43 protein-coding genes and 1 tRNA gene (2 of these 44 running past the window's edge) are annotated in these 57,671 nt (G+C 73.3%); 30 read left to right on the forward strand and 14 right to left on the reverse strand.

What is annotated here, in order from left to right; all coding sequences use genetic code 11:
- On the reverse strand, positions 1-518 hold the 5' end (the start) of the coding sequence (locus tag DT076_RS09150) for an Nramp family divalent metal transporter (RefSeq protein WP_114126378.1). The gene continues 949 nt to the left of window position 1, outside the view; the window shows 518 of its 1,467 coding nt (coding positions 1-518); it begins with the start codon at positions 516-518; its stop codon lies off the left edge, out of view.
- A gap of 30 nt (positions 519-548) precedes the next feature.
- On the opposite strand from DT076_RS09150, the gene DT076_RS09155 reads away from it, so the two are divergent.
- The 13 genes from DT076_RS09155 to DT076_RS09210 all read left to right on the forward strand — a co-directional run bounded on the left by DT076_RS09155 (position 549) and on the right by DT076_RS09210 (position 13,394).
- Positions 549-1,376 carry a DUF4129 domain-containing protein gene (locus DT076_RS09155; RefSeq protein ID WP_147264111.1) on the forward strand — a complete coding sequence of 276 codons (828 nt, stop codon included), beginning with the start codon at positions 549-551 and terminating at the stop codon, positions 1,374-1,376.
- Positions 1,373-1,858, forward strand: a complete 486-nt coding sequence (locus DT076_RS09160) for a hypothetical protein (protein WP_114126380.1) — start codon at positions 1,373-1,375, stop codon at positions 1,856-1,858. Before DT076_RS09155 ends, DT076_RS09160 begins: the two co-directional genes overlap by 4 nt.
- Positions 1,855-2,850, forward strand: coding sequence for an AAA family ATPase (locus DT076_RS09165; RefSeq protein WP_233493822.1), 996 nt, complete (start codon positions 1,855-1,857; stop codon positions 2,848-2,850). The genes DT076_RS09160 and DT076_RS09165 overlap by 4 nt, the downstream gene beginning before the upstream one ends.
- Positions 2,851-2,852: 2 nt before the next feature.
- Positions 2,853-4,169 carry a DUF58 domain-containing protein gene (locus tag DT076_RS09170; protein WP_114126381.1) on the forward strand — a complete coding sequence of 439 codons (1,317 nt, stop codon included), beginning with the start codon at positions 2,853-2,855 and terminating at the stop codon, positions 4,167-4,169.
- Entirely contained in the window at positions 4,169-4,732 is a 564-nt protein-coding gene (locus DT076_RS09175) for a hypothetical protein (protein ID WP_114126382.1), read from the forward strand. Before DT076_RS09170 ends, DT076_RS09175 begins: the two co-directional genes overlap by 1 nt.
- Positions 4,733-5,007: 275 nt before the next feature.
- Positions 5,008-5,397, forward strand: a complete 390-nt coding sequence (locus DT076_RS09180; protein ID WP_114126383.1) for a DUF4118 domain-containing protein — start codon at positions 5,008-5,010, stop codon at positions 5,395-5,397.
- 204 nt (positions 5,398-5,601) lie between these two features.
- Positions 5,602-5,748, forward strand: coding sequence for a hypothetical protein (locus DT076_RS19370; protein ID WP_158548094.1), 147 nt, complete (start codon positions 5,602-5,604; stop codon positions 5,746-5,748).
- Positions 5,745-5,834, forward strand: a complete 90-nt coding sequence (gene kdpF, locus DT076_RS19375; RefSeq protein WP_158548095.1) for a K(+)-transporting ATPase subunit F — start codon at positions 5,745-5,747, stop codon at positions 5,832-5,834. Before DT076_RS19370 ends, kdpF begins: the two co-directional genes overlap by 4 nt.
- Complete coding sequence (gene kdpA, locus DT076_RS09190) at positions 5,834-7,501, forward strand: potassium-transporting ATPase subunit KdpA (RefSeq protein ID WP_114126385.1); 1,668 nt, start codon at positions 5,834-5,836, stop codon at positions 7,499-7,501. Before kdpF ends, kdpA begins: the two co-directional genes overlap by 1 nt.
- Complete coding sequence (gene kdpB / locus DT076_RS09195) at positions 7,498-9,612, forward strand: potassium-transporting ATPase subunit KdpB (RefSeq protein ID WP_114126386.1); 2,115 nt, start codon at positions 7,498-7,500, stop codon at positions 9,610-9,612. Before kdpA ends, kdpB begins: the two co-directional genes overlap by 4 nt.
- Positions 9,609-10,205 (forward strand): potassium-transporting ATPase subunit KdpC, encoded by a 597-nt coding sequence (kdpC, locus tag DT076_RS09200; RefSeq protein ID WP_114126387.1) that lies wholly within the window; start codon positions 9,609-9,611, stop codon positions 10,203-10,205. Before kdpB ends, kdpC begins: the two co-directional genes overlap by 4 nt.
- Positions 10,206-10,212: 7 nt before the next feature.
- Positions 10,213-12,723 (forward strand): sensor histidine kinase, encoded by a 2,511-nt coding sequence (locus DT076_RS09205; protein ID WP_114126388.1) that lies wholly within the window; start codon positions 10,213-10,215, stop codon positions 12,721-12,723.
- Positions 12,720-13,394 (forward strand): response regulator, encoded by a 675-nt coding sequence (locus tag DT076_RS09210; RefSeq protein WP_114126389.1) that lies wholly within the window; start codon positions 12,720-12,722, stop codon positions 13,392-13,394. The genes DT076_RS09205 and DT076_RS09210 overlap by 4 nt, the downstream gene beginning before the upstream one ends.
- 115 nt (positions 13,395-13,509) lie before the next feature.
- Here DT076_RS09210 and DT076_RS09215 read toward each other — a convergent pair whose 3' ends face one another.
- Positions 13,510-13,719: a hypothetical protein gene (locus DT076_RS09215; protein WP_114126390.1), complete on the reverse strand. Its 210-nt coding sequence runs from the start codon at positions 13,717-13,719 to the stop codon at positions 13,510-13,512.
- A gap of 82 nt (positions 13,720-13,801) precedes the next feature.
- On the opposite strand from DT076_RS09215, the gene DT076_RS09220 reads away from it, so the two are divergent.
- On the forward strand, positions 13,802-14,716 hold the full coding sequence (locus DT076_RS09220; RefSeq protein ID WP_114126391.1) for a LysR family transcriptional regulator: 915 nt from the start codon (positions 13,802-13,804) through the stop codon (positions 14,714-14,716).
- Between the two features lie 16 nt (positions 14,717-14,732).
- Here the strand turns inward: DT076_RS09220 and DT076_RS09225 are convergent, their stop codons facing one another.
- Positions 14,733-15,626, reverse strand: a complete 894-nt coding sequence (locus DT076_RS09225; RefSeq protein ID WP_114126392.1) for a glycosyltransferase — start codon at positions 15,624-15,626, stop codon at positions 14,733-14,735.
- Positions 15,627-15,789: 163 nt separating this feature from the next.
- Between DT076_RS09225 and DT076_RS09230 the strand changes: the two genes are divergently transcribed.
- The 3 genes from DT076_RS09230 to DT076_RS09240 all read left to right on the forward strand — a co-directional run bounded on the left by DT076_RS09230 (position 15,790) and on the right by DT076_RS09240 (position 25,247).
- Positions 15,790-17,049: an MFS transporter gene (locus DT076_RS09230; protein ID WP_114126393.1), complete on the forward strand. Its 1,260-nt coding sequence runs from the start codon at positions 15,790-15,792 to the stop codon at positions 17,047-17,049.
- Between the two features lie 42 nt (positions 17,050-17,091).
- On the forward strand, positions 17,092-18,801 hold the full coding sequence (locus DT076_RS09235; RefSeq protein WP_114126394.1) for a dihydroxy-acid dehydratase: 1,710 nt from the start codon (positions 17,092-17,094) through the stop codon (positions 18,799-18,801).
- 461 nt (positions 18,802-19,262) lie between these two features.
- Complete coding sequence (locus DT076_RS09240) at positions 19,263-25,247, forward strand: DUF7927 domain-containing protein (protein ID WP_158548096.1); 5,985 nt, start codon at positions 19,263-19,265, stop codon at positions 25,245-25,247.
- A gap of 135 nt (positions 25,248-25,382) precedes the next feature.
- Here the strand turns inward: DT076_RS09240 and DT076_RS09245 are convergent, their stop codons facing one another.
- Complete coding sequence (locus tag DT076_RS09245) at positions 25,383-26,132, reverse strand: SDR family NAD(P)-dependent oxidoreductase (protein WP_114126396.1); 750 nt, start codon at positions 26,130-26,132, stop codon at positions 25,383-25,385.
- Between the two features lie 82 nt (positions 26,133-26,214).
- On the opposite strand from DT076_RS09245, the gene DT076_RS09250 reads away from it, so the two are divergent.
- Positions 26,215-26,823, forward strand: coding sequence for a TetR/AcrR family transcriptional regulator (locus DT076_RS09250; protein ID WP_114126397.1), 609 nt, complete (start codon positions 26,215-26,217; stop codon positions 26,821-26,823).
- 8 nt (positions 26,824-26,831) lie between these two features.
- Here DT076_RS09250 and DT076_RS09255 read toward each other — a convergent pair whose 3' ends face one another.
- From DT076_RS09255 to DT076_RS20255, 3 genes are all read right to left on the reverse strand, one after another.
- Positions 26,832-27,128: a Dabb family protein gene (locus DT076_RS09255; RefSeq protein WP_114126398.1), complete on the reverse strand. Its 297-nt coding sequence runs from the start codon at positions 27,126-27,128 to the stop codon at positions 26,832-26,834.
- 28 nt (positions 27,129-27,156) lie between these two features.
- The gene (locus DT076_RS09260) at positions 27,157-29,061 is read right to left on the reverse strand and encodes a glycogen debranching N-terminal domain-containing protein (protein ID WP_114126399.1); all 1,905 of its coding nucleotides are present in this window, start codon (positions 29,059-29,061) and stop codon (positions 27,157-27,159) included.
- A 210-nt stretch (positions 29,062-29,271) separates the two neighbouring features.
- On the reverse strand, positions 29,272-37,290 hold the full coding sequence (locus DT076_RS20255; protein ID WP_147264112.1) for a CshA/CshB family fibrillar adhesin-related protein: 8,019 nt from the start codon (positions 37,288-37,290) through the stop codon (positions 29,272-29,274).
- Positions 37,291-37,656: 366 nt separating this feature from the next.
- On the opposite strand from DT076_RS20255, the gene DT076_RS09270 reads away from it, so the two are divergent.
- Complete coding sequence (locus DT076_RS09270; RefSeq protein ID WP_114126401.1) at positions 37,657-38,667, forward strand: aldo/keto reductase family protein; 1,011 nt, start codon at positions 37,657-37,659, stop codon at positions 38,665-38,667.
- A gap of 264 nt (positions 38,668-38,931) precedes the next feature.
- Here the strand turns inward: DT076_RS09270 and DT076_RS09275 are convergent, their stop codons facing one another.
- Positions 38,932-39,390, reverse strand: coding sequence for a MarR family winged helix-turn-helix transcriptional regulator (locus tag DT076_RS09275; RefSeq protein WP_114126402.1), 459 nt, complete (start codon positions 39,388-39,390; stop codon positions 38,932-38,934).
- A 144-nt stretch (positions 39,391-39,534) separates the two neighbouring features.
- On the opposite strand from DT076_RS09275, the gene DT076_RS09280 reads away from it, so the two are divergent.
- The 4 genes from DT076_RS09280 to DT076_RS09295 all read left to right on the forward strand — a co-directional run bounded on the left by DT076_RS09280 (position 39,535) and on the right by DT076_RS09295 (position 43,582).
- Positions 39,535-40,938 carry an MFS transporter gene (locus DT076_RS09280; RefSeq protein WP_114126403.1) on the forward strand — a complete coding sequence of 468 codons (1,404 nt, stop codon included), beginning with the start codon at positions 39,535-39,537 and terminating at the stop codon, positions 40,936-40,938.
- Entirely contained in the window at positions 40,935-41,633 is a 699-nt protein-coding gene (locus DT076_RS09285; protein WP_114126404.1) for a nitroreductase family protein, read from the forward strand. Before DT076_RS09280 ends, DT076_RS09285 begins: the two co-directional genes overlap by 4 nt.
- Positions 41,634-41,797: 164 nt before the next feature.
- On the forward strand, positions 41,798-42,946 hold the full coding sequence (locus DT076_RS09290; RefSeq protein WP_114126405.1) for a zinc-dependent alcohol dehydrogenase: 1,149 nt from the start codon (positions 41,798-41,800) through the stop codon (positions 42,944-42,946).
- Between the two features lie 36 nt (positions 42,947-42,982).
- The gene (locus DT076_RS09295) at positions 42,983-43,582 is read left to right on the forward strand and encodes a hypothetical protein (RefSeq protein ID WP_114126406.1); all 600 of its coding nucleotides are present in this window, start codon (positions 42,983-42,985) and stop codon (positions 43,580-43,582) included.
- 288 nt (positions 43,583-43,870) lie between these two features.
- Here DT076_RS09295 and DT076_RS09300 read toward each other — a convergent pair.
- A tRNA-Lys gene (locus DT076_RS09300) sits at positions 43,871-43,943 on the reverse strand.
- A 202-nt stretch (positions 43,944-44,145) separates the two neighbouring features.
- On the opposite strand from DT076_RS09300, the gene DT076_RS09305 reads away from it, so the two are divergent.
- Complete coding sequence (locus DT076_RS09305) at positions 44,146-44,472, forward strand: L-rhamnose mutarotase (RefSeq protein WP_114126407.1); 327 nt, start codon at positions 44,146-44,148, stop codon at positions 44,470-44,472.
- A 142-nt stretch (positions 44,473-44,614) separates the two neighbouring features.
- Positions 44,615-45,532 (forward strand): helix-turn-helix domain-containing protein, encoded by a 918-nt coding sequence (locus DT076_RS09310; protein ID WP_114126408.1) that lies wholly within the window; start codon positions 44,615-44,617, stop codon positions 45,530-45,532.
- On the opposite strand, the gene DT076_RS19380 is transcribed toward DT076_RS09310, so the two are convergent.
- Positions 45,526-46,707, reverse strand: a complete 1,182-nt coding sequence (locus DT076_RS19380) for a cutinase family protein (protein ID WP_158548097.1) — start codon at positions 46,705-46,707, stop codon at positions 45,526-45,528. The two genes, DT076_RS09310 and DT076_RS19380, sit on opposite strands and share 7 nt — an antisense overlap.
- A gap of 108 nt (positions 46,708-46,815) precedes the next feature.
- Between DT076_RS19380 and DT076_RS19385 the strand changes: the two genes are divergently transcribed.
- Positions 46,816-47,523, forward strand: a complete 708-nt coding sequence (locus DT076_RS19385) for an NfeD family protein (RefSeq protein ID WP_158548098.1) — start codon at positions 46,816-46,818, stop codon at positions 47,521-47,523.
- 242 nt (positions 47,524-47,765) lie between these two features.
- Positions 47,766-49,304: a flotillin family protein gene (locus tag DT076_RS09320; protein ID WP_199539084.1), complete on the forward strand. Its 1,539-nt coding sequence runs from the start codon at positions 47,766-47,768 to the stop codon at positions 49,302-49,304.
- A 72-nt stretch (positions 49,305-49,376) separates the two neighbouring features.
- Here the strand turns inward: DT076_RS09320 and DT076_RS09325 are convergent, their stop codons facing one another.
- Complete coding sequence (locus DT076_RS09325) at positions 49,377-50,243, reverse strand: helix-turn-helix transcriptional regulator (protein WP_114126410.1); 867 nt, start codon at positions 50,241-50,243, stop codon at positions 49,377-49,379.
- Positions 50,244-50,415: 172 nt separating this feature from the next.
- Between DT076_RS09325 and DT076_RS09330 the strand changes: the two genes are divergently transcribed.
- Positions 50,416-51,282 (forward strand): SDR family NAD(P)-dependent oxidoreductase, encoded by an 867-nt coding sequence (locus tag DT076_RS09330; protein ID WP_114126411.1) that lies wholly within the window; start codon positions 50,416-50,418, stop codon positions 51,280-51,282.
- 26 nt (positions 51,283-51,308) lie between these two features.
- Here DT076_RS09330 and DT076_RS09335 read toward each other — a convergent pair whose 3' ends face one another.
- From DT076_RS09335 to DT076_RS09345, 3 genes are all read right to left on the reverse strand, one after another.
- Positions 51,309-52,871 carry an apiosidase-like domain-containing protein gene (locus DT076_RS09335; RefSeq protein WP_114126412.1) on the reverse strand — a complete coding sequence of 521 codons (1,563 nt, stop codon included), beginning with the start codon at positions 52,869-52,871 and terminating at the stop codon, positions 51,309-51,311.
- Positions 52,872-52,899: 28 nt separating this feature from the next.
- The gene (locus DT076_RS09340) at positions 52,900-53,823 is read right to left on the reverse strand and encodes a sugar-binding transcriptional regulator (protein WP_199539085.1); all 924 of its coding nucleotides are present in this window, start codon (positions 53,821-53,823) and stop codon (positions 52,900-52,902) included.
- Between the two features lie 112 nt (positions 53,824-53,935).
- Positions 53,936-55,366 (reverse strand): FGGY family carbohydrate kinase, encoded by a 1,431-nt coding sequence (locus DT076_RS09345; protein ID WP_233493865.1) that lies wholly within the window; start codon positions 55,364-55,366, stop codon positions 53,936-53,938.
- A 115-nt stretch (positions 55,367-55,481) separates the two neighbouring features.
- Between DT076_RS09345 and DT076_RS09350 the strand changes: the two genes are divergently transcribed.
- A complete protein-coding gene (locus DT076_RS09350) occupies positions 55,482-56,399 on the forward strand; it encodes a nucleoside hydrolase (RefSeq protein ID WP_114126415.1) in 918 nt (305 codons plus the stop codon).
- 56 nt (positions 56,400-56,455) lie between these two features.
- A protein-coding gene (locus DT076_RS09355; protein ID WP_114126416.1) for an ABC transporter substrate-binding protein crosses the window boundary here: on the forward strand, positions 56,456-57,671 show its 5' portion. It continues 80 nt past the right edge of the window; the window shows 1,216 of its 1,296 coding nt (coding positions 1-1,216); its start codon is at positions 56,456-56,458; the stop codon falls past the right edge of the window.

The raw sequence follows: 57,671 nt of genomic DNA on the forward strand, positions 1-57,671 counted from the left end.
GCCACGTAGACCACCGGCGCCAGGGTGAGGATGAGCCCGATCGCCACCAGCAGACCGATCGCGATGAAGCGGGCCTCGCCGCCGGTCATGAAGGAGATGATCGTCGCACTGCTGGTCGCCCACCCCGGCCAGAGGTTGGCGAAGTAGGTGAGGATCGCGAAGAACAGACCCCAGTGCTTCCAGTACCGGCTGAACCCGGTGAGCGCGGTCTCGGCGGTGGCGAGGGTGTAGCGCTCGACCTCCAGGTTGATGAAGAACTGGGTGAGCAGCCCGACGACCGCCGCCCAGACGAAGACCAGCCCGACCTGGGAGGCGATGTAGGGGTAGATGATGAACTCACCCGAGGACAGACCGACCCCGGCGGCGATGATGCCCGGCCCGATCAGCTTGCGGTAGCGCGACGGTGGTTCCGGCAGCACCTCGACCTTCGGTCGTGGCAGGTGCTTGGTCGGGAACGCGTCGGCGGCGCTGACGGCCGCACCCGGTGCGGCGGACGACTCATCTCGGCTCTGAGACATGGCTCCGTTCTACCGTCTGGCACCTGCCCGGTGTCCACCGGGGTGTGGTTGGATCGGGCGATGGCGGCCGGGCAGCACACCCGTGGCCGGTCCGACGGCGGGCCGGTCCTGCTGGCCCTGGCCCTGGGTTGCGCCGGTCTGCTGCTCCTGCTGCTGGCCCTGGCCGCACGGACGGCGCCGTCCTCCCCGCTCACCGAGGTGCCCTCGTTCGGCTACCCGAGCGCGCCCGCCGCACCCCCGGGTGAGGGCTACGGAGCACCCCGGCAGGAGCCGTCCGTGCTGCCCGAGCCCGCTCCGCCGCCGGCCTGGGCGGCACCGCTGGCCGAGGCGCTGGTGCTGCTGGTCGTGGTGGTCGCCGTGCTGGTCGCGGCCGCGGTCGTCGTCCTCGTCGTCCGCGGGGTGCGTGCCCGGCAACGACCGGTCGGCATCGAGGACGACGTGGCGACGGTGGTCGACGTCGCGGAGGTCCGCGAGCACCTGGCCCGCAGCCAGACCGAGATCGATGTCGATGGTGACGTCAACCGGGCCGTGGTGCGCTGCTGGCAGGGTCTGGAACGCCTCGCCGCCGCGGTCGGGGCTCCTCGGGCGGCGCACCAGACCGCCCGGGAGTACACCGTCGCGGTGCTGGCCGCGGCCGCGCTGCCCGAGGGTCCGGTGCACCGGCTCGCCGACGTCTACGAGGACGCCCTGTTCTCCGGCACGCGGCTGCCGGAGTCGGCTCGCCGGACCGCGCTCGCCGCGCTCACCACCCTGCGCGAGGCGACCGAGCAGCAGGACGCCGGGCCGGCGCCGTCCGCGTGGACGGCGCCGGCGGACCTCCCGGCCGGTGGCCCTGGAGACCGGGGAGCGGGCCGGTGAGCCGCCGCCGACGTCCGCGGCCACCCCGGTCCCGCACCCGGCGGCTGCTCACCACCGTCGCCGTCGCCGCCGGCGCCACCCTGCTCACCGGGCTCGTCGCCACCCTCGTCGGGTTCGGGCTGCACCTGCCGTTCTGGGTGCTGCTGGCGGTCGCGGTCGCCGCCGGCACCTTCCTGGTCCGCCACGTCGTCGAGCCGGCCGACCCGCCCGTCGCGGTCCTCCCCGAACCCGGCGGGGCACAGCCGGCCCGCCAGGCCGACCCGCGGGTGCGGGTGCTGGAGTCGCAGCTGTGGGGTGCCGAGCGAGGGATGAACCTGCGCCCGCTGCACACCACCCTCACCGACCTGGTGGAGGCCCGCCGGCGCCGAGCGGGTGCGGGCCCGCTGCCGCCGACCCTGGCCGAGTACCTGTCCGCCGACCCGCCGCCGACGCCGACCCGGCGCCAGCTGCGCACCATCCTCGAGGAGATCCGGTCCCTGTGAGCCACCCCACCACCAGCCCTCCCAGCGCCGAGACGCTGGCCCGCGCCACCGAGCACTGCCAGCGGGTGCTGGCCGAGGTCGAGCGCGCCGTGGTCGGCAAGCGGGAGGCGCTCGAGCTGGTGCTGACCGGGGTGGTCGCCGGCGGACACGTGCTCATCGAGGACTTCCCCGGGCTGGGCAAGACGCTGGCCGCCCGCAGCTTCGCCCAGGCCCTCGGGCTCGATTTCCGCCGCGCCCAGTTCACCCCCGACCTGCTGCCCGCCGACCTCACCGGCAGCTACGTCTTCGACCAGCGCCGCGCCGAGTTCGACTTCCGTCCCGGGCCGCTGTTCGCCGGGCTGCTGCTGGCCGACGAGATCAACCGGACGCCGCCGAAGACCCAGTCGGCGCTGCTGGAGGCGATGCAGGAGAAGCAGGTCACCGTGGAGGGCGTCACCCACCGGCTGCCCCGGCCGTTCCACGTGCTCGCCACCGCCAACCCGGTCGAGACCGAGGGCACCTACCCGCTGCCGGAGGCCCAGCTCGACCGCTTCCTGCTGCGGCTGCAGTTCGGCTACCCGTCGGAGGCGGAGGAGTGGGAGGTGCTGGCCCGCCGGATCGGCCGGCGCACCGAGGAGCAGAGCGTGGAGGCCGTCCTCACCCCCGAGGAGCTGCTGGAGGTGCAGCGGGCCTGCGAGGACGTCTACTTCCACCCCGAGGTCGGCCGCTACGCCGTCGCCGTCACCGCGGCCACCCGCGAGGAGTCGGCGCTGCTGGTCGGAGCCTCCCCGCGCGGCTCGCTGGCCCTGCTCACCTGTGCCCGGGCGCACGCGCTGATCGCCGGCCGGCACTACGTGCGCCCGGAGGACGTCAAGGCACTGGCGGTGCCGACCCTGGCCCACCGGGTCACCGTCCGGCCCGAGCTGTGGATGAGCAACGTCACCGGTGAGCAGGTGGTCCGCTCGGTGCTGGACCGGGTGCCGGTGCCCGCCGAGTACCGGCCGGAGGACTAGCCGTGCGGCTGCGGCCGTCCCCGGCCCTGGTCCGGGCCGTGGTGCTGCTCGTGCTGTGCGGGACGCTGGCCGTGCTCACCTCCCAGGTGGCGCTGCTGGTGCTCGCTGCCCCGTTCACCGTCTGGGCCGCGCTGGGTGTGCTCCGCCGGCCGGGGACGTCCGAGGCGCCGGACGGCGGGCTGAGTGCGCACCGCGTCCAGCTGGGCGACGTGGTGGAGTACCGGTTGCGTTCCGAGCCGGGCACCCTGGTCGGGCTCACGGTGCCGCCGCCGGCCCGCTGCGACCTCGACCCGCCGTCCGGCGCGGCGACCGGGCTGGGGGAGACGGCCGTCCGGCTGCGCCCCCAGCGCTGGGGCCGGCACCGGGTCGAGCCCACCGAGGCCGTGGTCGCCGACGACTGGGGGCTCTGGCTGGGGACCCTCCGGCCCCGCCCGGACGCCGTCTCGGTGGCGCCGGGCCGCGAGCCGCCCGGGCGCGGGGACGTCATCCCGCACCCGATCGGGCTGGTGGGTCTGCACCCGAGCCGGACCCGGGGCGAGGGCGTCACGCTGGCCGAGGTGCGCCGCTTCCAGACCGGCGACCGGCTGCGGCGGATCAACTGGCGGGTCACCTCCCGCACCGGGCAGCTGCACACCAACGCCACCCTGGCCGAGCGCGACACCGAGGTGCTGGTGGTCACCGACACCGTGGCCGACCTGGTCGGCGACTCCGGGACGTCCAGCCTCGACACCACCGTGCTGGCCGCGGCCTCGGTCGCCGAGCACTACCTGCGGCTCGGCGACCGCGTCGGGCTGCACGACCTCGGCCACGTCATCGGCTCGGTGCCGCCGGCGGCCGGCGCCCGGCAGCGGACCGTCCTGGTGGAGCAGCTGGCGCGGGCCTCGGTCGAGCGGGCGGCGCGCCCGATGGTGCGCCGGATCCGTCGGGTGCGGCCCGGCTCGCTGGTAGTCGTCTGCTCCCCGCTGCTCGACCGCGACGTGCTGGCCGAGGTGCTGCGGCTGGTGCACCGCGGCGCGGCGGTGCTGGCCGTCGACACCCTGCCGCCCGAGCTGGGCCGGCTGGACGGCGCGCACCGGGCGCGTTCGGTGGGGGCGGTGCTGGACGCCGCGGTGGAGCGGCTGCGTCCGCAGCGGTACTGGACCGAGGCGTGGGCGCTGCGCCGGCTGGAGCGCGACGTCGACCTCGACCGGCTGGCCGAGCTCGGCGTCCCGGTGGTCACCTGGCGCGGTATCGAGAGCCTCGGCACGGTGGTCGCCGCGCTGGCCGCCAACCGCGGGGCGCCACGGATGGCCCGCGGCGCCGGGGCGGGGGCGGGCTGATGCTCTCGCTCCTCGACGCCCTGGTGGAGTGGCTGGACGCGGCCCGGCGGTGCGCCCGGCACGTGTGGCTGCTGCGGCTGGTGATGCTGGTCTCGGCGGTGCTGGCCTGCGCCGTGCTGTGGTCGCGCACCCCGAACGCCGTCCTCGGCGTGCTGCTGGCCGGGGCCGGTCTGGTCGGCCTGGTCTGGGCGCGGGGGCAGCTGCCGCTGCTGTTCGCGGCGGGGGTGGTGCTGTGGGCGGCCGTCACCGCGGCGACCACGCCGGAGGGTCTGGACGTCCTGGTGCTGGTGCCGGTCGCCCTCGGGCTGGTCGGCTGGCACGCGGCCGCCGGCGCGCTCACCCTGGCGCAGCCGTGGACTCGGGTGGCGCCCGCGGTCTGGCGGCGGCTCGGCGTCCCCGCCGGGCTGGCCGTGGTGGCCGTGCTCGCCGGTGCCCTGCTCGCGTGGGCGGCGGGGTTCGTCGTGCTGCCGGCCGCGCTGACGCTGGTCGCGGTGGTCGTCGTGCTGCTGGTCGCCCTCGCCGGTCTGGTGCTCTGGCCCACCGCCGCGTCCCGCGACCGCTGACCGGCGCCTGGCCCAGTTCGCGGTCCGGCACCGATGTCGGTGCCGGACCGCGAACTGAAGCGTTCCCGGGTGGGTGACGGGTGTCAGTGTCAGACCGGGGTGAGGTCACGCGAACCGGTGAGGTGGCGCACCGCGAGCGGGCCGTGCAGGCGCCGAGGCTGGAGGGACTGGACCGCGGCGGCGGGAGTCCGGGTGTCCGGATCTGGTCAGGACCGGACCGCGAGCCCCGCCGGACGTGCCTACCGTGAGCTGATCGAACCCCACGAGGAGCCCTGATGATCCCGACCACCGCCGACCCCGTCCCGCCGTCGCCGTTGCCCGGCGCCGCGGACTGGAGGGCGGTGCTGTCCTGGACGGCCGCGCTGGCCCTGCCCGCGGCGGCGGGGTTGGCCGCGTTCCTGGTCGGGCGGCCCGCATCGGCTCCGCTCGCGGCGATCCTGCTCGTGCTGGCGGTGGCGGTGGTGGCCTGGGTTGGCGGACGCTGGCCCGGTCACCTGAGCGCGGTGGTCGCCGGCGTGGCCTACGACCTCGGCTGGACCGAGCCCTACGACCGCTTCGTCATCGCCGCCCCCGAGGACGTGCTGGCGACGTTCCTGCTGGTCGGCGTCGGCATCGGCGTCACCTGGCTGATCTCCACCGTCCGCCTCCCCGACATCCCCCGCTGACCCGGTCCTCCCAGAGCTGTCGGAGCGCGGTCGCCTACCTGGTCCCGCGCGTCGACAGGCTCAGCGCGCTGGGTCGCGCGATCGCGGGAGGTGCGGTGGGCGGCGGTCGGCTCCGGTGTCCGGGGTGCGTCACGAGGAGGGCGGGGACCGTCAGGGGAGCGTCTGGACGCGCCCGGACGGGCCGGCGGCGGAGTGGAGTGGCGGATGCGGTCCCAGGCGGGGGCCGTCGCGTCCGAGGACGCGCTCGTCGCGAGGAGATGCGGACACGTGCCGGACCTGTTGCTGGTGCTCCTGACCCTGGTGGGCTTCGGCCTGCTGCTCGGTCTGCTGGCGGGGGTGCAGAAGCTGTGAGCCCCGTCGACATGGTCGCCCTGGGAGTGGCGGTGGCCCTCGCGGGCTACCTGCTCGCCGCCCTGCTCTTCCCGGAGCGGTTCTGATGACCGGCACCGTGCTGATGGCGCTGGCCCAGCTCGGGCTGCTGGTGCTCGCCCTGGTGCTCGTGCACCGTCCGCTCGGCGACCACATCGCCCGGTCGCTGACCAGCGAGCGGCACCTGGCCGGAGAGCGCGTCCTCTACCGCCTCGGCGGCATCGACCCCGCCGCCGACCAGCGCTGGACGGTCTACGCCCGCTCGGTGCTGGCCTTCTCGCTGGTGTCGGTGCTGGTGCTCTACGTCCTGCAGCGCGTCCAGGGCTGGCTGCCGCTGGCCCTCGGGCTGGAGGGTGTCGACCCGGCCACCGCCTGGAACACGGCGGTCTCCTTCGTCACCAACACCAACTGGCAGTCCTACCCGGGCGAGTCGACGATGGGCCACCTGGTGCAGGCCGCCGGGCTGGCCGTGCAGAACTTCCTCTCCGCCGCGGTGGGCCTGTCGGTCGCGGTGGCGCTGGTGCGGGGGTTCCTGCGCTCCCGCACCGACCGGATCGGCAACTTCTGGGTCGACCTGGTCCGCGGCGTGGTCCGCCTGCTGCTGCCGATGGCCTTCCTCGCCGCGCTGGTCCTGCTCGTCGGCGGCGTGGTGCAGAACCTCAGCGGTCCCGAGCAGCTGACCACCCTGGACGGCAGCACCCAGACCCTGGTCGGCGGGCCGATCGCCTCCCAGGAGGCGATCAAGGAGCTCGGCACCAACGGCGGCGGGTTCTTCAACGCCAACTCCGCCCACCCGTTCGAGGGCCCGAGTGCCTGGGCCAGCCTGTTCCAGGTCTTCCTGCTGCTGGTCATCCCGTTCTCCCTGCCCCGCACCCTCGGCACGCTGGTCGGCGACCTGCGCCAGGGACGGGCCGTGCTGGCGGTGATGGGCGGGCTGTGGCTGACCTCGGTGGCGCTGGTCACCTGGGCCGAGCTGGCCGCCCGCGGCAGCGTGCCGCAGGCGGCCGGCGCGGCGATGGAGGGCAAGGAGGTCCGCTTCGGCGAGGCGCTCTCCGCACTGTTCGCCGCCTCCACCACCGGGACGTCCACCGGTGCGGTCAACGCCTTCCACGACTCCTTCACCGCCCCCGGCGGCGGGGTGCTTCTGCTCAACATGCTGCTCGGCGAGGTCGCTCCCGGCGGCGTCGGCTCGGGCCTGTACGGGATGCTCGTGCTCGCCGTGCTCGCGGTCTTCCTCGCCGGGCTGATGGTCGGGCGCACCCCGGAGTACCTCGGCAAGAAGATCGGCCGGCGCGAGATCACCCTGGTCGCGCTGTACGTCCTCACCATGCCGACGCTCGTCCTCGTCGGCGCCGCGCTCACCGCGGCCGTGCCCGGGCTGGCCGAGACCTCGGTGCAGGACCCCGGACCGCACGGGCTGAGCGAGATGCTCTACGCCTACGCCTCCGGCGCCAACAACAACGGCTCGGCCTTCGCCGGCTTCGGCGCCGCCACCGACTACCAGAACGTCGCCATCGGGCTGGCCATGCTGCTCGGCCGCTTCGTCCCGGTCGTGCTGGTGCTGGCCCTGGCCGGCAGCCTGGCCCGCCAGGCCCCCGTGCCCGCCGGCACCGGCACCCTGCCCACCCACACCGCCACCTTCGTCGGCCTGCTGGCCTTCGTCGTGGTGGTCGTGGCCGGGCTCACCTTCTTCCCCGCTCTCGCACTCGCACCTGTCGCGGAGGCCCTGCTGTGACGACACCTGCCCTCTCCACCCCGCCCACGCGCCGGACGCCGCCGCCCGACCCCGCGACGCCGGCGACCCGTCCGCCGGCCGGGCTCTTCAGCCCGCGCCAGCTGCTCGAGGCCCTGGCGCCCGCGCTGCGCAAGCTCGACCCCCGCCACCAGGTGCGCACCCCGGTGATGTTCGTGGTGTGGGTCGGTTCGGTGGTCACCACGGTGTTCGCGGTGGCCGAGCCGAGCCTGTTCACCCTCGCCATCGCCGGCTGGCTGTGGGCCACCGTGCTCTTCGCCAACCTGGCCGAGGCGGTGGCCGAGGGCCGCGGCCGGGCCCAGGCGGAGACGCTGAAGCGCACCCGCACCGAGACGACCGCCCGGCGGCTGGCCGACGACGGCTCCGAGCAGGTCGTGCCCGGCACCGAGCTGTCCGTCGGCGACCGGGTGGTCGTCGAGGCCGGCGAGGTGATCCCCGGCGACGGCGACGTCGTCGAGGGCGTCGCCAGCGTGGACGAGTCGGCCATCACCGGCGAGTCCGCCCCGGTGATCCGCGAGTCCGGTGGCGACCGCTCCTCGGTGACCGGCGGCACCAAGGTGCTCTCGGACCGGATCGTGGTCCGGATCACCGCCCGACCCGGAGAGACCTTCCTCGACCGGATGATCGGACTGGTCGAGGGCTCGGCCCGGCAGAAGACGCCGAACGAGATCGCGCTCAACCTGCTGCTCGCCTCACTCACCCTGGTGTTCCTGCTCGCGGTGGTGACGGTGCAGCCGTTCGCCACCTTCTCCGGCGGGGCCCAGCCGCTGCCGGTGCTGGTCGCGCTGCTGGTCTGCCTGATCCCCACCACCATCGGCGCCCTGCTCTCGGCCATCGGCATCGCCGGCATGGACCGGCTGGTGCAGCGCAACGTGCTGGCGATGTCGGGACGGGCCGTCGAGGCCTCCGGTGACGTCGACGTGCTGCTGCTGGACAAGACCGGCACCATCACCCTCGGCAACCGCGAGGCTGCCGACCTGGTCCCGGTCGCCGACGTCGAGGTCGCGACCCTGGCCGACGCCGCCCAGCTCTCCAGCCTGGCCGACGAGACCCCGGAGGGACGTTCGGTGGTCGTGCTGGCCAAGGAGCGCCACGGCCTGCGGGCCCGGGAGGAGGGCACCCTGCCCGGCGCGCACTTCGTCCCCTTCACCGCCCAGACCCGGATGTCGGGGGTCGACCTCACCGGTCCGGGCGGCGGGCGGCAGATCCGCAAGGGCGCGGCCGCCGCGGTGCTGCGCTGGGTCCGCGAGCACGGTGGGCGTCCGAGCGAGGAGATCGGCGCCACGGTGGACGCGATCAGCTCCTCCGGCGGCACCCCGCTGGTGGTGGCCGAGCGGGTCGGTGACCAGCCGGCCCGGGCGCTGGGCGTCATCCACCTCAAGGACGTCGTCAAGGACGGGATGGCCGAGCGGTTCGCCGAGCTGCGCCGGATGGGGATCCGGACCGTGATGATCACCGGTGACAACCCGCGCACCGCCGCGGCGATCGCCGCGGAGGCCGGGGTGGACGACCACCTGGCCGAGGCGACCCCGGAGGACAAGCTCGCGCTGATCCGGCGCGAGCAGGCCGCCGGGCGTCTGGTGGCGATGACCGGCGACGGCACCAACGACGCCCCCGCGCTGGCCCAGGCCGACGTCGGGGTGGCGATGAACACCGGGACGTCGGCGGCCAAGGAGGCCGGCAACATGGTCGACCTCGACTCCAACCCGACCAAGCTGATCGAGATCGTCGCGATCGGCAAGCAGCTGCTGATCACCCGCGGGGCGCTGACCACGTTCTCGATCGCCAACGACGTGGCCAAGTACTTCGCCATCGTGCCGGCCATGTTCGCCGGGGTGTTCCCGCAGCTGGACAAGATCAATCTCATGCGGCTGAGCAGCCCGGAGTCGGCGATCCTCTCCGCGGTCGTCTTCAACGCGTTGATCATCGTCGCGCTGGTCCCGCTGGCCCTGCGCGGGGTGCGCTACCGCCCCGCCAGCGCCCAGCACCTGCTGCGCCGCAACCTGCTGGTCTACGGCGTCGGCGGTCTGGTGCTGCCCTTCGTCGGGATCAAGCTCATCGACCTGCTCGTCTCGCTGCTCCCGGGAGTCTGACCGTGCTCACCCTGCTCCGCACCTCCGCCGCCGCCGTGCGGCTGCTGCTCGCCCTCACCCTGCTGCTCGGGGTGCTCTACCCGGCGGCCGTGCTGCTCGCCGGCCGGCTGCTCCCCGATCGCGCCGACGGCTCCCTCGTCACCGTGGACGGCGCCGTGGTCGGCTCGGCGCTGATCGGCCAGCCCTTCGACGGCGAGGAGTGGTTCCACCCGCGGCCGTCGGCGGCCGGGGACGGCTACGACCCGCTCGCCTCGGGGGCGTCCAACCTCGGCCCGGAGAACGCGGGCCTGCTGGCCGAGGTGGAGCGGCGCCGTGCCGAGGTGGCCGCCACCAACGGGGTCGACCCCGCCGCGGTGCCCGCCGACGCGCTGACCGCCTCCGGCTCCGGGCTCGACCCGCACATCAGCCCGGAGTACGCCGCCCTGCAGGTGCCGCGGGTGGCGGACGCCCGCGGGCTCGACCCGGCCCAGGTGGAGGCGCTGGTCGCCGGGGCCACCACCGGCCCGGCGCTCGGCTTCATCGGCGAGCCGGCGGTGGACGTCCTGGCGCTCAACCTCGCGGTCGAGGACCTCGACCGCTCCCTCGGGGGATGATGAGCCGGTGCGTCGTGGAACCCTGCGCGTCTACCTGGGCGCGGCCCCGGGCGTCGGCAAGACCTTCGCCATGCTCGGCGAGGGCCACCGGCGTCGGGAGCGCGGCACCGACGTGGTCGTCGGGTTCGTCGAGACCCACGGCCGCGAGCACACCGCCGCCCTGACCGAAGGGCTGGAGGTGGTGCCGCGGCGCCGGCTGACCCACCGCGGGGCCACCTTCGAGGAGATGGACCTCGACGCCGTGCTGGCCCGCCGCCCGGCGGTCGCCCTGGTGGACGAGCTGGCCCACACCAACGTCCCGGGCTCGCGCCACACCAAGCGGTGGGAGGACGTCGAGGAGCTGCTGGCGGCCGGGATCGACGTCATCACCACCGTCAACGTGCAGCACCTGGAGTCGCTCAACGACGTCGTGGCCGAGATCACCGGCGTCCGGCAGGGCGAGACGGTGCCCGACCAGGTGGTCCGGCGGGCCGACCAGGTCGAGCTGGTCGACATGGCCCCGCAGGCGCTGCGGCGCCGGCTGGCCCACGGCAACGTCTACGCCGCGGAGAAGATCGACGCCGCGCTGGACAACTACTTCCGCCTCGGCAACCTCACCGCGCTGCGCGAGCTCGCGCTGCTGTGGGTGGCCGACCGGGTCGACGACGCGCTCGAGGCCTACCGCTGCGAGCACGACATCTCCACCCCGTGGAAGACCCGCGAGCGGGTGGTCGTGGCGCTGACCGGCGGCGCGGAGGGAGAGGCGCTGATCCGCCGCGGCGCCCGCATCACCGACCGGGCCACCGGGGCGGAGCTGGTCGCCCTGCACGTGTCGGTCAGCGACGGGCTCAGCGACGCCGCCCCGGACGTGCTGACCCGCCAGCGCGCACTGGTGGAGTCCCTCGGCGGCACCTGGCACACCGTGGTCGCCGACGACGTCGCGGCCACCGTGCTGTCCTTCGCCCGCCAGGTCAACGCCACCCAGATCGTGCTCGGTGCCAGCCGCCGGGGCCGGCTCTCCTCGGCCCTGTTCCCGGGGGTGGGCCCGGCGGTGGTGCGCGACTCCGGCGAGATCGACGTCCACATCGTCACCCACGAGCACGCCGGACGCGGCCGACGCCGCCGTCCCCGGCCCGGGCTGGGGCTGCCCCGGCGGGTGCTCGGCTGGGCGCTCGCGGTCGCCGGCCAGCCGCTGCTCGCGCTGCTGCTGCACGAGCTCACCGATCTCTCCGACCTGCCCGCCGCGCTGATGCTCTTCCTCGCGCTCACCGTCGCGGTGGCGCTGGTGGGCGGGATGCTGCCGGCGGTCGTCTCGGCCCTGATCGGCGGGTCGCTGGCGAACTACGCCTTCACCCCGCCGCTGTACACGCTGGTCGTCGACCGCCCCACCGACGCGGTGGCGATCGGCGTCCTGCTGGCGGTGGCGGTGTCGGTGTCGGTGGTGGTCGACCAGGCGGCCCGGCGGACGGCGCAGGCGGCGCAGGCCCGCAACGAGGCCGACACCCTCGCCACCCTGGCGGGGTCGGTGCTCACCGGCAGCGAGGCCGTCCCGGCACTGCTGGACCAGCTGTGCGAGATGTACGGCCTCGACAGTGCCGCCCTGCTCGCCCGCGAGGACGCCGGCTGGAACGGTTATGCGGTGAGCGGCCGGCGTCCGCCGTCGTCACCGGAGGAGGCCGACAGCACCGTCCCGATCCAGCCCGACCTGGTGCTCGCCCTGCGCGGGCGGGTGCTGCCGGCCCGCGACCTGCGGGTGGTGACGGCGGTGGCCACCCAGACCGGGGCGCTGATCGAGCGCGACCTGCTGCGCGCCGAGGCCGAGGCCAACCGGCACGAGCGGGAGCGGACGGCCCTGCGGACCACCCTGCTGGCGGCGGTCTCCCACGACCTGCGCACCCCGCTGGCCGGGATCAAGGCCAGCGTCAGCGGACTCCGGGTGGACGGCGTCGAGCTGTCGGAGCAGGACCGGGCCGAGCTGCTGGCCGGGATCGAGGAGTCGGCCGACCAGCTCAACGCGCTGGTCGACAACCTGCTCGACATGGGCCGGCTGGACTCCGGGGCGGTCACCGCGCGGCGCGATCGGGTGGCCCTGGACGAGGTGGTGCCGCGTGCGGTGGCCGGCATCCCCGCCGACCGGGTGCGCATCGACGTCCCCGAGACGCTCCCGCTGCTGGTGGCCGACGCCGGTCTGCTGGAGCGGGCGGTGGCGAACGTGGTGGAGAACGCCGTCCGGCACTCCCCGCCCGACCGGCCGGTGGTGGTGACCGCCGGTGCGGTGTGCGGGTCGGTGGTGCTGCGGGTGGTGGACCGCGGTCCGGGGGTGCCGCCGGAGGACCGCGAGCAGATGTTCACCGCGTTCCAGCGGCTGGGGGACCGTCCGCTCGGTCACGGGGTCGGGCTCGGGCTGGCGGTGGCGCGCGGCTTCACCCGGGCCAACGGCGGCACCCTCGACGCCGAGGACACCCCCGGCGGCGGGCTGACCATGGTGTTCACGTTCCCGGTCCCTCCCGGGGACGCGGCAGGATCGGAGGCGCGATGACCCGGGTGCTGGTGGTGGAGGACGAGCCGGCGCTGGCCCGCGCGCTGGCGATCACGTTGCGGGCGCGGCGCTACGAGGTGGACGTGGCCCACACCGGCGCGGTCGGGCTGGATGCCGTCGCCAACCGGCACCCCGACGTGGTGGTGCTCGACCTCGGCCTGCCCGACCTTGACGGGCTGGAGGTGCTGCGGGCACTGCGCGGGTGGACGCAGGTGCCGGTGGTGGTGCTGTCGGCCCGTCAGACCAGCGACGACAAGGTGGAGGCGCTGGACGCCGGCGCCGACGACTACGTCAGCAAGCCGTTCGGGATGGACGAGTTCCTGGCCCGGCTGCGGGCGGCCGGACGCCGCGGGCCGAGCGAGCCGCCCGCGCCGGTGGTGGAGACGGACGCCTTCACCGTCGACCTGGCCCGGCGGCGGGTGCTGCGCGACGGAGAGGAGGTGCGGCTGACGCCGACGGAGTGGCACCTGCTGGAGATCCTGGCCCGCCACCCCGGTGACCTGGTCGGACGCCGCGAGCTGCTGCAGGAGCTGCGCGGGCCCTACCTCGATCGCGAGACCCACTACCTGCGGGTCTACATGGCCCAGCTGCGACGCAAGCTCGAGCCCGACCCGGCCTCCCCGCGGCACCTGCTCACCGAGCCCGGCGTCGGCTACCGCCTGGTCCCCTGACCCCGGCCCGTCGGCCCGGCCCCGCACCCACTTCACACACCTTCGACGGCCCGCACACCCGCTGCAGCGGGTGTGCGGGCCGCCGCAGGTGTGTGAAGGTGCGGGATTCGGCTGGTCAGAGGGCGCGGGGACGGGAGGGGCGCAGCCGCAGCAGGGCCATCCGGATCCGGCGCAGCGTGCGGACGACCGCGGGCACGACGTCCTGCGGACGCTCGGGGAAGACCTGCTGGCGCGCGATGAAGAGCTCGTGGGCCAGACGCTCGGCGTCCCGGTCGGCGATGCCGGGTCCCAGTGAGCCGTAACGGGCGTTCGGTGTCTCGTTCATGACACCAAGCCTGGCGCGCCCGACCCGGTAGCGCCAGCGAATAGTTCTTCACCACCGTTCAGCCCTGCTGTAGCGTCATGCCATGCTCGACCTCCAGCGTCTGCGCGCCTTCCGGGCCGTCATCGCCACCGGCTCGGTGGCGGCTGCGGCCACCCGTCTCGGCTACACCTCCTCGGCGATCAGCCAGCAGATCACCGCCCTGCAGCGCGAGACCGGCCTGACCCTGTTCGAGAAGAACGGGCGCGGGCTGGTGCCCACCCCGGCCGGTGAGCTGCTGGCCAGCGAGAGCGACGCGATGATGAGCCACCTCGCCCACCTCGACGGGGTGGTCGACGACCTCCGGGCCGGCCGGACGGCGGCGCTGAAGATCCGCTGCTTCCCCTCGATGGGGGAGGCGCTGCTGCCGACGGTGGTCGCCCGGCTCCGCGAGGAGCTGCCCGACGTGTCGGTGCGGGTCGACCTGTCGGACAACCTCACCGCCGAGGACGCCGGCGGCTCCGACCTCTGCCTGCACACCGAGGCCCTGGAGGACCACCAGCCGGTGCCGAAGGGGCGCCGTCGGATGGTCCTGGCCGAGGAGGACTACTACGCCGTGGTCTGCCCCGACCACCCGCTGGCCGGGCGGGACGAGGTGTCGCTGGCCGACGTGGTCGAGCACCCGTGGGTGCAGGAGGACCTCGGCGAGACCGCCTGCGCACAGATCATGCGCGACGCCTGGCGCGCGGTCGGGCGGACCCCGCGCACCGTGGTGCGGACGTCCTCCCACAGCAGCGCGATCGCCTTCGCCGCGGTCGGGCTCGGGGTGTTCATCGGGCCCTACCTCACCGTCAAGGGACTCGGCCCGGACGTGCGGGTGCTCAAGGTGGCCGGGCCCACCCCGCGCCGCCGTGATGTCGTCTCGGTCCGCCAGGACGCCGAGCGCAACCCCGCGGCGCGACGGCTGCTGGAGGTGCTGCTCGAGGTGATCGAGGCCGACCCGGGGATGGTCCGGCCCTGACCACCGGGCTCTCCGTTCAGGCCGCGGCGCGGTACCGGCTGGGCTCGCCGTTGGCGGTGTACAGGGTGCGCCCGATCCGACCGGGCCAGTACACCCCACGGAAGACGATCTGGGGGACCTTGAGGTGCCAGTGGCTGACCCGGTGGTGCTCGTAGGTGCGTTCGAACCGGCGGGTGTACTCCAGGTAGCTGCGCCGCCCCGAGTCCAGCCGCCGGGCCGAGACGCCGGCCCGCATCGCCGGGGCGTAGGCCACCCGCAAACCGGCCTGGTAGAGGTGCACGGCGAGGTCGATGTCCTCGTGCATGAGGTCGTCGGGGTCGAGGCAGACGTGGGGCTCGATGGTCGCCCAGGCGGTGGCCCGCAGCGCCATGTTGCTGCCGTAGAGGAAGGGGTACTGCGGCCCGAGCCCGTGCAGCGTCCGGCGCACCAGGTCGTCGGAGAAGCGGTGCACGCCGAGCAGCGAGACGTCGTAGTAGCGCACCGGTCCGGTGACGGCCGCGACGCCCGGGTCGGTCATCGCCTCGGCCACCCGCTGCACCCAGTCCGGGGTCAGCACGGTGTCGGCGTCGATGCGTCCCAGCACCTCACCGGTGGCGGCGGCGAAGCCGGCGTTGCGGGTGGGGATGAGGCCCTGGGTGGCGTCCTGGCGGACCAGCCGGATCCCGGCGCCGGGGTAGGCGGCGGCGAGCCGGGTGACGACCTCCGCGGTGGCGTCGGTGGAACGGTTGTCGACGACGACGACCTCGTGGGCCGGCACCGTCTGCCGCACCGCGGCGAGGACGCAGCGGGCGATCACGGCCTCCTCGTCGTAGGCCGGGATGATGACCGACACCGACGGCAGCGACCCAGCCGTCCTCCTGGCGGGGCGTCGCCGTCTGATGCGCGGGATCGAGTCGAGTGGGCTCGTCATGCTCGCGTTCTCTCGGTGGGGTACCGAGAGTGAGGCTAGCCACCCCGCGTCTCCCGCGCACGCGACCCGGCCGGGTCACGGTCTGCTCGGGTAGGGTCCGACCGCCGACCCAGCCGCCGGTGGCGCCTCCTGGGTGCCGCCGGCCCGAGAGGAGGACCCGCCCATGACGCGGCCCGGACCCGTGCCCGCGGCGGTCGAGGCCGCCGGCCCGGCGGTCGGCGCCGCTCCCGGCCGGGTGGTCTCGCTGGCGGCGGTGCTGCTGGTCGCGGCCGGTCTCCGTTCGGCGATCACGGCGGTCGGTCCGGTGCTGGACCAGATCGGGGCGGACTACCGGCTGGACGAGCTCGCGCTGGGTCTGCTCGGGGCGCTGCCGCTGGTCGGCTTCGCCGTTGTCTCGCCACTCGTCCACCGGGTGTCGGGCCGTGCCGGGGCGGAGCGCACCGTGCTGTGGGCGGCGGTCGCCCTGGTGCTGGCGACCGTGCTGCGCTCGGCCCCCGGGGTGTGGTGGCTGTGGATCGGCACCGCCGGCATCGGCGCCGCCGTCGCCGTCGGCAACGTGCTGCTGCCCGCGATCGTCAAGCGCGACCGGGCGCACCGGATCTCGCTGGCCACCGGCGGCTACACGGCGGTGATGACCGGCTGTGCCGCCGTCGCCTCGGGGCTCAGCGCACCGCTGGCCGCCGCGACCGGCAGCTGGCGGTGGGCGGTGGGCTGCTGGGCGGTGGTCACCGCGCTCGCCGCCCTCGTCTGGTGGGCGCAGACCCGCCGCCGTCCCGCGGACGCCCCGCCGACCGTGCCGGACGTCCTCCCGACGACGCCGCCGGCCGCGCTCTGGCGGCACGCCGGCGCCTGGCACGTCACCGCCTTCATGGGGTTGCAGTCGTGCTGCTACTTCCTGCTGGTGACCTGGCTGCCGAGCATCGAGGCGGCCCGCGGGCTGCCGGCGCAGACCACCGGGCAGTACCTGCTGGTGGCCCAGGTGCTCAGCATCCTCGCCGGGCTGGCGGTGACCGTGGTGATGGGCCGGCGCCGCGACCAGCGCTGGGTGGCGGTGGGCTGCACGCTGCCGGCGGTGGTGGCCGCGGTCGGCCTCCTCGTGCTGCCGTCGGCGGTGCTCGTCTGGGCCGTGGCGCTGGGCGTGTCCACCGGGACGAGCCTGGTGGTCGCGCTGGCGCTGATGGGGCTGCGCAGCCGGACGTCCACCCAGACGGCGCGGCTGTCGGGGCTGGCGCAGTCGGGCGGGTACGCGCTGGCGGCGCTGTCGGTCGTGGTCGCGGGCGCGGTCGGACACCTGGCGGGCCCGACGGCCGTCCCGTTCGTCATCCTCGCGGTGGCGCTCGCCCAGCTGGGAGTCGCCCCGCTGGCCGGACGGCCCCGCTACATCGGCGGGGACGCCGAGCCGGGCCGCGACCGGCAGCCCTAGCCTGGCCACCATGGTGGTCGGTCGGACGGAGGGGGGGGGGCGATGACGCTCCGGAGCGCGCAGTGGTACCAGGGCTCGGGCCGCGACGCCTACATCCACCGGGCGTGGATGCGGCGCGGGGTGCCCGAGGACGCCTTCGACCGGCCGCAGATCGCCATCGCCAACACCGCCTCCGACCTCACCCCGTGCAACAAGCACCTCACCGAGGTCGCGGCGACCGTGCGCAACGGGGTGTACGAGGCGGGCGGGATCCCGCTCGAGCTGCCGGTGGTGTCCCTCGGCGAGACGCTGGTGCGCCCCACCGCGATGCTCTGGCGCAACATGGCCGCGATGGCGACGGAGGAGATGCTGCGGGCCAACCCGGTGGACGGGGTGGTGCTGCTCGGCGGCTGCGACAAGACCATCCCGTCGCTGCTGATGGCCGCCGCCTCGGTGGACCTGCCGGCGGTCGTGGTGCCGGGCGGGCCGATGGTCACCGGCACCTTCCGTGGCGTCCCGCTGGGCTGCGGCACCGACGTCTGGCGGCTCTCGGAGGAGGTGCGGGCCGGCACACTGTCGGCCGACGACTTCACCCGCTCGGAGTCGGCGATGATCCGCAGCAAGGGCCACTGCAACACCATGGGCACCGCCTCGACGATGGCGCTGGTCACCGAGGCGCTGGGGATGGTGGTGCCCGGGGTGGCCGGGACGCCGGCCCCGGACGCCCGGCTGCTGACGGCCGCGCACGCCTCGGGCCGGCTCGCCGTCGAGCTGGTGGCCGCGGACCGGCGGCCGAGCACCTTCCTGACCCGGGCCTCCTTCCTCAACGCCATCGTCGCGCTGGCCGCGATCGGCGGCTCCACCAACGCCGTCGTGCACCTGCTGGCCGTCGCCGGCCGGCTCGGGGTGCAGCTGGGTCTGGACGACTTCGACCGGGTCGGCGCGGACGTCCCGGTGCTGGCCGACCTGCAGCCGTCCGGGCGGTTCCTGATGGACGACCTGCACCGCGCCGGCGGGCTGCTGGCGCTGCTGGCCGAGCTGCGCGACCTGCTCGACCCGACCGCGCTGACGGTCACCGGCCGGCCGCTGGTCGAGCACCTCGACGGCGCGACCGTCTGGGACCGCGAGGTGATCCGACCGCGGAGCGAGCCGCTGCTCGCGGCCGGCGGGATCGCGGTGCTGCGGGGCACCCTGGCGCCAGACGGCGCGGTGGTGAAGCCCGCGGCCGCCTCGCCCCACCTGCTGCGCCACCGCGGCCGGGCGGTGGTCTTCGACAGCATCGAGGACTTCCACGCCCGGATCGACGACCCCGACCTCGACGTCGACGCCGACTCGGTGCTGGTGCTGCGCGGCTGCGGACCCATGGGCTACCCCGGCATGCCGGAGGTGTCGAACATGCCGCTGCCGAAGAAGCTGCTCGAGCAGGGGGTGCGGGACATGGTGCGGGTGTGCGACGGCCGGATGAGCGGCACCGCCTACGGCACGGTGGTGCTGCACGTCGCCCCCGAGGCCGCCGCCGGCGGTCCGCTGGCGCTGGTGCGCACCGGCGACGTCATCGACCTCGACATCGCCGAGCGCCGCATCGACGTCGACGTGCCCGCCGACGAGTGGGCCGCCCGGACGCCGGACGAGGCGTCGGTGGCCGCCTACGCCGCCCCGCGCCGGGGCTGGGAGCGGCTCTACGTCGACCACGTCCTGCAGGCCGACACCGGCGCCGACCTCGACTTCCTGCTCGGCTCCAGCGGCTCGCAGGTCAGCCGCGAGTCGCACTGACCCGTCTCCCGTGACGAGGACACGGGCGCGGACCCGGGCGTCCGGGAGCGTTGGGCGGGCGTCCGGCGGCTCAGCGGCATGCCCCGAGCGACGCTCTTAGCCCCCTTTAGCCCCCCAATTAGCCCCCCAGTTAGCCCTCCTGCTCAGGTGTCCCGGAGTGATAGCCATGGCGTGCAACGTCAGTGAACTCGGGGGACGAACAGGCGTACGCAGCCGCCCCTGCCTGTCGCCGTCATCGAGGACTGGTCCTCGACGGAGATCCAGGCAGGGCGCGGATCGGTCCAGAGGAACGGGAAGAGATGAAGCAGAGCGTGCTGCAGGGCAGAGCCTCGAGGTCGGGGGGTCGAAGGGTCGTCGCGTGCCTGGCGGCCTTCTCGATGGTGCTGGGGATGGTCGCCAGCGCGGTGACCGGATTCGTCGCGGCTCCGACGGCCGCGGCGGAGCAAAACCCGCCGAACACCATGATCCGCAACGACAACATCTTCTACGCCTACGTCGAGGCGGGTGAGAACCTCGACGTCCTGTTCACCAAGGTGGGCAACGTCGCCGCCAACGACGTGGAGATCACCGTCCGTGGCCCGGGCGGCGAGGTGGAGACCTGCACCGTGACCGACGGCGCCGCCATCGGCTCCACCTGCGGCTTCCCCAACCTGACCTCGACGACCAGCGGGGTCTGGTCGATCGCCTTCGTCGCCCCGGGCACAGCTACGACCGACTACTTCTCGTGGGAGATCGACGTCCAGGACGGGAGCACCGACGTGTCCGGCCGTGTCTGGTCCGAGCGTTACGTCGCGTTCCAGACGCCGACCGGCACGCCGGCCGAGTTCGGTCTGACCTACGTCAGCCGCGAGGGCTACGTCTACGACGCCGAGTACTCCGGGTACAACGGCGTCGACTCCGTCTTCGCCGCCGACGCGGCCGGCGTCACCCTGCGCAACACCTGCACCTCGGCCTACCTGAGTGTCGAGATGGACGACACGCGCTACGCCGCCACCGGCGCGTGCGGTGACCCCTACAAGATCTTCTTCCAGACCCCCGACGCCGACCTGCCGGAGACGGCCACCCTTCCCGACGGCTCGACCGACTGGCTCCTCCCCACGATCGCGCTGCCCGACCTGACCAGCCTCGACTTCGAGCAGGCCGGCTCCACCGACCGCAGCGGCACCTTCACCCTGGACGTGGAGAACTTCACCGGACAGCTGGTCGTCCAGATCGACGTGAACAACGACGGTGACTACACCGACCCGGAGGACGTCGAGCTGCCCCTGGGCATCACCGGCAGCGGTACCGCGACCGTCGACTGGGACGGGCTGGACGGGGAGGGGAACCCGATCCCGTACTTCTACGACCTGACCGCCCGCGCGCTGATCGACCAGGCCGGTGAGATCCACTTCACCCAGACCGACGTGGAGCTGCGCGCCGGTGGCATCGAGGTCACCGCGGTCAACGGCCCGGAGGCGGGTTCGACCACCCTGTACTGGGACGACACCGAGCTGACGGAAGCCCGCCCCTGCCCGACCCCGCAGCCGGACGGCACCGCGGGCGTCGACAGCACCGGGGGTGTGCACGAGTGGACTTGCTTCACCCCGGGTGAGTCGTCCTACGGCGATGTCCGCTACATCGACGACTGGACCTACCACGCCATCGCGGAGCAGCTCGAGATCTCGCTCGCCGGGACGCCCCAGCCGGTCTGGCAGTGCACGCCGGGTGGCCTGCTGTTCCAGAACCCGGACGCGCAGCCGCCGTTGGACATCATCGACGTCGACCTGGCCAGCGGTGTTGCGGGTGCGCCCACCGTGACGCCGGGCTGGATCGTCAACGCGGTGGGCTACAACACCGTCGACAACTACATCTACGGCTGGGGTGGAAGCCCCGATCAGGGTGTCCCCGGTCAGCTCGTCCGGGTGGGGGCCGACGGTTCGGTCGACCCGCTGGGAGAGATCGATGGTTTCACCGCTACGAACGCGGCGGATGTGGATGACAACGGCCACTACTGGGCCTTCCACCCCATCAGTGGTGACTGGTGGCAGATCGATCTGGCGACGTTGACGCTGGTCGACAGCGGGAACGTCAGCCTCGGCAACTTCGCAGTGGGCGGTGCGGACTGGGTGTACATCCCGGGCACCAACAAGCTGTGGCGGATCGCCACCACGGCTGGTGCGCCGGCCGCGTATCTGATCGGTTTCGACCGCACCACGAAGACCTGGACGACTCCGGTCAACCTGGGGCAGGTGGGCGACAACATCACCGGCGCCTCGTTCGGTGACGCGAACGGCTTCATCTACGCGTCGTTCAACAACACCGGTGAGATCTGGCGGATCGACCCGCGGACGAACGACGCGGAGCTGTTCGCTGAGGACGGTCCTCCGTCGGCGGGCAACGACGGCGCTCGCTGCGTCGACGCGCCGCTGCCGATCGACTTCGGTGACGCGCCGGCGGGGTACGACACGCTGCTGTCCGACAACGGCCCGCGGCACTCGCTGCCCGGGTTCGATCCCGACACCAGCACCGCTCCGTTGATGATCGGCGAGACGGTCGACATCGACACCGACGGTGTGCCGAGCGCGGCCGCGGACGGCGACGGGGCCGACGAGGACGGGACCGCGAACCCCTTGGAGATCTCGGCGACCGCGCCGACCGTGGTGCTCTCGGCCACCAACAACACCGGCGGGGCGGCCACCCTGGCCGGCTGGATCGACCTGGACGCCGACGGCGCCTTCGAGGCCGGTGAGCGGGTGACGGTGTCGGTGCCGGCGAACTCCGGTACTGCGGACTACACCTTGACGTTCCCGGCGGCGACGGCATCGGCAGACGTGTTCGCCCGGTTCCGGTTGTTCCCCGGTGACGTGACCGATCCGGCTCCGACGGGCACGGCCGCGGCCGGTGAGGTCGAGGACTACGCGGTGCTGGTCCGCTCGCTGGAGGTGGAGAAGACCTCGACGGCGACGGCTGAGTCCCGGATCGGTGACACGGTGACCTACACGGTCACGGTCACCAACACGGGCTCGGTGGCCTACACCGATGAGAACCCGGCCCGCATCCAGGACGACCTGTCCGGTGTGATCGACGACGCCATCTTCAACGACGACGCCGACGCCAGCTCTGGCACGGTGTCCTACGCCGAGCCCCGGCTGACCTGGGAGGGCGCGCTGCCCGTCGACGGGACGGTCACCATCACCTACACGGTCGAGCTGACCGGGGCCGGTGACCTGAATGTCGAGAACGTCGCCTTCCAGACCGTCTGCGAGGCCGACGACCCCGACTGCGTGCCGCCGCCCCCGCCGGTGGAGGAGTGCGAGACCGACGGGACCGACCCGGCCACGGGGCTGCCGTGTGACCCGGTGACGTTCGAGCTGCCGAAGCTGGCGGTGACGAAGGTGGCCGACACCACCGAGATCCCCGTGGTGGGTGAGACGGTGACCTACACGGTGACGTTCGAGAACGTCGGTGAGGCCGACTTCACCGCGGCTCGTCCGGCGGTGGGTCTGGACGACCTGAGCGCCGTCTTGGACGACGCCACCATCGACCCGACCACCCTGACGGCTGATCTTGGCGCGGCGACCTTCACCGATCCGCTGATCCGCTGGACCGGTGCCCTGGCGGTCGACGAGGTCGCCACGGTCACCTACGAGGTGACCTACACCGGTGCGGGTGATACCCGGCTGATCAACGTGGCCTTCGGACCGCACTGCGAGGTCGACGACCCGAGCTGCGACACCCCGCCGCCGACGCCGGAGTGCGACCCGGCTGATGAGAACGGCAACGACCCGGTCACTGGTGAGCCGTGTGGTCGGGTGACGATCCCGGGGGCTCTGCTGGACGTCACCAAGAGCGTGGATCCGGCAAAGGGCACGACCGTGCACGTGGGCGAGGAGCTGACGTACACGATCACCTTCGCCAACTCCGGGACCGCGACCGCGGCGGTGGACGGCTGGACCGACGTGCTGGCCGGTGTCCTCGACGACGCCGAGCTGGTCGTCGATCCGACGGCCTCCGACGCCGACCTGGGCGTGACCTACGCCGATGGTGATGACCGGTTCACCGTCGACGGCACGGTCCCGGCGGGTGGGTCCTACACGGTGACCTACACGGTGCGGGTGCTGCCTGATGCCGACCGCGGTGACAACCTGCTGGGGAACTTCGTCCTCCCGCCGGGTATCACCGAGCCGCCGACGGAGTGCCTGGAGAACGATCCGCTGTGCACGTCCAACCCGGTGCCGGAGATCGTGGACTCCAAGAGCGTCGACCCGGCCAAGGGCACGACGGTCGTCTCGGGCCAGGAGGTCACCTACACGCTGACCTTCTCCAACATCGGTGAGGCTGCTGGCCAGGTGGACCGGGTCGATGACCTGACCCACCTGCTGGACGACGCCGATGTCACCGTCGACCCGAGCTCCTCGGATGCGGCGCTGTCGGTCTCGGAGATCGCTGATGGTCGGTTCTCGATCACTGGTGAGCTGGCGGCCGACCAGACGGTCACGGTGAGCTACACCGTGGTGGTCAAGGACGCCGATGCGATGGGTGATGCGGTGCTGGCCAACTTCCTGCTCGACCCGACCGATCCGCCGATCACGGACCCGGTGTGTGAGGAGGGGGATGAGGACTGCACCACCAACCCCGCTCCGAAGATCCTCGACTCCAAGTCGGTCGACCCCGAATCGGGCACCGAGGTGGAGCCGGGTGAGGAGCTGACCTACACCCTGACCTTCACCAACGAGGGTGAGGCTGCTGGCCAGGTGGACCGGGTCGACGACCTGACCCACCTGCTGGACGACGCCGACGTCACCGTCGACCCGAGCTCCTCGGATGCGGCGCTGTTGGTCTCGGAGATCGCTGATGGTCGGTTCTCCATCACTGGTGAGCTGGCGGCCGGCCAGACGGTCACGGTGAGCTACACCGTGGTGGTCAAGGACGCCGACGCGATGGGTGATGCGGTGCTGGCCAACTTCCTGCTCGACCCGACCGATCCGCCGATCACGGACCCGGTGTGTGAGGAGGGGGATGAGGACTGCACCACCAACCCCGCTCCGAAGATCCTCGACTCCAAGTCGGTCGACCCCGAATCGGGCACGGAGGTGGAGCCGGGTGAGGAGCTGACCTACACCCTGACCTTCACCAACGAGGGCACCGCTGCCGGTGCGGTGGATCGGGTCGATGACCTGACCCACGTGCTGGACGACGCCGAGGTGGTCGAGGGGCCGGTCTCCTCCGACGAGGCGCTGTCGGTGTCGGAGCTCGCCGATGACCGGTTCTCCATCACCGGTGAGCTGGCGGCCGGGCAGACCGTCACGGTGACCTACACCGTCGGGGTCAACGAGGCCGGTGAGCTGGGTGATGCGGTGCTGGCGAACTTCCTGCTCGACCCGACCGATCCGCCGAACCCGGACCCGGTGTGTGAGGAGGGGGATGAGGACTGCACCACCAACCCGACGACGACGATCGTCGACTCGAAGTCGGCCTCGCCGGAGGACGGTTCGACGGTGACCTCGGGTGAGGAGATCACCTACACCCTCACCTTCAGCAACGAGGGTGCGGTGCCGGGCGCGGTGGACCGGGTCGATGACCTGAGCCACGTGCTGGACGACGCGGACCTGACCGTGGCCCCGCAGGCCTCCGATGAGGCGCTGAGTGTCTCGGAGGTCGTGGACGGTCGGTTCTCCATCACCGGTGAGCTGGCCGTCGACCAGACCGTCACCGTCACCTACACCGTCACCGTCCGTGCGGTCGCCGACATGGGTGATGCCACGCTGGCCAACTTCGTGCTGGATCCGGAGGAGGAGACCCCGACCGACCCGGTGTGTGAGGAGGGTGATGAGGACTGCACCCAGCACCTCGCGTCCAAGGTCGTCGACTCCAAGTCGGTCGACCCGGAGTCGGGCACCACGGTGGAGGCTGGTGCGGAGCTGACCTACACGCTGACCTTCGGCAACGAGGGTGCTGCGGTGGGTGAGGTGGATCGGGTCGACGACCTGACCCACGTCCTGGACGACGCCGAGGTGGTCGAGGCTCCGGTCTCCTCCGACGGGGCGCTGGAGGTCGGCGAGATCGCCGACAACCGGTTCTCGGTGGTCGGTGAGCTGGAGCCGGGTCAGACGGTGACGGTGAGCTACACCGTCCAGGTCAACGGCGAGGGTGAGCTGGGTGATGCGGTGCTGGCGAACTTCCTGCTCGACCCGAGCGAGCAGCCGCCGGCCGAGCCGGTCTGCGAGCAGGGCGAGGACTGCACCGTCAACGGGATCGGCCTCGAGGTGCCGGCGGTCGACGAGCCTCCGGCCCAGTCGCCTGGTGACGACGAGGAGCCTCCGGCCCAGTCGCCCGGTGGCGACGGTCAGCTGCCCGACACCGGTGCTCCGGCTGTGCTGCTGCCGCTGCTGGCTGGCCTGGCGCTGGCCCTGACCGGTGGCGGGCTGCTGGTCCGGCGCCGGCTGGGGGCCGGTCGGCAGTAGCGCGGGCCGCGGGTGAGTCCCCATCCGGGTCGTCACCCGCCCCGACCTCCACCAGCCCCGAGGGGCCGCACACCGTGCGGACCCTCGGGGCTGGTCCGTTTCCACATCGGGCGCCCAGGTCGCAGGAGTGGGTCGTCAGAGCTGGTTGACCCCGCCGTCGACCAGCACGTTGGCGCCCAGCATGAAGCTGCTGTCGGCCGAGGCGAGGAAGGCCACCACCGCGGCCACCTCGTCGGGGTGTGCGGTGCGTCCGATGGGGATCATCGACACCAGCCCCTCGTTGTAGGCGGCGAGGTTCTCCGGGCCGACGAGCTCGCTGACGCCCGAGGTGTCGGTGGGGCCGGGGGAGACCGCGTTGACGCGGATGTCCCGGTCCTTGAGCTCGCTGGCCCAGGTGCGGGTGAGGCTGCGCAGCGCCGCCTTCGAGGCCGCGTAGGCGCCCATCCCGGCCAGCCCGCGGTCGGCGGAGGTGGACACGTTGACGACCACCGAGGCGCCGGGGTTGAGCAGCGGGAGTGCCTTCTGCACCGTCAGCACGGTGCCGACGACGTTGACCCTGAGCACCCGGTCGAGCTCGTCCAGCGTGAGGTCCTCGAGGGTGGCGAAGGAGGCCGTGCCCGCGTTGGCGAACAGCACGTCCAAGCCCCGGCCACGCGCGGCGGCCGCCTCGTACAGCCGGTCGAGGTCGGCCGGTTGCGTGATGTCGCCCGGGACGGCCGTCACCTCCCGGCCGATCGCCGCCACCGCCTCCTCCAGCTCGTGCTCACGGCGTCCGGTGATGAACACGTGCGCTCCCTCCTCGACCAGCCGCGCCGCGGTGGCGCGCCCGATCCCCTTGGTGCCGCCACCGGTGACGACCGCGGTCTTGCCCTCGAACCTCTTCATGACACCCTCCTCGAATTCTGCACCAATCGGTGACGAAGCGACGGTAGCACGATCGAGAACGATAGGTGCACAAAGCGCTAGGATGGGCGTCGTGGAGCAGGTCAAGCGCGGTCGCCCTCGGGCCTTCGACGCCGACGAGGCGCTCGAGCAGGCCCTCGTCGTGTTCTGGGAGCACGGGTACGAGGGCGCCAGCCTCGCCCTGCTCACCGAGGCGATGGGCATCAGCCGTAAGAGCATGTACGCCGCGTTCGGCAACAAGGAGGAGCTGTTCCTCAAGGTGCTGCAGCGCTACGAGGCCGGGCCGGGCGCCTACGTGCGCGAGGCGGTGCGGGCGCCCACCGCGCGGGCGGTCGCGCGGGCCTACCTCGAGGGCGCGGTGCGTGCGGGCACGCAGCCCGGCCGTCCCGCTGGGTGTCTGGGGGTGCGGGCGGCGCTCTCGGTCGGCGTCACCGGTCAGACGGTCCAGGCGATCATGACGACCTGGCGTGCCGAGAGCCAGGCCGGCCTGCGGGACCGGTTCCGGCGTGCGGTCGACGAGGGCGACCTCCCCGCCGACGCCGACCCCGAGGTCATCGCCCGGTACCTGACCACTGTCGCCGACGGGGTGTCGGTGCAGGCGACCGGTGGGGCGTCACCGGCGGCCCTGCAGCACGTGGTCGAGGTCGCGCTGCGCCACTGGCCGCCCGCCTGACGCCGGGGTCAGACGTCGACGACGACGATGCGGCGCGCGTTCGCCTGGATCTGCGCGCCGACGCCCGTGTGCCGCTCGTCGACCAGGTACGCGTCGCGGGCGGCGGCGTCGGCGAAGGTGACGACGAGGCCGTAGCCGAGGCCGTCCTCGAGTCCCTCGGGGCTGGAGGAGTGGCCCTCGACGAGGTCGACGATGCCGGGGATGGTGTCGGCCATGCCGCGGATGGCCGGGCGCACCGACTCCTCGACCACGTCCTCCCGACCGGGCTCCCACTCGACGAGGACCACGTGCGTCACCTGGCTCATGCGCCGATCCTAGGGGCGGCCCGCCGGGTCAGCTCCGCGGCGGCTCAACCCCGGTCAGGGACGCCCAGACCGCCACCGCCGCGGCGGCCGACCAGGCCTGCGGGTGGCAGGAGGCGGGGTAGGGGACGGGGGAGGGGGAGACGCTGCGGGCGTCCCCGCCGTGCAGCTCGGGCATCCGGTAGCCGAAGGCGGGCGCGGCGGCGAGCAGGCCCTCGGCCAGCTCGGCCGCCTCGGCGGTGAACCCGGCGCGGGCGAGGCCGGCCACGGCGATCGCGGTGTCGTGGGTCCAGATGCTGCCGCCGTGGTACGACAGCGGCCAGAAGCCGGCGTCCCGGGTCGACAGCGTGCGCAGCCCGAAGCCCTCGGCCAGCGCGGGCTCGACCAGCCGGCGCGCCACCCGTGCCTCCTCCTCGGCGGTGAGCAGCCCGGAGCCGAGCAGGTGGCCGAGGTTGCTGGTGAGCGAGTCCACCGGACGCTTGGCGGCGTCCAGCGCGATCGCCGGGTAGGGCCCGTCCTCGTCGGCGACCCAGAACGCCTCCCGGAACCGCTCGGCCAGCCGGGACGCCCAGGCGCGGCTCTCCTCGGCGCCGGGACGTCCGAACGCCTCCAGCAGGTCGGCTCCGTGGACGGCTGCCTCGTAGGCGTAGGCCTGCACCTCGCACAGCGCGATCGGTCCCTCGGCGAGCGTCCCGTCCCGGAGCTGGATGCTGTCGCCGCTGTCCTTCCAACCCTGGTTGGCCAGCCCGCGGCCGGACTCGTCGACGTACTCCAGCAGCCCGTCGCCGTCGGAGTCGCCGTGCTCGCGCAGCCAGACCAGCGCCGCCTCCAGGGAGGGGAGCAGGGCGCGCACCTGGTCCTCGGCCAGGCCCCAGCGCCAGGCGTCGTGGAGCAGGCAGACCCACAGCGCGGTGGCGTCGATGGTGCCGTAGTACAGCGGCGGCAGGGAGGAGGCGCCGATCCGCGCCGCGAGCCCCGGCTGGCGCAGCTCGTGCATGATCTTGCCCGGCTGCTCCGCCGTGTCGGTGTCGACCCGGGTGCCCTGCAGCGCCGCCAGCACGCGCAGCGTGCCGCCGGCCAGCTCCAGCCGCTCGTCCAGCGGCAGCAGGAACCGTGCCGCCCACAGCGCGTCCCGGCCGAACAGCGTGAGGAACCAGGGCGCACCGGCGGCCAGGAAGACGTCCTCGCTGCCGGGTCGCCGCATCCGAAGCGCGTCCAGGTCGGCCAGCGCCCGCTGCAGCCAGCGGGCCAGCCGGTCGTCGGTCGGGGCCGGTGCGGGGGTGGCGAAGGCGGCCGGGCGCTCGACGCCGAGGACCACCGGGTCGGGGTGGTCGGCGGCCAGCCGCAGGGCGACCTCGACGCTGCCGCGGGCCGGTACCTCGACCTCCCAGCGTGCGGTCACGGTGTCGGCCTCCTGCTCGATGGTGCCGCCGGGAGCCTCCAGCCGCACCGCGACCGTGCCGGACGTCCACCGCGCGCCGGCGCCGTCGACGACCAGACCCTCGGCGGGCACGGCCGGCGCACCGATCCGGGCGGCGTCCATGCCGGTGCCGTCGGGGACGGTCGACAGCTCGACCACCACCCGGACCGCCCGCGTCAGCCGGGAGGTGATCCGCACCGTCTCGGTCAGCCCGGAGGTGTGCGTCTCGCGCAGCGTCGACACCCGCACGTCGGAGTCGGCGCCGGGCTCGCCGAGATCGCGCAGCAGCCCCTCGAACCGCACCGCGGACGCCGTCAGCGGCACCGTGGCGACGTGCTCGGGCGCGAACCCGTCCACCCGCAGCCAGAGCGCCCGCAGGTAGCGGGTGTCACCGAGCCACACCCCCTGCACGGGGTGCTCGCCGCGGCCCACCTCGCCGGTGGCCGACGACCACACCTGGGACGGGGCGCGGAGCACCACGAGCTGGTCGTGCAGGAACGGCTGGCGTGGGGTCATCGGTGACTCCTCCGGGTGGGTCGGTGTCGGTCGGGGTGGCTCGCCGGTCCGCGTCCCGCACCGGCCACCTCCTCAGATCGTGCCCGATGACGCCCGTCGGACCCCACCGACCCCGGCAGGACGGCAGAGTCGAGCGCTGTGGGACGCCTCGGCGAGGGCTTGCGCAGGACCGCCGGCCGGCGACCCGGGGAGGTCGCCGGCCACGGCTGGCTAGCGACCAGCCGGCGTATCCGTCCCGGACCGTCGTCGGATCCCCGTCCCGACCAGGGCGGCCCCCAGCGCGGAGCCCAGCAGGCCCAGCAGCAGCAGCGCGGGCAGCGGGCCACCGGTGTCGGGCAGGGAGCCCTCACCGTCGTCCACCGGGGGCGCCGCGGCGGGCGGCTCCTCGGCGGCCGGCGGCTCCTCGGCGGCCGGCGGCTGCTCGGCGGCCGGCGGCTCCTCTGCGGGCGGCTCCTCTGCGGGCGGCTCCTCGGGAGCCGGAGGTGCCGGCACCGCCTCGACCGGGAGTGATGCGGTGGCCGTCCCCGCCACCTCACCGTCCATGCCGGCGCCGGACACGGTCGCGGTGTTGGACACCTCGCCGCGCTCGACGTCGGTCGCGGTGACCACGTGCCGGGGCACCGTGCAGGTCATCGACTCTCCAGGGCCCAGCTCGCCGGCCGGGCAGGTCACGGTGCCGGCCGTCGGGTCGAGCACCTCGATCTCCCGCACCGTCGTCGCGCCGGGGTTGGAGACGGTGATCGTCCACGCGATCTCGTCCCCGGCGCTGAGCCGGCCGTCGCCGTCGGTGTCCACCCCGCTGGCCCGCTTCTGCAGGCTGAGCGCGGAGGCGGCGTCGGTGGTGGCGAGGGCGTCGTCGGACGCCGACTCCGGCGCCGCGACGCCCTCGGGTGCGGTCGCGGTCGCGGCGGCCACGTTGCTGACCGACCCGGCGTCGACGTCGGCCTGCGTCACCTGGTAGCTGGCCGTGCAGCTCGTCTGCTCACCCGGGGCGAGCGGGCCCGTCGGGCACTCGACGACGCCGAGCTCCCCGGTGCCGCTGAACTCCTGCTCCACCACCTGCGGGTCGGTGACGGTGACGTTCCCGCTGTTGGTGATGGCGAAGGTGTAGGTGAGCTCCTCCCCGGCGGCGCTGAACGTGGTCGGGGCCACCGACTTCTGCAGGGTGAGGGCCGCGGCGCGCTCACCCGGCAGCGACACCGTCGACGGCGGAGAGGTGACCGGGCCGTCCGGTCCGGTCGCGGTGGCCGTCGCGGTGTTGCTCACCGAGCCGGCGTCCACGTCGGCCTGGGTCAGCACGTAGCCGGCCGTGCAGGTGAAGCTCTCGCCAGGGACGAGGGAGTCCACCGCCGGGCACTCCAGCGGGGAGACCTCGCCGCTGCCGTCGAAGGCGGTCTCGGTGACCGCCGGGTCGAGCAGGGTGCTGGTGCCGGTGTTGGTGACCACGAACGTGTAGGTGATCTGCTGGCCCGCCACGAAGCTCTCCGGCGAGGACGGGCTGGCCGACTTCACCACGGTCAGCGCCGAGGACGCCTCGACGTCCAGCACGGCGTCGTCGGGCTCGGAGACCACGACCGGCAGCCCGCGCGGCGGGGTGCCCTCGGCGGTGGCCGTGTTCGTCACCGTCTGGGCGTCCACGTCGGCCTGGGTGAGGGTGTAGCGGGCCGTGCAGGTCACCCGCTCACCCGGCAGCAGGGAGGCCGCCCCGTCGGGGCAGACGATCTCCGAGAGCTCGCCGGTGCCGGAGAACTCGCCCTCCACCGGGGTGACGTCGGACAGCGTGACGTTGCCGGTGTTGGTGATCTCGAAGGAGTAGGTCACCGGGTCACCGGCCGCGCCGACGGCCTCCGGGGCGACGGTCTTGACCAGGCTGACCGAGGGCTCGGCCGGGGTGGGCAGGACGGCGTCGTCGGGTTCGGAGGTCACCGGCGGCTGGTCACCGGGAGGGGTGCCGACGGCGGCTGCGGTGTTGGTCACCTCGCCGGCGTCGACGTCGGCCTGGGTCAGGGTGTAGGTGGCCGTGCAGGTGACCTGCGCGCCGGGCGCCAGCGAGCCGGCGCCGTCGGCGCAGACGATCTCGCCCAGCTCCCCGGTGCCGGAGAACTCCTGCTCCTCGACCGCGACGTCGTCCAGCGTGACGTTGCCGGTGTTGGTGACGACGAAGGAGTAGGTGACCTCCTCGCCGACCTCGAACCCGCCCTCGGGAGCCGGCTCGACCGACTTGACCAGGCTGAGCCCCGGCGCCGGCGGCACGGTGACCACCGCGTCGTCGGGCTCGGACGCCACGGCCGGGCCGTCTCCGGGCGGGGTGCCGGTGGCGGTGGCGGTGTTCTCGACCTCACCGGCGTCCACGTCGGCCTGGGTCAGGGTGTACGTCGCCGTGCAGGTCACCTCGGCACCGGGGGCCATGATCTGTGCGGCCGCCGGGCAGACGACCACCGGAGCGGTCCCCGTCCCGGTGAACCGCGTCTCGTCGACGGCGACGTCGGTGAGGGTCACGTTGCCGGTGTTGGTCACCAGGAACGAGTAGGTCACCTGATCACCGGCCGCGGTCACCTCACCCGGGTCGACGGTCTTGACCAGGGTCAGCGCCGGGTCGGCCGCGACGACCACGGTGGCCTCGCCGGGCTCCGACACCCGCTGCGGCAGACCACGCGGGGGAGTGGCGGTGGCGACGGCGGTGTTGACCACCTCACCGGCGTCGACGTCGGCCTGGGTGAGCGTGTAGCTCGCGGTGCAGGTGACCTGCGCCCCCGGTGCGAGGGTGGCCGCCTCGGCGGGGCAGACCGCCACCGGCGCCGGGCCGGACCCGGTGAACCCGGTCTCGTCGACGGCCACGTCGGTGAGGGTCAGGTTCCCGGTGTTGGTCACCAGGAACGAGTACGTCACCACGTCCCCCGCGGCGGTCCCCTCGTCGGGGTCGACGGTCTTGTCCAGGCTCAGACCGGGCTCCGCGGCGAAGCCCACCACGGCGTCGTCGGGCTCGGACACCACCGGCGGCAGCCCCTGGGGTGGCGTCCCCGTGGCTGTCGCGGTGTTGCGGATCTCGCCCGCGTCCACGTCGGCCTGGGTCGCGGAGTAGGTGGCGGTGCAGGTCAGCTGCTCGCCCGGAGCCAGCGACCGGTCGTCGGGGCAGCTGAGGTCGGACAGCTCGCCGGTCCCGGAGAAGTCGCCCTCCACGGGGGTCACGTCGTCCAGCGTGACGTTGCCGGTGTTGGTGACCAGGAAGGTGTAGGTCACCTCGTCACCAGCCGCCCCGAGGACCTCGGGGCTGGCGCTCTTCACCAGGCTGAGAGAGGGACCGGCCGGGAGCGGCACGGAGGCGTCGTCGGGGTCGGAGGCCACCGGAGGCAGGTCACCCGGTGGGGTGCCCTCCGCCACGGCGGTGTTGGTCACCACGCCGGCGTCGACGTCGGCCTGGGTCAGGGTGTAGGTGGCGGTGCAGGTGACCTCGTCCCCGGGCGCCATCGACCCGGCCGCCTCCGGGCAGACGACGGTGCCCAGCTCACCGGTGCCGGAGAACTCGCGCTCGAGCACCACGACGTCCTCCACCGTGACGTTGCCGGTGTTGGTGACGAGGAAGGAGTAGGTGACCTCCGCACCGGCCACGAAACCGTCCGACGCGTCGAGGTCGGCCGACTTGACCAGGCTGAGCGACGGTGCCGGTGGCACGGTGACCACCGCGTCGTCGGGCTCGGACTCCACGACCGGGCCGCTCGGCGGCGTCCCCGTGGCGGTGGCGGTGTTCTCGACCTCACCGGCGTCGACGTCGGCCTGGGTCAGCGTGTAGGTGGCAGAGCACGTCACCTCGGCGCCGGGGGCCAGGACGTCCGCGGCGTCGGGACAGACGACCACCGGGGCGGTGCCCGTCCCGGTGAACCGCGTCTCGTCGACGGCGACGTCGGTGAGGGTCACGTTGCCGGTGTTGGTGACCAGGAACGTGTAGGTGACCTGGTCGCCGGCGGCGGTGGCCTGGGCGGGGTCGACGGTCTTGACCAGGGTGAGGGCCGGGTCGGCGGGGATGACGACCGTGGCGGAGTCGGGCGCCGACACCTGCGGCGGCAGACCCGCCGGTGCCGAGGCGGTGGCGGTCGCGGTGTTGTCGACCTGTCCGGCGTCCACGTCGGCCTGGGTCAGCGTGTAGCTGGCGGTGCAGGTGACCTCGGCGCGGGGGGCCAGCGTCGCGGCCTCGTCGGGGCACACCGCGACCGGCGCCGGTCCGGTCCCGGAGAACGCGGTCTCGTCCACCGCGACGTCGGTGAGCGTCACGTTGCCGGTGTTGGTGATGCGGAAGGAGTAGGTGACCACGTCGCCGGCGGCGTCCGCCTCGGCGGGCGTGACCGTCTTGTCCAGGCTCAACCCCGGCTCCACCCGGGCCGGCACCTGCGCGTCGTCGGGCTCGGACGCCACCGGGGGCAGGCCCCCGGGCGGGGTGCCGGTGGCGCGGGCGGAGTTCGACACCTCACCGGCGTCCACGTCGGCCTGCGTGACGGTGTAGCTGGCGGTGCAGGTCAGCTGGTTGCCCGGCGCCAGCGTGCGCTCGTCGGGGCAGACCACCTGGGGACGGTCGCCGCTGCCGGTGAACTCGAGCTCCTCCACGGCGACGTCGTCGACGGTGACGTTGCCGGTGTTGGTGACCAGGAAGGTGTAGGTCACCTCCTGCCCGACGACGAACGCGTCGGGGGCGCTGGGCGAGGCGGTCTTCTCCAGCGTCAGCGCGGGGTCGCGCTCGACGGTGACCACGGCGTCGTCGGGATCCGACACCGGCGGGGTGGTGTCCCCGGGCGGGGTTCCGGTGGCGGTGGCGGTGTTGGTCACCACGCCGGCGTCCACGTCGGCCTGGGTCAGCGTGTACACCGCGGTGCAGGTCACCTCGGCGTCGGGGGCCAGCGAGCCGGCGGCGGGCGGGCAGCTGACCAGGGGCAGCGTGCCGGTTCCGGAGAAGGCGACCTCGTTGGCCGTCACGTTCGACAGCGTCACGTTGCCGGTGTTGGTGATGACGAAGGAGTAGGTCACCTCGTCCCCGGCGGCCGCTGCCGTGGTCGGGTCGACGGTCTTGGTCAGCGAGACTGCCGGGGCCGGGTCGACGGTGACGACGGCGTCGTCGGGCTCCGACACCGGAGGCGTGATGTCCCCGGGCGGGGTGCCGGTCGCGGTGGCGGTGTTGGTGACCTCGCCGGCGTCGACGTCGGCCTGGGTCAGGGTGTAGTCGGCGGTGCAGGTGACGGCGTCCCCGGGGGCCAGGCTGACGGCCCCGGCCGGGCAGTCCAGCGGCTCGAGCGTCCCGGTGCCGGAGAACTCGGTCTCGACCGCGGTGACGTTGGCCAGGGTCACGTTGCCGGTGTTGGTGATGAGGAAGGAGTAGGTGACCTGGTCCCCGGCGGCGGTGCCCTCGGTGGGCGTCACCGTCTTGACCAGGGAGATGCGCGGATCGGCCGGCAGCGGCAGCAGCGCGTCGTCCTCCTCCGAGACCACGGCGGCACCTCCCGGCCGGGTGGCGATCGCCATGGCGGCGTTGGTGACCTCACCGGCGTCCACGTCGGCCTGGGTGACGGTGTAGGGGGCGGTGCAGGTGACCTGCGCGCCGGGTCGCAGGGAGTCCGCGGCGGTCGGACAGCTGATGTCGCCGAGCTGCCCGGAGCCGGAGAACGGGCCTTCGGAGACGGCCGCTCCGGTCAGGGTGACGTTGCCGGTGTTGGTGATGAGGAACGCGTAGGTGACCTCGTCCCCGGCCTCCACCCCCTGGGCCGGTGAGACGGACTTGCTGAGCGTGAGCTCGGGGTCCTGAGGGGTGGGCACGACGGCGGTCGAGGGTGTCGGGTCGGGCAGCTCGACGCCGGTCGGAGGCGTGCCGACCGCGGTGACGGTGTTGGTGACCTCACCGGCGTCGATGTCGGCCTGGGTCAGGCTGTAGGTGGCCGTGCAGGTCACCTGCTCGCCCGGGGCCAGGACGTCGGCCGCGTCGGGGCAGCTGATCGCCGACATCGCGCCGGTGCCGGAGAAGGCGACCTCGACCGGGGAGACATCGGTCAGGGTGACGTTGCCGGTGTTGGTCAGCACGAAGGAGTAGTCGATCTGCTGGCCGGCCACGAAGTCCGCCGGTGCGGACGGAGCAGCCGACTTCACCACGGTCAGGTCGGCCTCGCGCTCGACGACCACGACCGCGTCGTCGGGGGTCGACTCGACGGTCGCCAGGGTGCCCGGCGGGTTGCCGGTGGCGGTGGCGGTGTTGGTCACCTCACCGGCGTCCACGTCGGCCTGGGTGAGGGTGTAGGTGGCGGTGCAGACGACCTCGGCCCCCGGCGCCAGCGAGGTGCTGGGGCAGGACGCGACGGGTGCGGTGCCGGTGCCGGAGAACTGGCCCTCGACGACCTCGACGTCGGTCAGGGGCGCGTCCCCGGTGTTGCGCACCTGGAAGGAGTAGCTGACCTGGTCGCCGGCGTCGGGGCCGTTGCCGTCGAGGTCGACGACCTCGCTGGCGGACTTGGTCAGGGCGATCTCGGGGGTCAGGGCCTCGTTCGTGATGGTGCAGGCGTACCGGTCGCCCAGACCCGCCGTCGGCAGGGTCCAGCTGGGTGCCGTGCCCATCACCGGCACGGCCACCCCGGTGACGGTGTTGCTGCAGACGATCTGCGGGGTCCGGTAGTCCGCGAGCGTCCCCGGTCCGGCCGCCAGCCGCTCCGAGACCGTGTAGTTGATGCCAGGGGCCGCGATCACCTGGCGGGTGCTGACCCCGCTGGCGGTCCCACTGGTGGTCGCCGAGGCGACGGTGAGCGGGCCGAGGGCGATGCTGACGGCGAACTGGTCGCCGGGGTAGGCCCGCGAGCGGAGGTCCTTGGTCACCTGGATCGTCGGCCCGAGGTCGAGGGTCACCCGGTAGTCCTCGACCTCGCCGGAGCGGGCCAGGGACGTCGGTCCGGTCAGGTCGGCCGGGTCCTGGGCCAGCCGGAGCCGCATGAAGGTCGAGGACCCCACCGGCTGGCCGACCACGGAGTCGGGGATGCTCGGCCAGGTCACCGTGGCGGTCCCGCCGGCGCAGGTGCTGGTGCCGGAGCGCTCCCCGGCGTCCAGGAAGTCGCCATCGACGTTCCAGTCGATCCAGCCGGCCACCGACCCGCCGGCCGGCCCGCAGGCGACGGTGGCGGAGTGGGACTCGCCCACGGCGCCCGTGACGGAGGTGGGGGAGGTCAGCCCGTCCTCGTCGTCGGCCGGCCCGAAGACGCCATTGCCGCTGACGTCGTCGCCGGTGGCGTCGGCGGAGGAGGCGGCCTGCTCCTCCGGGTCGAGGTTCGCCCCCAGCCGGATGGGCGGGGCAGCGGCGGTGCCGAGGGTGAAGCTGTTGTTGGACACCTGCGTCGGGACGCCGGCGGCGAGGGTGCCGCCGTTGAAGCTGAACGAGGCCAGGTGGGCGGCGTCCCCGTAGCTGGCCGGGGCGTCGCCGTGGTCGGCGGCGAGCACGACCCCGAGGGCGACGGCGGACTTGCCGCCACCGCGCAGGCCGACCCGGGCGCTGGTGGACCCTTCCATGAACGCGACCGCCGCCGGGCCGCTGCCGCAGAGCGCGGTCGGTCCGGCCAGCGTCAGGACGTTGGTCGCACTGCGGGTCGCGACCGTGGAGGCGGTGCAGCCGGGGGTGCGGTAGCGGTCGATGATCCGCCAGGTCGCGTCGCCGACCGGGTCGGCCGTGACGTACTCGTTGGAGCCGCTCTGCTCGGCGTCGGCCACGACCAGACCGGCCAGCGGTACCGGCGTGCCGGAGAGGGTGGCCGAGCAGCGGAAGTCGAACTGGACCAGGGCGCCCTGGGTCACGTTGGACAGGGCGTTGACCAGGGTGTTGCTGGCTCCCGCGCCGCCGACGTTGTACATCTCGTCCATGGCGTCGCCTCCCCAGCTGCCGGGCCGGTAGGCGTGCAGGAAGGGGGTGCCCTGGTTCGGCTGGCTGCTGGTGATGGCGGAGGTGGTGCAGGTGACCACCAACGGCTGGCCACCGACCATGCGGGTGCTCGTCCCGGTGAAGCCGCTGTTCGGCAGGTTCTGGTTCGCGCTGCCCCAGACCACCCAGTCGATGGCCTGCAGGAACCGACCGGCGCCGCCGGTGGCCACCGCGGCCTCCGCCCGGGGGGCGGAACCCAGCAGGACGGTCAGGCCGGCGAGCACGACCGCCAGCGTGGCGGCCACCCCCCGGCGGGCGACGTCGAGACGGGAGGAACGGGTGTTTTCGGGCAGCATCAAGCCACTTTCGCGTCAGGCCCCCGCCCAGTCAGCACCCGTGCCGGTCGGCGCGGGCGTGCACACTCTGTCAGCGCCGGGAGTGGGTTGCCAAGGCCCGGCGGCTCGCAGTCCAGACGTGCGGACGGGCGGAGCGAACGCACGATCCGCGGGCCCGCTCTTGCACCCCGACAACCGCGAGGAGCCGGAAGAGTCGGAGGCCCGACCCACCGGCACGATCCGTCGCCGCGGACCCACCGCTTGCACGGGTCTGGCAGCGAGGTGGCCACAGCGCCCTGAGCCTGTCGAAGGGCGAGCCGCCCGCACCCGGCTCCCGGTGACCCACCGCCCGAAGGACGACTGAAGCCCCAGGTCTAGGTTGGCTGCATGGACTTCCGCTACCTCGGCAACTCCGGCTTCAAGATCTCCGAGATCACCTACGGCAACTGGCTGACCCACGGGTCGCAGGTGGAGAACGAGCAGGCCCACGCCTGCGTCCGGGCCGCCCTGGACGCGGGCATCACCACCTTCGACACCGCAGACGTCTACGCCAACACCAAGGCCGAGACCGTGCTCGGCGAGGCGCTCAGGGGCGAGCGGCGCGAGTCGCTGGAGATCTTCACCAAGGTCTTCGGGCCGATCGGACCCAAGGGTCACAACGACCTGGGGCTGTCCCGCAAGCACATCATGGAGGCTGCGCACGGCTCGCTGAAGCGGCTGCAGACCGACTACATCGACCTCTACCAGGCGCACCGCTACGACTACGAGACCCCGCTCGAGGAGACGATGCAGGCCTTCGCCGACCTGGTCCGGCAGGGCAAGGTGCTCTACGTCGGCGTATCGGAGTGGACCGCCGACCAGCTGCGCGAGGGTGCGGCGCTGGCGAAGGAGCTCGGCTTCCAGCTGATCTCCAACCAGCCGCAGTACTCGATGCTGTGGCGGGTCATCGAGGGCGAGGTCGTGCCGGCGTCGAAGGAGCTCGGCATCTCCCAGGTCGTCTGGTCCCCGATCGCGCAAGGCGTGCTCACGGGCAAGTACGTGCCCGGCCAGGAGCTGCCCGAGGGCTCGCGGGCCACCGACGACAAGGGCGGGGCCAACATGATCGCCCGCTGGATGAAGGACGACGTCCTCGAGCGCGTCCAGCAGCTGAAGCCGATCGCCGAGGAGGCCGGGCTGTCGATGGCGGCGCTGGCCGTCGCCTGGGTGCTGCAGAACGACAACGTGGCGACGGCCATCATCGGCGCCTCCCGCCCCGAGCAGGTCGCCGACAACGCGGCTGCTGCCGGGGTGACGCTGGAGCCGGGCCTGCTGGCCAAGATCGACGACGTCCTCGGAGACGCTGTGGTGAGCGACCCAGCCAAGACGCTGGACAGCTCCCCCAAGACGCGCGAGGCCTGACCCGCGCGTCTGCCGCACTGTGCGACGCATGGTGACCTGGCCACCGCTCGCCCACCCAGTTGTCAGGCCCAGAAGGGTGGGAGGGAGCCGCGTTCGACGCCCGTGGCGGCCACCGGTGCACCCTCGCTGGAGGCGACAAGCATCGCCGTCTTACCGCTCAGACGGCCCTCGCCAGCGGGTTCCGTGCACCACAGGCAGCTCCGTGGAGCGTCGAGGAGGGGCGACGGAACCTGGTTGTGGTCTCTGAGCCGCCTCCGTCCCGGGTCAGGGGCAGGTCTGCAGGAGCTTGCCGAGCAGCGTCGAGAGCTGTGCGCGTTCGGCCCTGCTGAGCGCACCGAAGGTGGCATCGAGGAACTCGGGGACCTTGGCCTCGGCGCGGCTCAACAGCAGACGTCCTGAGTCGGTGATGGTCACGGCATAGGCGCGACGATCACCGGGGTCGCGACGGCGCTCGACGTAACCGTCCTTCTCCAACGCGTCGCAGATGCCCACCATGACGGTGCGGTCGATGCGCAGCTCGTCACTCAACGTCCGCTGCGAGCTGGGTCCGACCTCGGCGAGCATCTTGAGCACGAGGTGCTGTCCGACGCCGATCCCGGACTGGGCCGCCTCGGTCTCGGCAGCACGGGAGACGGCCGTCGAAGCCCGACACAACGCGATGTCGAGCCGCTCTGCTGCGAGCACAGGGAAGTAGCTCGCTGTGCGATCGGCGACTTTCGGCATGCACCGCACCTCCGCTCGTGCTCGTCGCTGGCCTCCCAACCTAGCAGGGCTTCATCTGGGGACAGATTGGTTGCGGCCCACCTGATGCATCGGTATGGTCCCAGATGATCTGACGCCCAATCATCGGCAGGATGACGAAACGGTATGACGACGACGGAGACGCGCAAGCAGGTCGCACTGGCGCTGCTGTGCGCAGCGGTGTTCCTGGACTCGATGGACCTGTCCCTGATGACGGTGGCGCTCCCGGCCATCGGGGACGACCTGGGTCTGCCGGACGGGACGCTGCAGTGGCTGGTGTCGGGGTACGCGGTGACCTACGGCGGGTTCCTCCTCGTCGGCGGTCGACTGGCCGACCTGCTCGGCCGTCGCCGCGTGTTCCTGCTGTCCCTCACGGTGTTCGCCGCGGCGAGCCTCGCCGGCGGCCTGGCGTCGGAAGGGTGGCTCCTCATCCTCACCCGCGTGGTGAAGGGGCTCGCGGCGGCGCTGACGGCGCCCGCAGCGCTGTCCCTGATCACGACCACGTTCCGTGAAGGGCCCGCCCGCAATCGCGCGATCGGCTTCTACGCGCTCGCGGGCGCTCTCGGATACAGCGTCGGCCTGATCGCCTCGGGGCTGCTCACGCAGGTGAACTGGCGCCTGGTGTTCCTCCTTCCCGTGCCGATCGTCGTCCTCGTGCTGATCGCGGCGCCCTTCGTGCTGACCGCGCGCGAGGGGGACGGGCAGAGGGCGGCACGGGTCGACATGGGCGGTGCCGCCACCGTCACCGGGGGCGTGCTGGCGCTCGTGTACGCGCTCACGGTGCTGAGCTGGCCAGCGGCGGTGCTGGCCGCCGCGCTACTGGGTGCCTTCGTCTGCATCGAGCGGCGGCACCGCGACCCGCTCATCCCCCTGGGGGAGCTGCGATCACGGCGACTGGTCGGCGCGAACGCCGCCGCGCTGGCATGGGCGTGCGCGACGATCGGGTGGCAGTTCGTCGCGGTCCTCTTCCTCCAGCGGGAGCAGGGTTACGACCCTCTGACGACCGGGCTCGGCATCGTCCCGATGGGCTTGGCCATCGTCGTCGCCGCCCGCGTCGCCGGCCGCCTGATCCCGAGGTGGGGCGAGGGATGGACAGCCGCCACAGGGCTGCTCGTCCAGGGCGCGGGGATCGTGCTGTTCCTGCGCGCCGGTGCCGATGCGGACTACGCCACCGTGCTCCTGCCTGCCCTCGTGATCCACGGGATCGGCAACGGCCTGTCCTTCTCCAGCCTCAACCTCGCCGCCGTCGGCGCGCTCCCCGACGACAAGCAGGGACTCGCCTCCGGCCTCGTCACCTCGGCCGTCCAGATCGGCTCGGGCGTCGGTGTCGCCGTCCTGGGGCTGGTTCTCACCGCGGCCGGGACCGGGGTGGGCGCCTACCACACCACCTTCCTCGCCGCGGCCGCCTTCTCCCTCATCGGCGCCGTCGTCGCAGCAACCGCCCTGCGCGTGACCAGAGGTCCTGAGCGGTACGGGACGTCCGATGCAGCAGCGACCTCAACCACCGATGCCGGAAGCAGACAGTCATGACTCTCGATCTGACCCCCGACCAGCTCCTGTCGACCACGCGGTCCGTCCGCAAGCGTCTCGACTTCGACCGCCCCGTGCCGCGCACGCTGATCGAAGAGTGCGTGGACCTGGCCGTGCAGGCACCGACCGGACGCAACAGACAGCGATGGCACTTCGTCGTCGTGACCGAGCCGGCTCAGCGGCACGCTGTGGCGGACATCTTCCTCCGTGCCCTGAGCCAGGGCTCCGGACAGCCACTGACCGAACGAGACGCCTGGCGGATGGATTACCACGCGAGCTCCACCGCGCGGGTGTTCGACGGACTCCGCCACCTGGCCGCGAACATCCACCGCGTGCCGGTCTTCGTCATCCCCGGCGTCGAGGGACGCACCGATCACGCGCCCGTGCCCGTGCAGGCAGGGACCTGGGGGTCGATCCTGCCAGCGGTGTGGAGCTTCATGCTCGCCGCGCGCGCCAGGGGCCTGGGCACCACCTGGACGACCGCGCACGCGCCACTGGAGCGCGAGCTCGCCGACGTGCTCGACGTGCCCTACGACGAGATCATGCTCGCCGCCCTCATCCCGCTGGCGTACACCATCGGCACCGACTTCAGGCCCGCCCCTCGGATACCGCGCGACGACGTCCTGCACTGGGAGCAGTGGAAACAGCGTCCCAACGGCTCCTCCGGGGAGGCGCTGCTCCCAGAAGGCGGGTGACTGGGGGCAACCAGGTCCCGCCGGACGCAGTGACAGGTGACGGTGGTTCTCCGGCGGTGGGTGCGACCTGGGTGCGGGTGCGGTCTCCGCTGTCAGGGGTGCGGACGGCTCAGGCGGGTAGTTCCCCCACCAGAGACCACGTGCTGATCCGGTCAGGAGGACCCATGAAGGCGATGACGTACCGAGGCCCGTACCGGGTGCGGGTGCAGGAGAAGGACGAGCCCAGGATCGAGCACCCCAACGACGCGGTCGTGCGGATGACCAAGGCCTCGATCTGCGGCTCGGACCTGCACCTGTACCACGGGATGATGCCGGACACCCGGATCGGGCACACCTTCGGCCACGAGTTCATCGGCGTGGTCGAGCAGGTGGGCCCCTCGGTCCAGCGGCTGCAGCGCGGGGACCGGGTGATGGTGCCGTTCAACATCTACTGCGGCTCCTGCTGGTTCTGCGCCCGCGGGCTCTACTCCAACTGCCACAACGTCAACCCGAACGCCACCGCGGTGGGCGGCATCTACGGCTACTCCCACACCACCGGCGGCTACGACGGCGGCCAGGCCGAGCTCGTCCGGGTGCCGTTCGCCGACGTCGGTCCCTCGGTGATCCCGGAGTGGATGGACGACGAGGACGCCCTGATGCTCACCGACGCCTGCTCCACCGGCTACTTCGGCGCCCAGCTCGGCGACATCGTCGAGGGCGACATCGTGCTGGTGCTCGGCGCGGGCCCCGTCGGGCTGTACGCGGCCAAGTCGGCCTGGTTCATGGGGGCCGGGCGGGTCATCGTCATCGACCACCTCGACTACCGGCTGGAACGGGCCCGCACCTTCGCCCACGCCGAGACCTACAACTTCGCCGAGTACGACGACATCGTCGTGCACATGAAGAAGATCACCGACCACCTCGGCGCCGACGTGGCGATCGACTGCGTCGGTGCCGAGGCCGACGGCAACCTGATCCAGCACCTCGCCGCCGCCAAGTTCACCCTGCAGGGCGGGTCGCCGACCGCCCTCAACTGGGCCATCGACTCGGTGCGCAAGGGCGGCACCGTCTCGGTGATGGGCGCCTACGGCCCGATCTTCAGCGCGGTGAAGTTCGGCGACGCCCTGAACAAGGGCCTGACGCTGCGGATGAACCAGGCCCCGGTGAAGCGGCAGTGGCCCCGGCTGTTCGAGCACATCCGCAACGGCCACCTCAAGCCCAGCGAGCTGATCACCCACCGCATCCCGCTGGAGCACATCGCCGAGGGCTACCACATGTTCTCGGCCAAGCTCGACGACTGCATGAAGATCGTCGTCGTCCCCGACGCGGCCTGACGGCCCGAGTCCCGACGCGAGAACCGAGGAGATCCCGTGGCCTACACCGCCCACCGCCCCCACCCGAACCCGCCCGCCGAGGAGCTGCGCGCCCGGATCCCCGGCTGGGGCGTCGACCTCGACCCGGCCGACCGGCCCTCCACCCCGATGCTGCGCTTCGACCCCGAGGCCAGCGGGGCGCACTGGGAGCTCCCCGACCGCCAGCCGGAGGAGCGGCCGCGGGAGCACTCCATCGAGCACGCCGGCGTGACGCCCGTCTTCGGCACCGCGCAGCCCCTGCACGGGGTGTCGGGGGCCATCCGGCGCTACTCCTACGAGCGCTTCAGCGAGGCCCGCGCCGCGCACTGGCTGCTGCTGATCGCGGCCGACCGGGTCGAGTTCGCGGAGTCACGCGTCACCGCCCTGCTGCAGGGACGCCCGGACAACCCGATCAGCGAGACCGGGATCCGTGCCGAGCTGAAGTACGGCGGGATCCGCTCCCGCACCGGACGCAACGCCCGCCGGGTCGACACCGCCCACACCTGGATCGACCCCTTCCTGGTCGCCGCGCCCTGGCTCGGCGGCGCCGCGCTGGCCCTGGCCGGGAGGTCGGTGCTCCGCAGGACCACCCGGCGTCGCCCCCAGCGAGCGTCCTGAGCCGGGCGGACGCTGGGGCAGGCGAGCAGGTCGGTGCCGCCGGGCAACGCGGCCAGCCAGGCCAGCTGCTCAGCGCCCAGCCCGTCGCGCCACCACCGCGCCGACGGCCACAGCGCCTCGGCCGGGGTGATGAGGAGGGTGTCCCAGTTGCCGCGCACGGGCGTCTCGCAGCGCTCGCGGGGTGAGCTCGACGCAGCGGCACCGCGCGTACCTCGCCCGCCACGTCGCCCAGGTTGAGCACACGGCGGACGCCGCGGTGCTCGGTGTGGGCAGGGGGCCGGGATCCGGTGGGCCCCGTGGGGATCGAACCCACAACCCGCGGATTAAAAGTCCGCTGCTCTGCCAGTTGAGCTAGAGGCCCCACAGGAGCACGCGCGGACGCCCCTGCGCCGCCTCCGACGCCGGGGCCGGCTGCGGCGATCTCGACGGTACCGCACCGTCCGGCCGCGACGGAGGAGTCGCGCGGGGGACGGCGGTGAAGACGCCTGCGGCAACCGGCTCGGATCGAACCCCCCGCTCTATACGGTCGGGAACGCATCTGCGTGCGTACGAGGAGGTCGCTTGTGATCATCACCCTGCACTCGCTCATCCGCGAGGGCCGTGAGCCGGACTACGACCGGGAGCACCGGGTCATCCCGGACGACCTGGCCGCGGAGTTCGCGCGCATCGGCATCCACGACTGGACGATCTGGCGGGCGGGCCGGCACCTGTTCCACCGGGTCGAGTGCGACGACTGGGAGACCGCTCTGGCGGCGCTGGCCGAGAGCCCGGCGGACGCGCGCTGGCAGCAGCACATCGGTCAGATCGTGGACCACTTCGACCCCGCGGGCCCGGACGGCTCACCCGCGCCGATGCCGCAGGTGTGGAGCCTCTCGGACCAGGTTTCGTGACGGCCGAGGGAGGGAGCGCTTCCGCCCACCGGGGAGGCGGACGCGGCACCCTCTCGACGTTCCCCCGAACCGCAGAGCTGAGTGCCGCGCCCCGCTCGGGGCAGCCTAGTGAAGCGCGCTTTCACGCATCGTCGAGCGCACTGTGAAGCCACGCTCGGAGGGGGACCCCGCGCCGGACGGCGCCGGGCCGGACAGCGGCACGCCCTGGTTCAGCGACACCTTCGCCGGCGCACTGCGCGCCAGGGGCTGGACGCTGACCGCGCTGCGGCGCCAGCTGGTCGAGCGCGGCAACCCGGTGAGCCTGTCGACGCTCAGCTACTGGCGCTCGGGCCAGCGGGTGCCCGAGGGCGCGGACTCGCGGCTGGTGGTGCGCGACATCGAGGAGATCCTGGGCCTGGAGCCGGACGAGCTGCAGCGCTCGGTCCCGCCGTCGCGCCGGCTGGGGCCCCGCGGCCCGGCCCGGGCGGACCGGCTGCTGGCCCGAGACGGCGTCCCGGAGATCTTCGCCGAGCTCGGCCTGGACGACCTGATGAACGGGCTCTACGTCGAGTGGCTGCACCGCTGGGTCGACATCGGCCCCGACGGCGCCCCGACCGCCTTCGGCAACCGCGGCCTCTACCGCGCCGGGCGGCCGGGGATCGAGCGGCTGGCCGAGATGTACGTCGCGCTCAGCCAGGACTCTGACCCGTTCGCCACCATCGAGACCATCGGCTGCAGCCTGGGTCGCGTCATCCGACGGCCCGAGGCCAAGGTGTCGGTGGCCGAGCTGCTGCTGCCGCGCCCGCTGCACCTCGGCGAGGAGGTCATGCTGGAGTGGACCATGCGGCCGCAGCACGCGGTGCCCGCGCAGCGGTTCGAGTGCTACACCGAGCAGCGCAACCAGGAGATCCTCGCCTCGGTCCGGTTCCACCCCGACCGGCTGCCCGCCTGGGTCGAGCGCTACACCGACTCCGAGGGCGGCAGCGAGCTCTACCCGGCCCAGGTCGACGGCTTCACCGTCGTGCACCACCGGCAGCGCAACTTCGGCCCCGGCACCCTGGGCGTGCGCTGGGGCTACTGAGCGCCACCCCGGCGACCAGCGGCGTCGTCCGCCGGCGCAGGACGTCGACGCCGGCGCCACCAGGTCAGCCCCACCGCGCCGAGCACCAGCAGCAGCGCCCCGGTCGCGACCACCACGGCGACGGCGTCCGGGCGCTCCACCGGGGGCACCGTCGGCACCGGCTCGGGCGGCGGGAGCCGCGGCGGCAGCTCGGCGAGCACCGCGTCGAAGACCGGCGCGAAGTGCTCGGCGCCGTAACCGCCGTGGACGGGCCGGGTCCGCTCGAACTCCTCGGCGAAGTCGGTCGACCCGCTGCTCACCCGCAGCAGCGCCGGCCCGGCGTCGCACACCAGGTCGCCGCTGTCGCAGACGGAGAACACCGGGACGTCGGCGGGCAGGTCGAGGTCGTCCCCGGCGGCCGCCGACGCCATCGCCGTCGGATCGGTCTGGTCCACCGCCACCTGGATCAGCGAGCGCACCATCGTCGACACCCCCTCGCCGTCGGCGCCGCTGCGGCGGGCCTCCTGCACCTGGGCGCGGACGTAGCCCAGCGTCGCCACCAGCCCGGTCGCGCTCTCTGGCGCGGTCCCGTGGCGGCGCACCGCCTGCCCGGGGTAGGTGGCGGGGCTGCCGGCCAGCACCGCCCCGGCCACCCGCCATCCGTCGGTACGCCGGCTGAGCGTGGCGGTGACGACCTCGGCGCCCTGGGAGAAGCCGACGAGGATCCAGCGCTCCCGCGGGCAGCGCGCGGCCGAGTCGTCCAGCAGCTGCTGCAGCCGCTGCTCACCGACCGTCACGCTGTCGAAGTAGGTCGTCGTCGGCGGCTCCTCGGCCAGCGCCAGCTCCTCCAGCCCGACCTCGGCCAGGGTGTGGGGGTCGGACGCCGGGAAGTCCAGCCAGACGGTGCGGGCGGTCAGCGGCCGGCTGGTGGGGGAGCGTCGCACCGCGTCGTCCAGGGCCGTCCGGGCCTGCTCCACGGTGTCGCCCCACGGCGTCACCTCACCCGACCCGCGGGCGCCCACGAACAGCAGGTCCGCGCACTCACCGGCCGGAGCGCTGGAGGGGTGGGGGGCGTCGTCCAGCCCGTCCCAGGAGGCCGTGCGGGCCGAGGCCGGGGCGAGCGGGACGAGCGGGACGAGCGGGACGAGCAGCAGCGACGCCAGCAGGCAGCCGAGCAGGGGAGGTAGTCGGTTCACGTGATCAGCTGGGTCGGCCGGGGGCACGGAGCCATGGCGCCAGTCAAGCAGCCCGGCCCAAGGGACGGCACGACCACTAGACTCCGGCACCTGCGGGAGGGAGAGACCATGACCGTGTTCTTCGTGGTGGGCGCCGTCGGCCTGGTGCTGCTGGTGGTCACGCTGATCGCCGGCGAGGTCGTCGAGGGCATCTTCGACGGTATCGGCGGGGAGTGGCTCTCCGGAGCCGGCCTGGCCGGGTTCATCGGCGCGTTCGGCTTCGCCGGCGCGCTGGCCTACGACCTCAGCGGCGGCAGTGTCGGGGTCGGCATCGTCGTCGGCCTGCTCGCCGGCGCCGCGATGGGTGCCCTGGTGGCGGTCGGCACCCGGTTCCTCCGCAAGGGCGAGAGCGACTCCACCGTCCGCACCGCCTCGCTGGTCGGACGCGCCTGCTCGGTCAGCACCCCCATCCCGGCCGACGGCTACGGCGAGGTCACCCTGGTCGCGGCCGGCCACATCACCCGGCTCAACGCCCGCGCCGCCGCCCCGGTCCCGGTGGGCACCAACGTCACCATCACCGCGGTCCTCTCCGCCACCGCGGTGGTGGTCGAGCCGGTCACCACCGCCGCCCCGCGGATCGGCCAGGACGTCGCCCTGGACCACCTGCCCCCGACCCCGCCACCGCCCAGCGCCGAACCCGACGTCGACGTCACGCCACCGGCCGGTGCCGAGCCGCCCGCGCGCCGCGCCGCACCCGAGTCCGAGCAGCGCGGCCCCGGGTTCACCCCGCCCGAGCAGAACTGGTCGCCGTGGGCCCGCGACGACACCCAGCGCTGAGAGTCCGCTGAGACTTCTCCCGCCCCCGGACCGGACGTCCGGCGGCCGGGAACGCGCACGCGCCGCGTGGCGCCGGGGCGTCCGCCCGCTACCGCCGGCCGGGAGGTCCGCCCGGGCCGCCTGTGAGCCTCCGGCTCAGGGTGCGGGCGACCCCCGGTGGTGACAGACTGCGCCCGTCGTCGCCCACCGAGCCCGCCCGCGGGACCCGCTCCCGCCGACGGGTGAGAACGAAGGACCTCCACATGGATCTGCTCGGCAGTCCGATCATCGCGATCCTGGCGCTCGTCGTCCTGGTCGTGCTGGTCGCCCTCCTCATCACCAGCCGCTACAAGGTGGCCGGCCCGAACGAGGCGTTCATCGTCACCGGACGCAAGGGCAAGGAGGTGAAGAACCCCGAGACCGGTGAGATCTCCACCGACCTGTCCGGCCAGAAGGTCGTCATGGGTGGCGGCGTGTTCGTGGTGCCGTTCGTGCAGCGCCTGCACATCCTCGACCTCTCCAGCCGTCGCATCATGGTGCAGATCCGGGGCGCGGTCTCCGGCCAGGGCGTCAAGCTCAACCTCGACGGCGTCGCGATCGTCAAGGTCGGCGGCAACGAGGACTCGATCCGCGCCGCCGCGCAGCGCTTCCTCACCCAGCAGGAGGAGATCGAGACCTTCACCCAGGAGACGCTGGCCGGTTCGCTGCGCTCCATCGTCGGCTCGCTGTCGGTCGAGCAGATCATCCGCGACCGCGCCGCCTTCGCCCAGCGGGTGGCCGACGAGTCGGAGTCCTCGCTGACCGGTCAGGGTCTGGTGCTCGACACCTTCCAGATCCAGGACATCACCGACGACGGCACCTACCTCTCCGACCTGGGACGTCCCGAGGCCGCCCGGGTGGGCCAGGTCGCGGCCATCGCCGAGGCCAACGCCACCCAGGCCGCCCAGCAGGCCCGGCTGGCCGCCGAGCAGGAGATCGCGATCTCGGAGCGCTCGCTGAACCTCAAGCAGGCCGAGATCAGGGCCGAGACCGACGCCGCCGCCGCGCAGGCCGCCGCCGCCGGCCCGCTGGCCCAGGCCGACCGCGACCAGGCCATCCTCGCCGAGCAGGAGAAGGTGGCCGTCCGCCAGGCCGCGCTGAAGGACCGCCAGCTCGACACCGAGGTCCGCAAGCCCGCCGACGCCGAACGCTACCGGGTCGAGACCGAGGCCGAGGGTCGCCGCCAGTCCGAGATCCTCGAGGCCGACGCCCGCCGCCAGGCCTCCATCGCCGCCGCTCAGGCCGAGGCCGAGAAGGCCCGGCTCACCGGTGAGGGTGACAAGTCCCGCCGTGCCGCGCTGGCCGAGGCCGAGGCGATCGAGGGTGCCAAGCGCGGTGAGGCCGAGAAGGCCCGTCGTATCGCCGAGGCCGAGGCGCTGCGGGCCGAGGGTGAGGCCGAGGCCGCCGCGATCCTGGCCCGCGGTCAGGCCGAGGCCGAGGCGATGAACAAGCGCGCCGACGCGTTCGCCCGGTACAACGACGCCGCCGTGCTGCAGATGCTGGTCGAGGTGCTGCCGCAGGTGGCCCGCGAGGTCGCCACCCCGATGTCGGCGATCGACAAGCTCACCGTGATCTCCACCGACGGTGCCGGCGAGATGCCCAAGCAGGTGACCAGCAACATCGTCCAGGCGATGGAGCTGATCAAGAACAGCACCGGCGTCGATCTGAGCAAGCTGGTCGACCGCTACAGCGAGGACGGCGGCCGCGGTTCGGCCACCGTGGTGCCGGGCGAGCCCAGCCCGGAGCAGCCCGCGCGCTCCTGACGCGTTCTGAGATGGACGGCCCCGGCTCCGGCCGGGGCCGTCCGTCGTCTCCGGACAGCCTGGTGCGTCGGATCAGCCGGGGACCGGGTCGGTGCCGGCCGGGGAGAGCGCCCAGCTGGCGAGCAGGTCCATCGCCCGCGACGACGGCGAGCTCGGCTCGGTGGTGTAGACGAACAGCGCGGTGCCCGGGTCGCCCGGCGGGGTCAGCGTCTCGAAGTCGACGGTGAGGTCGCCGACGACGGGATGGCGCAGCCGCTTCGAGCCGTGGGTGCGCTGGTACACCCGGTGCTCGTCCCACCAGCTGGCGAACTCGCGGCTGCGTTCGCGGAGCTCGGCCACCAGGGCCGCCGTGGCGCGGTCCCCCGGGTCGGTGCCGGCGTCCAGCCGCAGGCTCTCCACCGCGGCCCGCGCCTGCACCTCCCAGTCGACGAACAGCTCGCGCGGGTGCGGGTCGAGGAACATCCACCGGTTGTAGTTGCGCTCGGTCGCCGGCAGCTGCTCGAAGTCGGTGAACAGGGCGGCGGCCAGCCGGTTCTGCGCGAGCACCACGCCGCGGCGGCCGAGCACGAGCGCCGGCTGCTCGAGGGCGGCGACCAGCTGGTGCAGCCCCGGACGCAGCCGCTGCACGCCACCGGTGCGGGCGCGGGCCGGGCCGGACGTCGGCCCGATCAGGTCGGCGAGGTGGGCGCGGCCGGCGGCGTCGAGGTCGAGGGCGCGGCCGATGGCCTCCACCACCGCGGGGGAGGGGACGATCCGGCGTCCCTGCTCGAGGCGGGTGTAGTAGTCGGTGGACACCCCGGCCAGCAGGGCGACCTCCTCCCGGCGCAGCCCCGGGACGCGGCGGACGCGTCCGTCGGCGGGCAGCCCGGCCCTGGTCGGGGAGGACTGGGCGCGGGCGCGGCGCAGGAAGTCGGCGAGCTCACGGTTGGGCGTGGACACGTCTCCGATCGTGCCAGCCCCGGCGCGGCGCAGCCTGGTCCTCCGCGTCCTAGTCAGCCCCGACCCAGGCCGCGGAGGGCCTGGAGAGCGCCCGATCGGGCCCGTCCGGCGCACCAGGCTGGTGCTCGACACCGGAAACGGCGTCGCCACCCGACACCCTGGAGGAGAAATCATGAGCTACCCCACCGACCGTCCCGCCACCTGGTTCGTCACCGGCACCTCTCGCGGCCTCGGCCTGTCCCTGGTCCGCCAGCTGCTGCAGCGCGGGGACGCCGTCGCCGCCACCACCCGCTCGGTCGAGCGGCTGACCGGCGCGCTGGGTGAGGGCGTCGACACCTCCCGGCTGCTGCCGCTCGCGGTCGACCTGACCGACGAGCAGGCCGTCACCGCGGCCGTGGAGCGGACCGTCGAGCACTTCGGCGGCCTCGACGTCGTCGTCAACAACGCCGGCTACGGCTTCCTCGCCGCCGTCGAGGAGACCACCGACCGCGACGTCCGGGCGATGCTCGACGTGCAGGTGGTCGGCGTGTGGAACGTGCTGCGGGCCGCCCTGCCGGTCATGCGTCGCCGGCGCAGCGGGCACGTCGTCAACGTCTCGTCGGTGCTCGGCCTGACCGCCGTGCCGGGCTGGGGCCTCTACTGCGCGGGCAAGTTCGCGCTGGAGGCGATGAGCGAGGCGCTGGCCGGGGAGGTCGCCGACTTCGGTATCGACGTCAGCGTCATCGAGCCCGGCTACTTCCGCACCTCCTTCCTCACCCGCGACTCCCTGGCGCTGCCCGAGCAGACCGAGGCGGAGTACCCGGCCCTGCGCGCGATGGTCCAGCAGCACCTGGAGCTGCAGGGCTCCCAGCTCGGCGACCCCGAGCGCGGTGCCGCGGCGATCATCGCCCGGGTGGTCGAGGGCACCGGTCCGGCCGGCCTGCGCCAGCTGCTCGGCTCCGACGCCCACGCCTACGCCACCGCCAAGGTGCAGACCCTCCAGGAGACGCTGGACGCCAACCGCGACAGCGCCGCCGCGACCGACTTCCCCGCCGCCTGACCCACGGCGGCGTCCGGGCCGGGAGCTCAGGCGCAGGACGGCGGGGTCACCTCGCTGCAGAGGAGGACGCGCGGGGCCCCGACCTCGGACTCGATGACCCCGCCGTCGCCGGGCCTCTCGCCGCTGTCGAGGACGCTCCCGGTGGTCGGGTCGACCAGCCAGTACCGCGACGGGACGCGGCCGTCGGCGTCCAGGAACCGCCATGGCCCGCCGTGCTCGGCGTAGCCGATGTAGAGGACGCCGGGGTCGAGCAGGCCGCGGGTGGTGAGGGAGACGTCCCAGCAGGGTTGGAGGCCGGCGATGGGGAGCCCGGCGAGGATGCGGCCGACCAGACCGACGTAGCCCGCACCCTCGAACTGCAGGGCCTCGCGCCAGCCGGCACCGGGCGCCAGGAAGAACTCCGACTGCCCCGGCTCATCGGGCCGGACCGCCCACTGCCAGAGGCTGCCCGCGCCGTAGGCCACGCCCATCACGCCGCCGGCGCAGAGGTTCTGCCATGCCTCGTGGCCCTGCCACCAGCCGGCCGCGCGCCCGCGCACGCCGGTGTGCTCATAGGTCGGCTCGCCGTTCATCACCGCCTTCACCGGCCGTTGTGCCCACATGGTCGCCAGGCGCTCGGGCACGTGCTCACCGGCGTGACCCGTCTGGCACCACTGGAAGTCGAGCCAGGCGGCGGCGTGGTGGGCGTCGTTGCGGGCGTGCGGCCGGTAGTGGATGCCGGTGGGCTGGCCGTAGCAGTCCTGCCGCTCGACCTCCTCCCCACCCGCCTCGATCTGCGGCTCGGTGCCGGCTCCGTCCGCACCGACGAGGTAGACGGCCGGACGTGCGCCGTAGCGGGCGACCAGGTAGCGGCAGTAGCGGGCGTAGTCCTCGGGCGGCACCACCGGGCCGGCGACGTCGAGCCCCTTCCAGCCGAAGCCGTGGAAGACCGGCTGCAGCACGGGGGTGATCCCGTGGTCGACCAGGAGCCCGGTCAGCTCGTCGAGGGTGCGGAAGTACTCGACCCGCAGCTGGGTGAGGCGTCCTCCGGGCAGGTCGTCGAACCCGGTGTCGAAGCCCTCGTCGACCCCCCGGGCCCGTGGTCCGGTCGCCCGCATGTCCGGTTGCACGCTCATCAGCAGCGCCGCGTTGAACCCCTGCGCGCTGCGGTGCCGGGCGTAGTCGACCACCTCCTCCGGGGTCGCCCGCCAGGGCAGTGCCCACGCGGTGTCGGCCACGACGAGGACCGGGGTGCCGTCCGCGTGCTCGAGCGTGCGCGCGGAGGGGGAGAGCCGCCAGAACCCGTGCCGGGTCGCGGGGTGCGACCCGGGCTTCGGCGGGGCGGCCGCCAGCTCACCGACCGTCCCGTCGACCGCCGGGTGCCCGTGCGCCGACCAGGTCCACCGGCCGGTGGACAGCGTGGAGGCGAAGCGCACCCGCCAGGTGGTGCCGCCGTCGAAGAACGCCGGTCGGCGCAGCGTGTCGCCGCTGTCGTGGGTGAAGTCGACCCACAGGTCGACGTCGGTGTAGGGGTTGTCGGCGGTGGGGCCGGTCAGCGTGATCTCGACCTGCTGCCACTGGGGTGCGGTGGTGGGCTGCTGGGCTGGCACGGGACTCCTTGTCAGGTCACGGGACGGGTCAGTCCGCCAGCAGGGCCCGGGCGGTGCTGAGGTCGGTCAGCAGGACGTTGACCCAGCGTCCCAGGACGGCCGCCCGGATCGCCTCGTGCTTGCGCTCGCCCCCGGCCAGGCCGATCCGGCGCGGGATCGTCCGGAAGCTGTCGGGGTCGATCCCGACGACGCGGGCGTCCAGCTCGCTGCTGACGTGGCGGCCGGAGGCGTCGAAGAAGCGGTGGCACACGTCGCCGACGGCGCCCAGCTCGAGCAGTGCCGCCTGGTCGGCGGGGTCGATGGCGTTGCCGCTGCGCTGCAGCAGCTCCGAGGGCTGCAGGCTGCCGATGCCGACCAGCGCCATCGTCAGGTCCGGCCAGCTGGCGGTCACGCTGCGCACCGCCGGCTCGGCCATCAGGTCGCGGCGCATCGCCGCACCTCCCACCAGACCGGGCGCGGGGACGTAGGACGGGCTGGCGCCGACGAGGTGGGCGAACTCGCTGAGCAAGCGGTTCGCCTGGGCCTGCGCGGCGCCCGCGCCGATCCCGCCCACGAGCTGCACGACCGACTCCGCACCGGAGGCCCGTCGCTGCCGCAGGCGGTCGACGACGGCCAGCAGGGTCTGGCTCCAGGACGAGACCCCGATACGCTCACCGCCGGACAGCGTGGCCTCCAGGTAGCTGGCCCCGGCCGAGCCGAGACCGGCGAGCACCGCCACCTCGTCACCGGTGACGTCGGCGACCACGGCCTCGAGCAGCCCGTAGCGCTCCTCGAGGGCGCGTTCGAGGTCGGTGTGCACACCCTGGGAGAGGACCACCACGGTGCGGACGATGCCGACCTCACTGGCTCGCTTGAGCAGCCGGGAGACCTTGGCCTGCGAGATGTGCAGCATGGCCGCGATCTCGTTCTGCCGCAGGTTCTGCTCGTGGTACAGGTGCGCGATCTTGGTCATCAGTCGGACCTGGCCGTCCGGGGCACCAGCGGTCCCGGCTGCGTTCGCCAACAGTGCCTCCTCGGTGGCAGAGGCCCCGACTGTATCGGTCATGACCCGGCGGCTGTATCGGTCATGACCCGGCGGCCGAGGTCAGTCGCCGCACCTCCTGCTGCCACCGTCCCCGCCGTTCGCGGCGCGCCTCGTCGGTGATCTGGGGGACGAAGGTGCGGCGGGAGGGGCGGACCGGCAGCTCCACGCCGAGCCGCCGCCAGCCGAGGACCGCTGCGCCGTAGGCCGAGACCTCCGGCACGTCGGCGACCTGCACCTGGCACCCCAGGAGGTCGGCCTGCGACTGCATCAGCAGCTGCGAGGCGGTGGCCCCGCCGTCGGCCCGGACGGTGCCCACCGGGACGTCGGCGTCCACCACCTCGACGACGTCGCAGACCTGCTGGGCGACGGCGTCCACCGCGGCGCGAGCCACCTGCGCACGGCCGCTGCCGGCGTCGAGCTGGGTGATCGCGGCCCGCACCCCGCGCCGCCAGTGCGGCGCCCCGAGGCCGGTGAAGGAGGGGAGCAGGGTGACGCCGCCGGAGTCGGGGACCGAGGCGGCCAGCTCGAGCAGCGCCGGCACGTCGAGCCCGAGCAGCCGGCCGGTCCAGGCCAGCGCTGCTCCGGACGCCAGGATGTTGCCCTCGCGGGCGTACGTCGGCGCCTCGGTCAGCCAGGCCAGGGTGGAGGGCACGCCGGAGTCGTCCGTGGCCAGACCCGGTGCCGGGGTCATCACCGAGCTCCCCGTCCCGTAGGTGGCCTTGAGCCTGCCGGGCACGGTGCAGCCCTGGCCGAGCAGGGCCGCGTGGGAGTCGGCGAGGACGGCGAGCACGGGCACGCCGTCGGGGAGGCCCGGGACGTCGCGGGTGGTGCCGAAGTCGCCGTCGGAGCGCAGCACCTGCGGGAGCACCCCGAGCGGGACGCCGAACACGTCGAGCAGCTCGGCCGACCACCCCAGCTCCGCGATGTCGTACAGCAGCGTCCTGGAGGCGTTCCCCGCCTCGGTGACGTGACGGTCGCCGCCCGTCAGCCGCCAGAGCAGCCACGAGTCGACCGTGCCCACGCAGACCCGTGAGGGGTCGGACGCCGCCGGCTGGGAGAGGAGCCAGGCGATCTTCGGTGCCGAGAACATCGGGTCGACCCGCAGCCCGGTGCGCGAGCGGACCAGCTCCTCCTCGGCCTCGGAGACCGTGTCCCGGCACCAGGCCGCGGTCCGCTCGTCCTGCCAGCCGACGACCGGTCCGAGCGGTCGGCCCTCGCGCCGGTCCCAGGCCAGCACCGACTCCCGCTGGGTGGAGAGGACCAGCGCCGTGACGGCGACGTCCGGCGCCTGGTCCAGGCAGCGGCCGACGGCCCGGACGGCGCTCGCCCAGAGCTCTTCGGCGTCCTGCTCCACGTGCCCTGGTGCGGGGTGCTGCACGGAGACGCCGGCGGCGCCGGTGGAGGTGATCGAGCCGTCGGCGGCGACCAGGACGGCCTTGGTGTTGGTGGTGCCCTGGTCGATGGCCAGCACGTGGGTCAACGTCGACTCCCTCTGCTCGGGGGCGACCCAGTCTTGACGGGACGCCGATGGGTGAGAGAATATACGGGTACTGAATGATTATGCAACGGCTACCGAAGGACGAGATGTGACGGCTCGACGACGAGTGATCATCGACACCGACGCCAAGAACGAGGCCGACGACCAGTACGCGATCGTGCACGCGCTGCTGTCGCCGACCCTGGACGTGCGCGGGGTGGTCCCGGCGCACTTCGGCACCGAGCGGACCGACCAGAGCCTGGCCGAGTCCCGCGCCGAGGTGGACCTGCTGCTGGACCTGCTCGGCCGACCCGACGTGGTCGTGGCCGACGGTGCCGCGGCGGCGATCCCGGACGAGGCCACCCCCGCCGACTCGCCGGGGGCCCGGCTGATCGTCGAGGAGAGCCGGCTGGCCACTCCCGACGACCCGCTGTTCGTGACCTTCCTGGGCCCGTTGACCGACATGGCCAGTGCGATCCTGCTCGACCCCGAGATCGTGCACCGGCCGGTGGTCGTCGTGTGGATCGGCGGCATGGGCTACGACGTCGACTGGGCCTACCCGGGGATCGAGTTCAACCTCCGCAACGACATCCCGGCCGCCAACGTGGTCTTCGACTCCGGGATCACGCTGTGGCAGGTGCCGGCGCCGGTCTACTCCATGGTCTCGGTGGGTTACGCGGAGCTGGAGGAGAAGATCGGCGGCACCAGTCCGCTGGCCGACTACCTCATCTGCCAGCTGGTGGAGTGGAATGCCTCGCACCACGGCGAGCCCATCGAGCACCGCTCGCTGGGCGACTCCCCGGCCATCTCGCTCGTGCTGAACCCCCGTGGTGGGGTGGCGCGCACCAGGCCCTCGCCCCGGTTCAGCCGCGAGGGCGGCTACCTGCCCGGGGCCGGGCACCCGGTCAAGGTGTTCGACACCGTCGACGTGCGCTACCTGCTCGAGGACATGTTCGCCAAGATCCGTCGGTTCGGGCGCGAGGGCGTCCAGCCGACCACCACCGTCCCGGTGCAGGGCCGGGACTGACACCACCGTCCGGCTGGGTCCGGACGTGCACCCAGCATCAGACAAAGGAGACTGACATGACTGGACTCACCCGTCGGGGCCTGCTCGGGCTCACCGGGGCGGCCGCGATCGGTGCCGGCCTGTCCGCCTGCACCGGCACCGCTCCCGCCGGATCGCCCGGGGGCTCCGGGTCCGGGGGCTCGAACACGCTGCGGCTCTTCACCTACGAGGACGACACGACCATCGGGCTGCTGCGCGAGCAGGTCAAGGCCTTCGACGAGGCCAACGGCACCACCACCGCGGTGGACTCGCTGCCCGGCTCCGGCGCGGCCGTCTTCCCCGACAAGCTGCGCACCGAGCTCCTCGGCGGCTCCGGGCCCGACATCTGGCGGATCTGGGGCGGTCAGATCGGTGCCCCGTTCGCCGAGGCCCAGCAGGCCCTCGACCTCACTCCGTACTACCAGCAGTACGGCTGGGACTCCCGGATCAACACCGCCGCCATCGAGGGGATGACCTTCGACGGCGTCCGTGCCGGCGTGCCCTTCAGCGCGCTCGGCCTCGGTGCCTGGTACAGCAAGGCCGCCTTCGAGGAGGCGGGGGTGGAGGGTCCGCCCACCAGCTACGCCGAGCTGGAGGAGGTCAACGCCCGGCTGCTGGACTCCGGGATGACGCCGCTGGCCACCGGTGGCAAGTACGGCTGGCACATCATGCGGCTCTTCGAGTACCTGCTCGAGACCGCCGCCGGACCCGAGCTGCACGACCAGCTGCTGGTCGGCGCGGAGAGCTGGGACCGGCCCGAGGTGGTCACCGCGTTCACCAACTTCAAGAAGTGGCAGGACGAGGGGTGGCTGCCCGACGGCGCCGTCGGGCTGGACCCGGCTGACGTCGAGCCCGGCTACGTCCAGGGCCGGCAGGCCTACACGATCACCGGCCCCTGGACCGAGGCCCAGGCCATCCAGTCCGCGGGCGCGGACTCGGCCGACTTCGGCGTCTTCGCGCTGCCCACCGACCACGAGCCGCAGCGTCACTCCGGCTTCGTCGAGGGCTACATGGTCAACGCCCGTTCGGGGAACCCGGACAAGGCGGCCGCGCTGCTCGACTTCATCCTCCAGCCCGAGGCGCAGCAGGCGATGAAGATCGGCGCCTCGACGGTCAAGGGTGCCGAGCCCGACCCGCAGACCCAGCCGCTGGCGGCCGAGTGGGCCGAGGGCCAGGGCCTGCAGCCCTTCTACACGATCCAGGACCAGGCCTTCCCCAAGCAGCAGGCCGACCAGTACTTCGCCATCCAGAGCG

It is taken from the genome of Desertihabitans brevis, from assembly GCF_003327535.1.
Classification (GTDB): domain Bacteria; phylum Actinomycetota; class Actinomycetes; order Propionibacteriales; family Propionibacteriaceae; genus Desertihabitans; species Desertihabitans brevis.

Excerpts from the sequence above, each read along its gene's own strand:
- DT076_RS09175 (WP_114126382.1), top strand. The coding sequence starts at position 4,169 with ATGCTCTCGCTCCTCGACGCCCTGGTGGAGTGGCTGGACGCGGCCCGG.
- DT076_RS09180 (WP_114126383.1), top strand. The coding sequence starts at position 5,008 with ATGATCCCGACCACCGCCGACCCCGTCCCGCCGTCGCCGTTGCCCGGC.
- DT076_RS19370 (WP_158548094.1), top strand. The coding sequence starts at position 5,602 with ATGCGGTCCCAGGCGGGGGCCGTCGCGTCCGAGGACGCGCTCGTCGCG.
- kdpA (WP_114126385.1), top strand. The coding sequence starts at position 5,834 with ATGACCGGCACCGTGCTGATGGCGCTGGCCCAGCTCGGGCTGCTGGTG.
- DT076_RS09210 (WP_114126389.1), top strand. The coding sequence starts at position 12,720 with ATGACCCGGGTGCTGGTGGTGGAGGACGAGCCGGCGCTGGCCCGCGCG.
- DT076_RS09215 (WP_114126390.1), bottom strand. The coding sequence starts at position 13,719 with ATGAACGAGACACCGAACGCCCGTTACGGCTCACTGGGACCCGGCATC.
- DT076_RS09220 (WP_114126391.1), top strand. The coding sequence starts at position 13,802 with ATGCTCGACCTCCAGCGTCTGCGCGCCTTCCGGGCCGTCATCGCCACC.
- DT076_RS09225 (WP_114126392.1), bottom strand. The coding sequence starts at position 15,626 with ATGACGAGCCCACTCGACTCGATCCCGCGCATCAGACGGCGACGCCCC.
- DT076_RS09230 (WP_114126393.1), top strand. The coding sequence starts at position 15,790 with ATGACGCGGCCCGGACCCGTGCCCGCGGCGGTCGAGGCCGCCGGCCCG.
- DT076_RS09235 (WP_114126394.1), top strand. The coding sequence starts at position 17,092 with ATGACGCTCCGGAGCGCGCAGTGGTACCAGGGCTCGGGCCGCGACGCC.
- DT076_RS09240 (WP_158548096.1), top strand. The coding sequence starts at position 19,263 with ATGATCCGCAACGACAACATCTTCTACGCCTACGTCGAGGCGGGTGAG.
- DT076_RS09245 (WP_114126396.1), bottom strand. The coding sequence starts at position 26,132 with ATGAAGAGGTTCGAGGGCAAGACCGCGGTCGTCACCGGTGGCGGCACC.
- DT076_RS09250 (WP_114126397.1), top strand. The coding sequence starts at position 26,215 with ATGGGCGTCGTGGAGCAGGTCAAGCGCGGTCGCCCTCGGGCCTTCGAC.
- DT076_RS09255 (WP_114126398.1), bottom strand. The coding sequence starts at position 27,128 with ATGAGCCAGGTGACGCACGTGGTCCTCGTCGAGTGGGAGCCCGGTCGG.
- DT076_RS09260 (WP_114126399.1), bottom strand. The coding sequence starts at position 29,061 with ATGACCCCACGCCAGCCGTTCCTGCACGACCAGCTCGTGGTGCTCCGC.
- DT076_RS20255 (WP_147264112.1), bottom strand. The coding sequence starts at position 37,290 with ATGCTGCCCGAAAACACCCGTTCCTCCCGTCTCGACGTCGCCCGCCGG.
- DT076_RS09270 (WP_114126401.1), top strand. The coding sequence starts at position 37,657 with ATGGACTTCCGCTACCTCGGCAACTCCGGCTTCAAGATCTCCGAGATC.
- DT076_RS09275 (WP_114126402.1), bottom strand. The coding sequence starts at position 39,390 with ATGCCGAAAGTCGCCGATCGCACAGCGAGCTACTTCCCTGTGCTCGCA.
- DT076_RS09280 (WP_114126403.1), top strand. The coding sequence starts at position 39,535 with ATGACGACGACGGAGACGCGCAAGCAGGTCGCACTGGCGCTGCTGTGC.
- DT076_RS09285 (WP_114126404.1), top strand. The coding sequence starts at position 40,935 with ATGACTCTCGATCTGACCCCCGACCAGCTCCTGTCGACCACGCGGTCC.
- DT076_RS09290 (WP_114126405.1), top strand. The coding sequence starts at position 41,798 with ATGAAGGCGATGACGTACCGAGGCCCGTACCGGGTGCGGGTGCAGGAG.
- DT076_RS19385 (WP_158548098.1), top strand. The coding sequence starts at position 46,816 with ATGACCGTGTTCTTCGTGGTGGGCGCCGTCGGCCTGGTGCTGCTGGTG.
- DT076_RS09320 (WP_199539084.1), top strand. The coding sequence starts at position 47,766 with ATGGATCTGCTCGGCAGTCCGATCATCGCGATCCTGGCGCTCGTCGTC.
- DT076_RS09330 (WP_114126411.1), top strand. The coding sequence starts at position 50,416 with ATGAGCTACCCCACCGACCGTCCCGCCACCTGGTTCGTCACCGGCACC.
- DT076_RS09340 (WP_199539085.1), bottom strand. The coding sequence starts at position 53,823 with ATGACCAAGATCGCGCACCTGTACCACGAGCAGAACCTGCGGCAGAAC.